Source organism: Streptococcus sp. 27098_8_148 (assembly GCF_041432105.1).
GTDB lineage: Bacteria > Bacillota > Bacilli > Lactobacillales > Streptococcaceae > Streptococcus > Streptococcus parasanguinis_AE.
The window spans coordinates 115,344-173,014 of the sequence record NZ_JAPVYY010000002.1; the positions used below are offsets into that span (position 1 = coordinate 115,344).

61 protein-coding genes, 3 pseudogenes and 1 other annotated feature (1 of these 65 only partly in view) are annotated in these 57,671 nt (G+C 37.0%); of the genes and pseudogenes, 62 read left to right on the plus strand and 2 right to left on the minus strand.

Annotated features, from left to right (window positions below; genetic code table 11):
• Nucleotides 1-94: 94 nt before the first annotated feature.
• The 30 genes from O3646_RS01960 (at nucleotide 95) to O3646_RS02105 (ending at nucleotide 38,068) form a co-directional block, all read left to right on the plus strand.
• Nucleotides 95-8,650, plus strand: a complete 8,556-nt coding sequence (locus tag O3646_RS01960) for a CshA/CshB family fibrillar adhesin-related protein (protein ID WP_371610450.1) — start codon at nucleotides 95-97, stop codon at nucleotides 8,648-8,650.
• A 146-nt stretch (nucleotides 8,651-8,796) separates the two neighbouring features.
• Nucleotides 8,797-9,306, plus strand: a complete 510-nt coding sequence (locus tag O3646_RS01965) for a dihydrofolate reductase (RefSeq protein WP_371610451.1) — start codon at nucleotides 8,797-8,799, stop codon at nucleotides 9,304-9,306.
• Nucleotides 9,307-9,514: 208 nt separating this feature from the next.
• Nucleotides 9,515-10,747: an ATP-dependent Clp protease ATP-binding subunit ClpX gene (gene clpX, locus O3646_RS01970; protein WP_003007442.1), complete on the plus strand. Its 1,233-nt coding sequence runs from the start codon at nucleotides 9,515-9,517 to the stop codon at nucleotides 10,745-10,747.
• Between the two features lie 11 nt (nucleotides 10,748-10,758).
• Nucleotides 10,759-11,361, plus strand: coding sequence for a ribosome biogenesis GTP-binding protein YihA/YsxC (gene yihA / locus O3646_RS01975; RefSeq protein WP_003016353.1), 603 nt, complete (start codon nucleotides 10,759-10,761; stop codon nucleotides 11,359-11,361).
• 149 nt (nucleotides 11,362-11,510) lie between these two features.
• Complete coding sequence (locus tag O3646_RS01980; RefSeq protein ID WP_021153281.1) at nucleotides 11,511-12,215, plus strand: glucosaminidase domain-containing protein; 705 nt, start codon at nucleotides 11,511-11,513, stop codon at nucleotides 12,213-12,215.
• Nucleotides 12,216-12,375: 160 nt separating this feature from the next.
• Nucleotides 12,376-13,173, plus strand: a complete 798-nt coding sequence (locus O3646_RS01985; RefSeq protein ID WP_368397497.1) for a formate/nitrite transporter family protein — start codon at nucleotides 12,376-12,378, stop codon at nucleotides 13,171-13,173.
• A 61-nt stretch (nucleotides 13,174-13,234) separates the two neighbouring features.
• Nucleotides 13,235-13,369, plus strand: a sequence feature (ribosomal protein L10 leader region).
• A 38-nt stretch (nucleotides 13,370-13,407) separates the two neighbouring features.
• Nucleotides 13,408-13,908: a 50S ribosomal protein L10 gene (rplJ, locus tag O3646_RS01990; protein WP_003001722.1), complete on the plus strand. Its 501-nt coding sequence runs from the start codon at nucleotides 13,408-13,410 to the stop codon at nucleotides 13,906-13,908.
• Between the two features lie 73 nt (nucleotides 13,909-13,981).
• A complete protein-coding gene (gene rplL / locus O3646_RS01995) occupies nucleotides 13,982-14,350 on the plus strand; it encodes a 50S ribosomal protein L7/L12 (RefSeq protein ID WP_003016256.1) in 369 nt (122 codons plus the stop codon).
• Nucleotides 14,351-14,551: 201 nt separating this feature from the next.
• Nucleotides 14,552-14,725 (plus strand): hypothetical protein, encoded by a 174-nt coding sequence (locus tag O3646_RS02000; RefSeq protein WP_000159607.1) that lies wholly within the window; start codon nucleotides 14,552-14,554, stop codon nucleotides 14,723-14,725.
• Complete coding sequence (locus O3646_RS02005) at nucleotides 14,722-15,501, plus strand: replication initiator protein A (RefSeq protein ID WP_371610452.1); 780 nt, start codon at nucleotides 14,722-14,724, stop codon at nucleotides 15,499-15,501. The genes O3646_RS02000 and O3646_RS02005 overlap by 4 nt, the downstream gene beginning before the upstream one ends.
• A 98-nt stretch (nucleotides 15,502-15,599) precedes the next feature.
• A complete protein-coding gene (dcm, locus tag O3646_RS02010) occupies nucleotides 15,600-16,958 on the plus strand; it encodes a DNA (cytosine-5-)-methyltransferase (protein ID WP_371610453.1) in 1,359 nt (452 codons plus the stop codon).
• Nucleotides 16,942-17,391 carry a hypothetical protein gene (locus O3646_RS02015; protein ID WP_000645887.1) on the plus strand — a complete coding sequence of 150 codons (450 nt, stop codon included), beginning with the start codon at nucleotides 16,942-16,944 and terminating at the stop codon, nucleotides 17,389-17,391. Before dcm ends, O3646_RS02015 begins: the two co-directional genes overlap by 17 nt.
• A complete protein-coding gene (locus O3646_RS02020) occupies nucleotides 17,384-17,764 on the plus strand; it encodes an arsenate reductase family protein (protein ID WP_000566524.1) in 381 nt (126 codons plus the stop codon). The genes O3646_RS02015 and O3646_RS02020 overlap by 8 nt, the downstream gene beginning before the upstream one ends.
• Nucleotides 17,765-17,776: 12 nt before the next feature.
• Nucleotides 17,777-18,010, plus strand: coding sequence for a hypothetical protein (locus O3646_RS02025; RefSeq protein ID WP_000840776.1), 234 nt, complete (start codon nucleotides 17,777-17,779; stop codon nucleotides 18,008-18,010).
• 2 nt (nucleotides 18,011-18,012) lie between these two features.
• The gene (locus tag O3646_RS02030; RefSeq protein WP_000821309.1) at nucleotides 18,013-18,600 is read left to right on the plus strand and encodes a CPBP family intramembrane glutamic endopeptidase; all 588 of its coding nucleotides are present in this window, start codon (nucleotides 18,013-18,015) and stop codon (nucleotides 18,598-18,600) included.
• Between the two features lie 129 nt (nucleotides 18,601-18,729).
• Nucleotides 18,730-19,320, plus strand: a complete 591-nt coding sequence (locus O3646_RS02035) for a type IV toxin-antitoxin system AbiEi family antitoxin domain-containing protein (protein WP_000227919.1) — start codon at nucleotides 18,730-18,732, stop codon at nucleotides 19,318-19,320.
• The gene (locus tag O3646_RS02040) at nucleotides 19,320-20,156 is read left to right on the plus strand and encodes a nucleotidyl transferase AbiEii/AbiGii toxin family protein (RefSeq protein WP_000492399.1); all 837 of its coding nucleotides are present in this window, start codon (nucleotides 19,320-19,322) and stop codon (nucleotides 20,154-20,156) included. Before O3646_RS02035 ends, O3646_RS02040 begins: the two co-directional genes overlap by 1 nt.
• 282 nt (nucleotides 20,157-20,438) lie before the next feature.
• Nucleotides 20,439-20,738: a hypothetical protein gene (locus O3646_RS02045; RefSeq protein ID WP_000869762.1), complete on the plus strand. Its 300-nt coding sequence runs from the start codon at nucleotides 20,439-20,441 to the stop codon at nucleotides 20,736-20,738.
• Complete coding sequence (locus O3646_RS02050) at nucleotides 20,728-21,216, plus strand: hypothetical protein (protein WP_000093679.1); 489 nt, start codon at nucleotides 20,728-20,730, stop codon at nucleotides 21,214-21,216. Before O3646_RS02045 ends, O3646_RS02050 begins: the two co-directional genes overlap by 11 nt.
• Entirely contained in the window at nucleotides 21,216-23,093 is a 1,878-nt protein-coding gene (locus tag O3646_RS02055) for a VirD4-like conjugal transfer protein, CD1115 family (protein WP_037607033.1), read from the plus strand. The genes O3646_RS02050 and O3646_RS02055 overlap by 1 nt, the downstream gene beginning before the upstream one ends.
• A 20-nt stretch (nucleotides 23,094-23,113) precedes the next feature.
• A complete protein-coding gene (locus O3646_RS02060; RefSeq protein WP_000627865.1) occupies nucleotides 23,114-23,356 on the plus strand; it encodes a hypothetical protein in 243 nt (80 codons plus the stop codon).
• 16 nt (nucleotides 23,357-23,372) lie between these two features.
• Complete coding sequence (locus O3646_RS02065; protein ID WP_371610454.1) at nucleotides 23,373-24,227, plus strand: conjugal transfer protein TrbL; 855 nt, start codon at nucleotides 23,373-23,375, stop codon at nucleotides 24,225-24,227.
• 53 nt (nucleotides 24,228-24,280) lie between these two features.
• On the plus strand, nucleotides 24,281-24,643 hold the full coding sequence (locus tag O3646_RS02070) for a PrgI family protein (protein WP_001097588.1): 363 nt from the start codon (nucleotides 24,281-24,283) through the stop codon (nucleotides 24,641-24,643).
• Nucleotides 24,591-26,948 (plus strand): VirB4-like conjugal transfer ATPase, CD1110 family, encoded by a 2,358-nt coding sequence (locus tag O3646_RS02075; protein ID WP_198017396.1) that lies wholly within the window; start codon nucleotides 24,591-24,593, stop codon nucleotides 26,946-26,948. Before O3646_RS02070 ends, O3646_RS02075 begins: the two co-directional genes overlap by 53 nt.
• 11 nt (nucleotides 26,949-26,959) lie before the next feature.
• Nucleotides 26,960-29,773, plus strand: a complete 2,814-nt coding sequence (locus O3646_RS02080; RefSeq protein WP_000653448.1) for a phage tail tip lysozyme — start codon at nucleotides 26,960-26,962, stop codon at nucleotides 29,771-29,773.
• Between the two features lie 237 nt (nucleotides 29,774-30,010).
• Complete coding sequence (locus O3646_RS02085) at nucleotides 30,011-30,577, plus strand: PBECR4 domain-containing protein (RefSeq protein WP_037606826.1); 567 nt, start codon at nucleotides 30,011-30,013, stop codon at nucleotides 30,575-30,577.
• A 151-nt stretch (nucleotides 30,578-30,728) separates the two neighbouring features.
• Nucleotides 30,729-31,139 carry a thrombospondin type 3 repeat-containing protein gene (locus O3646_RS02090; RefSeq protein WP_000387510.1) on the plus strand — a complete coding sequence of 137 codons (411 nt, stop codon included), beginning with the start codon at nucleotides 30,729-30,731 and terminating at the stop codon, nucleotides 31,137-31,139.
• A gap of 47 nt (nucleotides 31,140-31,186) precedes the next feature.
• Complete coding sequence (locus tag O3646_RS02095; protein ID WP_371610455.1) at nucleotides 31,187-37,405, plus strand: DEAD/DEAH box helicase family protein; 6,219 nt, start codon at nucleotides 31,187-31,189, stop codon at nucleotides 37,403-37,405.
• A 74-nt stretch (nucleotides 37,406-37,479) separates the two neighbouring features.
• A complete protein-coding gene (locus O3646_RS02100; protein ID WP_037606821.1) occupies nucleotides 37,480-37,764 on the plus strand; it encodes a DUF5962 family protein in 285 nt (94 codons plus the stop codon).
• Nucleotides 37,765-37,777: 13 nt separating this feature from the next.
• Nucleotides 37,778-38,068, plus strand: coding sequence for a DUF5966 family protein (locus O3646_RS02105; RefSeq protein ID WP_371610456.1), 291 nt, complete (start codon nucleotides 37,778-37,780; stop codon nucleotides 38,066-38,068).
• A gap of 82 nt (nucleotides 38,069-38,150) precedes the next feature.
• On the opposite strand, the gene O3646_RS02110 is transcribed toward O3646_RS02105, so the two are convergent.
• Nucleotides 38,151-39,011: a helix-turn-helix domain-containing protein gene (locus tag O3646_RS02110; protein ID WP_371610457.1), complete on the minus strand. Its 861-nt coding sequence runs from the start codon at nucleotides 39,009-39,011 to the stop codon at nucleotides 38,151-38,153.
• Between the two features lie 539 nt (nucleotides 39,012-39,550).
• Between O3646_RS02110 and O3646_RS02115 the strand changes: the two genes are divergently transcribed.
• The 15 genes and pseudogenes from O3646_RS02115 (at nucleotide 39,551) to O3646_RS02185 (ending at nucleotide 48,571) form a co-directional block, all read left to right on the plus strand.
• On the plus strand, nucleotides 39,551-40,150 hold the full coding sequence (locus O3646_RS02115) for a hypothetical protein (protein WP_371610458.1): 600 nt from the start codon (nucleotides 39,551-39,553) through the stop codon (nucleotides 40,148-40,150).
• 566 nt (nucleotides 40,151-40,716) lie between these two features.
• Nucleotides 40,717-41,157 carry an SMI1/KNR4 family protein gene (locus tag O3646_RS02120; RefSeq protein ID WP_371610459.1) on the plus strand — a complete coding sequence of 147 codons (441 nt, stop codon included), beginning with the start codon at nucleotides 40,717-40,719 and terminating at the stop codon, nucleotides 41,155-41,157.
• A 253-nt stretch (nucleotides 41,158-41,410) separates the two neighbouring features.
• On the plus strand, nucleotides 41,411-42,157 hold the full coding sequence (locus tag O3646_RS02125) for an RHS repeat-associated core domain-containing protein (RefSeq protein ID WP_371610460.1): 747 nt from the start codon (nucleotides 41,411-41,413) through the stop codon (nucleotides 42,155-42,157).
• 9 nt (nucleotides 42,158-42,166) lie between these two features.
• A complete protein-coding gene (locus tag O3646_RS02130; RefSeq protein WP_049514522.1) occupies nucleotides 42,167-42,844 on the plus strand; it encodes a hypothetical protein in 678 nt (225 codons plus the stop codon).
• A gap of 322 nt (nucleotides 42,845-43,166) precedes the next feature.
• Nucleotides 43,167-43,532 (plus strand): hypothetical protein, encoded by a 366-nt coding sequence (locus O3646_RS02135; RefSeq protein ID WP_049514524.1) that lies wholly within the window; start codon nucleotides 43,167-43,169, stop codon nucleotides 43,530-43,532.
• Between the two features lie 8 nt (nucleotides 43,533-43,540).
• Nucleotides 43,541-43,963, plus strand: coding sequence for a hypothetical protein (locus tag O3646_RS02140; protein ID WP_049514526.1), 423 nt, complete (start codon nucleotides 43,541-43,543; stop codon nucleotides 43,961-43,963).
• A 30-nt stretch (nucleotides 43,964-43,993) separates the two neighbouring features.
• Complete coding sequence (locus O3646_RS02145) at nucleotides 43,994-44,305, plus strand: hypothetical protein (protein ID WP_049514528.1); 312 nt, start codon at nucleotides 43,994-43,996, stop codon at nucleotides 44,303-44,305.
• Nucleotides 44,306-44,369: 64 nt separating this feature from the next.
• Nucleotides 44,370-45,008, plus strand: a complete 639-nt coding sequence (locus O3646_RS02150) for an Imm43 family immunity protein (protein WP_074324749.1) — start codon at nucleotides 44,370-44,372, stop codon at nucleotides 45,006-45,008.
• A 35-nt stretch (nucleotides 45,009-45,043) separates the two neighbouring features.
• Nucleotides 45,044-45,445 (plus strand): immunity 22 family protein, encoded by a 402-nt coding sequence (locus O3646_RS02155; protein ID WP_049512704.1) that lies wholly within the window; start codon nucleotides 45,044-45,046, stop codon nucleotides 45,443-45,445.
• 131 nt (nucleotides 45,446-45,576) lie between these two features.
• Nucleotides 45,577-45,708, plus strand: a pseudogene (locus O3646_RS02160) (RHS repeat-associated core domain-containing protein); the annotation flags it as partial.
• 108 nt (nucleotides 45,709-45,816) lie between these two features.
• Nucleotides 45,817-46,020, plus strand: coding sequence for a hypothetical protein (locus O3646_RS02165; RefSeq protein ID WP_049512706.1), 204 nt, complete (start codon nucleotides 45,817-45,819; stop codon nucleotides 46,018-46,020).
• The gene (locus O3646_RS02170; RefSeq protein WP_049512709.1) at nucleotides 46,017-46,349 is read left to right on the plus strand and encodes a hypothetical protein; all 333 of its coding nucleotides are present in this window, start codon (nucleotides 46,017-46,019) and stop codon (nucleotides 46,347-46,349) included. Before O3646_RS02165 ends, O3646_RS02170 begins: the two co-directional genes overlap by 4 nt.
• Before the next feature lie 31 nt (nucleotides 46,350-46,380).
• Nucleotides 46,381-46,644, plus strand: coding sequence for an RHS repeat-associated core domain-containing protein (locus O3646_RS02175; protein ID WP_261674158.1), 264 nt, complete (start codon nucleotides 46,381-46,383; stop codon nucleotides 46,642-46,644).
• 328 nt (nucleotides 46,645-46,972) lie between these two features.
• A complete protein-coding gene (locus O3646_RS02180; protein WP_049512711.1) occupies nucleotides 46,973-47,548 on the plus strand; it encodes a hypothetical protein in 576 nt (191 codons plus the stop codon).
• A gap of 393 nt (nucleotides 47,549-47,941) precedes the next feature.
• Complete coding sequence (locus O3646_RS02185) at nucleotides 47,942-48,571, plus strand: Imm43 family immunity protein (RefSeq protein ID WP_371610461.1); 630 nt, start codon at nucleotides 47,942-47,944, stop codon at nucleotides 48,569-48,571.
• Between the two features lie 199 nt (nucleotides 48,572-48,770).
• Here the strand turns inward: O3646_RS02185 and O3646_RS02190 are convergent, their stop codons facing one another.
• Nucleotides 48,771-48,965 (minus strand): hypothetical protein, encoded by a 195-nt coding sequence (locus tag O3646_RS02190; protein WP_049512624.1) that lies wholly within the window; start codon nucleotides 48,963-48,965, stop codon nucleotides 48,771-48,773.
• 130 nt (nucleotides 48,966-49,095) lie between these two features.
• Here O3646_RS02190 and O3646_RS02195 point away from each other — a divergent pair, with 130 nt between their 5' ends.
• The 17 genes and pseudogenes from O3646_RS02195 to O3646_RS02275 all read left to right on the plus strand — a co-directional run.
• Entirely contained in the window at nucleotides 49,096-49,428 is a 333-nt protein-coding gene (locus O3646_RS02195) for a hypothetical protein (protein ID WP_049512626.1), read from the plus strand.
• A 372-nt stretch (nucleotides 49,429-49,800) separates the two neighbouring features.
• Complete coding sequence (locus tag O3646_RS02200) at nucleotides 49,801-50,256, plus strand: hypothetical protein (RefSeq protein WP_049512627.1); 456 nt, start codon at nucleotides 49,801-49,803, stop codon at nucleotides 50,254-50,256.
• 141 nt (nucleotides 50,257-50,397) lie between these two features.
• The gene (locus O3646_RS02205) at nucleotides 50,398-50,793 is read left to right on the plus strand and encodes an SMI1/KNR4 family protein (protein ID WP_049512628.1); all 396 of its coding nucleotides are present in this window, start codon (nucleotides 50,398-50,400) and stop codon (nucleotides 50,791-50,793) included.
• Nucleotides 50,794-50,874: 81 nt separating this feature from the next.
• Nucleotides 50,875-51,207 (plus strand): annotated as a pseudogene (locus O3646_RS02210) (hypothetical protein); the annotation flags it as partial.
• Between the two features lie 71 nt (nucleotides 51,208-51,278).
• Nucleotides 51,279-51,656: a hypothetical protein gene (locus tag O3646_RS02215; RefSeq protein ID WP_074324746.1), complete on the plus strand. Its 378-nt coding sequence runs from the start codon at nucleotides 51,279-51,281 to the stop codon at nucleotides 51,654-51,656.
• 193 nt (nucleotides 51,657-51,849) lie between these two features.
• A complete protein-coding gene (locus O3646_RS02220) occupies nucleotides 51,850-52,338 on the plus strand; it encodes a hypothetical protein (RefSeq protein WP_371610462.1) in 489 nt (162 codons plus the stop codon).
• Between the two features lie 23 nt (nucleotides 52,339-52,361).
• Nucleotides 52,362-52,766, plus strand: a complete 405-nt coding sequence (locus tag O3646_RS02225; protein ID WP_049512634.1) for an NTF2 fold immunity protein — start codon at nucleotides 52,362-52,364, stop codon at nucleotides 52,764-52,766.
• Nucleotides 52,767-52,910: 144 nt separating this feature from the next.
• A complete protein-coding gene (locus tag O3646_RS02230; protein WP_049512636.1) occupies nucleotides 52,911-53,492 on the plus strand; it encodes an Imm26 family immunity protein in 582 nt (193 codons plus the stop codon).
• Nucleotides 53,493-53,702: 210 nt separating this feature from the next.
• Nucleotides 53,703-54,104, plus strand: coding sequence for a hypothetical protein (locus O3646_RS02235; RefSeq protein WP_049512638.1), 402 nt, complete (start codon nucleotides 53,703-53,705; stop codon nucleotides 54,102-54,104).
• 207 nt (nucleotides 54,105-54,311) lie between these two features.
• Nucleotides 54,312-54,872, plus strand: coding sequence for a DUF4303 domain-containing protein (locus O3646_RS02240; protein WP_049512639.1), 561 nt, complete (start codon nucleotides 54,312-54,314; stop codon nucleotides 54,870-54,872).
• On the plus strand, nucleotides 54,826-55,092 hold the full coding sequence (locus O3646_RS02245) for an RHS domain-containing protein (protein ID WP_080984147.1): 267 nt from the start codon (nucleotides 54,826-54,828) through the stop codon (nucleotides 55,090-55,092). Before O3646_RS02240 ends, O3646_RS02245 begins: the two co-directional genes overlap by 47 nt.
• Before the next feature lie 153 nt (nucleotides 55,093-55,245).
• A complete protein-coding gene (locus tag O3646_RS02250) occupies nucleotides 55,246-55,674 on the plus strand; it encodes an SMI1/KNR4 family protein (RefSeq protein WP_049512641.1) in 429 nt (142 codons plus the stop codon).
• A gap of 358 nt (nucleotides 55,675-56,032) precedes the next feature.
• Nucleotides 56,033-56,275, plus strand: coding sequence for a hypothetical protein (locus O3646_RS02255; protein ID WP_152907023.1), 243 nt, complete (start codon nucleotides 56,033-56,035; stop codon nucleotides 56,273-56,275).
• A gap of 5 nt (nucleotides 56,276-56,280) precedes the next feature.
• Entirely contained in the window at nucleotides 56,281-56,526 is a 246-nt protein-coding gene (locus tag O3646_RS02260) for a hypothetical protein (RefSeq protein WP_004694811.1), read from the plus strand.
• A 123-nt stretch (nucleotides 56,527-56,649) separates the two neighbouring features.
• Nucleotides 56,650-57,110: pseudogene (locus O3646_RS02265) on the plus strand (glycohydrolase toxin TNT-related protein).
• Nucleotides 57,111-57,114: 4 nt separating this feature from the next.
• Complete coding sequence (locus tag O3646_RS02270; protein WP_049512646.1) at nucleotides 57,115-57,354, plus strand: hypothetical protein; 240 nt, start codon at nucleotides 57,115-57,117, stop codon at nucleotides 57,352-57,354.
• A 166-nt stretch (nucleotides 57,355-57,520) separates the two neighbouring features.
• Nucleotides 57,521-57,671, plus strand: partial view of a hypothetical protein gene (locus tag O3646_RS02275; protein ID WP_303942425.1) — the start only. It continues 191 nt past the right edge of the window; the window shows 151 of its 342 coding nt (coding positions 1-151); it begins with the start codon at nucleotides 57,521-57,523; its stop codon lies off the right edge, out of view.

The following is a 57,671-nucleotide window of genomic DNA, read 5'->3' on the forward strand; positions in this document are numbered from 1 at the left end:
TTCGTTCGGCTTTTGTTAAAATAGATAAGGTTTGGAAAAACTAAACAAATTTTAAAAGAATGTTAATTTATAGATAAATATGGAGGTCCATTAGATGGGAAAAGACTTATTTAATGATCGTATTAGCAGATTCTCAATTCGTAAATTGAATGTGGGTGTTTGCTCAGTACTTTTAGGAACGCTTGTCATGGTTGGGACAGCCGCAAGTGCAGCCGCAGAAGAAAATACAAATACGACAAGTGAAAGTGTAGCAGCAGTTGCAACAGCGTCAGAAGCGCCCGCAACTTCAGCAGCTACTTCAGCAGCATCAACTGCTGAAACAACTAGCACAGCTGCAACAACTTATGAAGCAGCCCCAGCTGTAACTTCAACCGCAGCTTCAACTAGCGAAGCAAGTAGCACAAGTACAGCAGCATCAGCAACATCAACTGCAGTAGCTACTTCCGAAACACCAAGATTGGAAGTTGTTGCACCAGAAAACAAGGCCGCAGAAGCAGCTTCAACAACTGCAGATAAAAAAGAGGAAATTGCGGCAGGTGTCGAAGCACCAGCAACTACTAATACACCTTCAACAGAGGAAACAAGAGGCCGTCGCCGTACTCGCCGTGCGATTGGTGACCCTAATGACGAAAGCTTGATTGGGGATGATGTAGAAGATGCAACTTCTACTCCAAAAGTTGAAAAGCCTGGCTTTACAACAGATCTTGATGCCAAATCTATGGCTAGCCAGATTACTTGGTTGGACTTTGGAGATGTAGCTAACTGGACAGGAACTACTACAGTATTAGTTCCTAAAAGTGAAGTTAAACCAACTGAGAACTTAGAAGAAAAATTGGCTCTTCAAGTTGGGTCTACCTATACCAAGGAAATCATGCCTGGTTATGTAGTTACTGTAAAAGTCAAATCCTTGAAACCTTTCCAAGCGACTGAAATCTATAAGAAACGGATGGAAAATCAAGGGGCTACAGAAGCTGAAAAAGCAACCTATGATCCAAATGCAAAAAATGGTTATGTAAGTGGAGTCACTTCAAATGCTGCTAAGCAAGCTTTTAACAATGGTGAAGAAGCCAAAATCGTCGCTGATGCCCAAAATAATTGGACTGAAATCAGATTTGAGAATATTGATACGAAAACCAAGAAGACTACCATAAGTTCAGCTTTGAATGGTGGAAATATTGGAGTTCAGTTTGAAATCTCTGCAACCTTCCGTGGCAAGACAGTTAAGCCAGCTATTGTTATGGCTGATGGTGAGTCTGCTAACCCTGGTGAATTTGTTATGTTCACTACCAACGGACAAGGTTGGCAGCACCTTGGAGAATGGAAGAAAACTACTAGACCAGCCACCTCTGTTCCTTATGAACCACAAGATACTGATAACCTTTTTGGTTCTAAACCTAAATATAATAACATTAACCTAAGACAACTCCGTGATAATTCTACTCAAGCTGGACCAGAAAAGAAACCAGTAGCTTGGAAATACTTTGGAAATCCTGACAAAGTTACCGGTGGTTTAGGAACCGGTATCTTTGGACCAAACATTTCTGAAGGAAATAGAACGGTTCCAATCGTAATGACGCGCGGAGCATCTGAAGTGGGACTTTACATCGCTTCAGGTGGTAAACAGTCTGCTATGCTAGGATTCTTCCCACTTGATGAAGGGGATGCTCCTGAGTCATACGGTAAGGCAGTTCATACCATTGCAACTGTAGATGGCGTTACTGGAGCTAAAGTAAATCAACCGTATCTTGGTAACGTGAGTCCTGATATGGATGAGAATACGACTCTCGACTGGTTCGGTGATGATAAGGCAACTACGGCCGATGAAGGAATTAACCAATTGCTTCCAGATGAGCTTAAAGGGACAACCAATGAGATGATCAAGATGGACCGTACACGCCCAGGTAACTACAAGCTGTCAGTTGAAGCTCATACAGATGGAGCTTCAGAAGCACATATCTATGGTTGGGTAGACTTTAACCAAAATGGTAAATTCGATGAGGATGAACGCTCAAATCTCGCTACAATTACACAAGATGGCACTGTTGAGTTGACCTTTGCAAACAGCAAGACTTACGTCGACCCAAGTGTTAAAGAGTTAGGTGCTCGTGTTCGTATCGCTAAGAAAGCGAACGAGATCGAAAGCCCAACTGGCATGGCCTTCTCAGGGGAAGTAGAAGACTTCAAGACTCAAATCACCCACCCACCAAAAGGAGAATTTAAGGAAACTTCTGGACCTCAAGCTACTAAACAAACAGCAACAGTAACCTTTACAGCACGTGGAGAACACAAGTATGAACCTAATTCTAATGCTGTTATTGATGAAACTGTAGAACCATACATTGTTGACAAAGATGGCAACCGCGCAACCCTTGACGCAGACGGTTACTACGTCGTTCAAGGACAAGGTAAATACAAGATTACTGCTAAGGGCAAAGATGTAGACGTTGAGTTTATCCCAGAAGATAACTTCCTAGGAACAGCTGATGGTATCTCTATCCGTCGTTCAGATAACAATGGCTATGATACTGGTTGGTCAACAAAATTCCCAGATCAAGAACCAAACATTAATGGTCAGTTGAACACTATGGATGGCCAATACGTTCCAACAGTCACTCCAATTGAAATCGAAGGGGTTGACAAGACATCATCCGATGTTCAAGGGGCAACTCAAAAAGAAACACCTACCTTTAATACAACTGCTACTAACTTAAATGGTGATAAGATTGCAATCACTCCAAGTGCAGAATACCCTGCTAAGTTGGTAGATCCAGCTACAGGTCGCACGACTGATGCGCCATCTGTAACAGTTGAAGGGGAAGGAACTTACACCATTAATCCTTCAACTGGAGAAGTAACCTTCACTCCAGAACCAAGCTTTACTGGTACAGCCAAAGGTGTGGATGTTACATTATCAGCACCAGTTGGACGCAATAAAGATGGTAAGGTTCAAGAGGAGTACATCAAGACAGCAACGGCTAAGTACACTCCAACTGTCACACCAATCACAGTGACTCCTACAGACAAGGTTTCTGCGGATGTTCAAAACGTTCCTCAAACCCAAACACCAACCTTTGATTTGAGTAATGATAAGACTGCTGAAATCACTAGCAAGAAACTGGTAGATCCAGCAACTGGTCAACCAACTGATGAAACAACAGTGACAGTAGCAGGTGAAGGTAGCTATACAATCGATCCTACTACAGGAGCGGTGACCTTCACACCTGAAAAAGACTTTGTTGGTACTGCAAAAGGAGTAACTGTTCAGGCAACTGCTACTATTACAAATGCTAATGGTAAGACTGCAACCATTACTTCAGATGCGACCTACACACCAACTGTTGTGCCAGCAGTTCCAACTGCAAACCCTGCAACTTCTAAAGATATCCAAGGTGCAACACAAACAGGGACACCAACCTTTGCAGGAACGACTGTTCAAGTAAATGGTGAAGATAAAGCTATTACTATTAAAGACAATAGCTACACATTGCTAGATAAAGATGGTAACGAAGTTTCAAGCACACCAGCCTTTGCTGAAGATGGTACAACTGAAATTGGTACTTTCTCTATTGATCCAGCAAATGGTCAAGTAACTTTCACACCGACTGATAAATCATACACTGGTGCAGTCACACCAGCCAAGGTTCAAGCTGAAAGCTCAAACGGTATTAAGGTGGACACAACTTACACGCCTGAAATCGTTCCAGTAACACCAACAGCTACTCCAGCAGAAACAGAAGATATCCAAGGTGCCACTCAAACAGGTAAACCTGAATTCAAAGGTGGAACTGTAACGGTTGATGGCGTTGAAAAGACTGTTGAAATCAATGAAGACGTTCCAGCAAAATTCGACGACGGCTCATCAACTAAGACTGTTGAAGGTGTTGGTACTTACACAGTAGCAGCAGATGGAACTGTGACATTTGTTCCTGAGAAATCATTTGTCGGAACTGCACCAGCCGTGACCGTTGTCCGCGAAGATAAGAACGGAACCAAAGCTTCTGCAACATACACACCAACTGTATTACCTGTGACTCCAACTGCAACTCCAGCAGAAACAACTGACATTCAAGGTGCTACTCAAACAGGTAAACCTGAATTCAAGGGTGGAACAGTAACAGTTGATGGCGTTGAGAAAACAGTAGAAATCAATGAAGATGTTCCAGCAACATTTGACGATGGCTCAACGACTAAGACAGTTGATGGTGTTGGTACTTACACAGTAGCAGCAGACGGTACAGTTACATTTGTTCCTGAGAAATCATTCACAGGTAAAGCACCAGCCGTAACTGTTGTTCGTGAAGATAAGAATGGAACTAAAGCTTCTGCAACGTATACACCAACTGTAACTCCAGTAACACCTACTGCGAAACCAGTTGAAACAACTGATATTCAAGGTGCTACACAAACAGGTAAGCCTGTATTTACTGAAGGCGATAGCCGCGTGCCAATGAACGATGATGTTCCAGCCACATTTGACGATGGCTCAACTATGAAGACTGTTGACGGCGTTGGTACTTACACAGTAGCAGCAGACGGAACAGTGACATTCGTACCTGAGAAATCATTTACTGGTACTGCTCCAGCAGTGACGGTTGTTCGCGAAGATAAGAACGGAACAAAAGCTTCTGCAACTTATACACCAACTGTAACTCCTGTCACACCGACAGCGACACCAGTTGAAACAACAGGTAAGCAAGGTCAAACTCAAACAGGTAAGCCTGAATTTACTGAAGGCGACAGCCGAGTACCAATGAATGATGACGTTCCAGCTACTTTCGACGATGGCTCAACTACCAAGACAGTAGATGGTGTTGGTACTTACACAGTAGCAGCCGACGGAACTGTATCCTTTGTTCCTGAAAAATCATTCACAGGTAAAGCACCAGCCGTAACAGTTGTTCGTGAAGATAAGAACGGAACAAAAGCTTCTGCAACATACACACCAACTGTAACTCCAGTAACTCCAACTGCAACACCAGCTGAATCTACTGGACCTCAAGGTCTTGTTCAAACTGGAACTGTAACCTTCACTGAAGGTGATGAAGTAGCTCCAATTAACAAGGATTCGATTACTCTTCTTGATGAAAATGGTCAACCAGCAGCATCTGTAGTTGCTAAGTCACCAGAAGGTAAAGAAATTGGTACTTTCACAGTTGATAAAGATACAGGTGTAGTTACTTTCACACCGACAGATAAATCTTATTCAGGTGATGTTGTCCCAGTTAAGGTTCAAGCAGCTGATACAAATGGAACTACAGTTGAAACAACTTATACACCGAAGATTACTCCGGTTGTTCCAACTTCTGAAGATGCTACATCGACAGATATTCAAGGTCAAACACAATCTGGTAAACCAACCTTCACAGAAGGTAATCCAAATGTACCGATCGATGAAGATACACCAGCTACCTTCGAAGATGGTTCAACCACTAAGACAGTAGATGGTGAAGGAACTTACACTGTTTCTCCAGATGGAACAGTAACCTTCGTACCAGAAAAATCATTCACTGGAACTGCTTCAGGCGTAACAGTGAAACGCGTGGATAAGAACGGCACTGAAATCACAGCTAAGTACACACCAACTGTGACACCAGTAACTCCAACAGCAACACCAGCTGAATCAACAGATATCCAAGGTGCGACTCAAACTGGTAAACCTAAATTCACCGAAGGCGACAGCCGTGTGCCTATGAACGATGATGTTCCAGCAACCTTCGATGATGGATCAACTACGAAGACTGTAGATGGTGTTGGTACTTACACAGTAGCAGCAGACGGTACAGTAACCTTCGTACCAGAAAAATCATTCGTTGGAACTGCACCAGCCGTAACAGTGGTTCGTGAAGATAAGAACGGAACAAAAGCTTCTGCGACATATACACCAACCGTAACACCAGTTACACCAACTGCAGAAGATACAACATCTACTGACAAACAAGGTCAAACGCAAACAGGTACTCCAACCTTCACACCAGGTAATCCAAATGTCCCAATGGATGATGATACACCTGCAACCTTTGAAGATGGCTCAACAACCAAGACAATTCCAGGTGAAGGAACTTACACAGTTGCTCCAGACGGAACCGTAACATTTGTTCCAGAAAAATCATTCACAGGAGAAGGTACAGGCGTAACGGTGAAACGTGTCGATAAGAACGGTACTCCAGTTACTGCTAAGTACACACCAACTGTAACACCAGTAACTCCAACAGCAAGTCCAGCTGAATCAGAAGCACCTCAAGGTGTGGTTCAAACTGGAACTGTAACCTTCACTGAAGGTGACCCAGTTGCACCAATCGATAAGGATACCATTACTCTTCTTGATGAAAATGGTCAACCAGCAGAATCTGTAGTTGCTAAATCACCAGAAGGTAAAGAAATTGGTACCTTCACCGTTGATAAAGAAACAGGTGTTGTGACCTTCACACCAACGGATAAATCTTACTCAGGTGATGTTGTTCCAGTTAAGGTTCAAGGTAAAGATACAAACGGAACTGTTGCTGAGACAACTTACACACCGAAGATCACTCCAGTTGTACCAACTGCTGATCCTGCAACATCGACAGATATCCAAGGTAAAACACAAACAGGTACACCAAGCTTCACACCTGGTAACCCTGCAATCCCAATGGATGATGATGTACCAGCTACCTTTGAAGATGGTTCAACAACAAAAGTTATTCCAGGAGAAGGAACTTACACAGTTGCTCCGGACGGAACCGTAACCTTCGTACCAGAAAAATCATTCACAGGAACAGGTACAGGCGTAACAGTGAAACGTGTTGATAAGAACGGTACTCCAGTTACTGCAACCTACACACCAACAGTTACACCAGTAACTCCAACAGCTGAGCCAGCAACATCTACAGACATCCAAGGTGCAACACAAACTGGTAAACCTGTATTTACTGAAGGTGACAGCCGTGTACCAATGAACGATGATGTTCCAGCAACATTTGACGATGGTTCAACTACGAAGACAGTTGAAGGTGTTGGTACTTATACTGTAGCCCCAGACGGAACAGTGACATTTGTACCTGAAAAATCATTCGTCGGAACTGCACCAGCTGTAACTGTGGTTCGTGAAGATAAGAACGGAACAAAAGCTTCCGCAACTTACACACCAACCGTAACGCCTGTTACACCAACTGCAAGTCCAGCAGTATCTACTGATGTGCAAGGTGCAACTCAAACAGGTAAACCTGTATTTACTGAAGGCGACAGCCGTGTACCAATGAACGACGATGTTCCAGCTACATTTGACGATGGTTCAACTACGAAGACAGTTGAAGGTGTTGGTACTTACACAGTAGCCCCAGACGGAACAGTGACATTTGTACCAGAGAAATCATTTGTTGGAACTGCACCAGCAGTGACAGTGGTTCGTGAAGATAAGAACGGAACAAAAGCTTCCGCAACTTATACACCAACAGTAACTCCTGTGACTCCAACAGCTGATCCTGCAACATCTACAGATATCCAAGGTCAAACCCAAACAGGTACACCAAGCTTCACACCTGGTAACCCTGCAATCCCAATGGATGATGATGTACCAGCAACCTTTGAAGATGGTTCAACAACTAAAGTTATTCCAGGAGAAGGAACTTACACCGTTGCTCCAGACGGAACCGTAACCTTCGTACCAGAAAAATCATTCACAGGAACAGGTACAGGCGTAACCGTGAAACGTGTTGATAAGAACGGTACTCCAGTTACTGCAACTTACACACCAACTGTAACACCAGTTACACCAACAGCAGAACCAGTTACTTCAATTGGTAAGAAGGGTCAAACCCAAACAGGCAAACCAAGCTTCACAGAAGGTGATAGCCGTGTACCAATGAATAATAAGGTTCCAGCTACATTTGACGATGGTTCAACTACGAAGACAATTCCAGGTGTTGGTACATACACTGTAGCAGCAGATGGAACTGTAACCTTCACTCCAGAACCTGAATTTACTGGAACTGCACCAGCAGTGACAGTAGTTCGTGAAGATGTGAATGGAACAAAAGCTTCTGCAACTTACACACCAACTGTTCTTCCAATTACTAAATTTGTTGATAAAGAAGGTAAAGAAATCCCAGGATATCCTACAGTTGATGGTGAAGAGCCAAAAGCTGAAATTCCAGGTTACCGCTTTGTGGAGACCAAGAAATTGCCTAATGGGGATACTGAACACGTCTATGAAAAAGTTACGACATCATATGTAGACGAAAATGGGGACCCAATCCCAGGTAACCCAACAGAAGATGGGGAACAACCGAAGAAGGATATCCCAGGTTATGACTTCGTGAAGACTGTTGTAGATAAAGATGGAAACACTCAACATATCTACAAGAAGACTGTGACACCAACTCCAATGCCGGATCCAACTCCGACACCAGAGCCACAGCCACAGCCACAGCCTACTCCACAACCGCAACCAATACCAGAACCACAACCTACTCCACAACCAAAATCAGAAGAACCAACGATTCCTGTCGTTCCAGAAACGAAAGAAGAAGTGAAGTATATTGATCCACAAAATCCTACTGCACAACTTCCAAACACAGGAACAAAAGAATCTTCTACTGCTGGTCTTGCAATCTTTAGTGCTTTAGCAGGTCTCTCATTATTCGGATTTGCAAAACGCAAAAAAGAAGACTAAGCTAACTTGTGGCTAAGAAAAACCGCGAAAATCTCGCGGTTTTTTCTGTTTGTATTTAAAAAAATATCCTACAAACTAGATAGTTGAAATCAGTCTTTTATAAGAAAATTTGATAAAATAGAAGTATCAGTGTAAAGGATGAGAGAATGAAAAAGATAATTGGTACCTGGGCTCAGACTGAAAATGGCATTATTGGAAAGGACCAAGTCATGCCTTGGCATCTGCCAGCGGAGCTTCAGCATTTCAAAGAAACAACCATGGGGCAGGTGATTCTCATGGGAAGAGTAACCTTTGATGGAATGAATAAAAGGGTTCTACCAGGTCGGACTAGCATTATCTTAACGCAAGACCAAGCCTACGATCCTGAAAATGATGCTGTACTCGTCATGCACAGCAAGGAAGAAGTCTTGGACTGGTATCAGAACCAAGAGAAGAATCTTTACATTATTGGAGGTAGTCAGATTTTAAAGCTCTTCTCTGACCAGTTAGAAGAATTGATCCAGACCATGATTCATGCAACGATTGATGGAGATACATTGGCACCAAAATTTGAAGAGAACCGCTATGAAAGAGTCCGTCAAGTCCATCATCCGAAAGATGAGAAGAACCCATATGATTTTACGGTCAACTATTATAAGAGAAAGGATTTAGACTAATGGAGCGAAGTGTCTTTGGTTTTTTTACAGCTGTCCTATGTGTCATCTGTTTGATTTGCGCCTTACAAACCTTTCGTAAAAAACGGTTTGGCCTCGCTATTTTATTCTTACTAAATGCTTTTACCAATCTTGTGAATTCTATTCACGCTTTTTACATGACCTTATTTTAAACTAAATAGAAACAGAAAATGACAGAAAGAGGAAATACATGCCAACGAATCAAAATAATGATATGATGGTTTATTGTTCATTTTGCGGAAAGAGTCAAGATGAAGTCCAAAAAATCATTGCAGGAAACAACGCGTTTATCTGTAATGAATGTGTCGAGTTAGCCCAAGAAATTATTCGTGAGGAGCTAGCAGAAGAAGTTCTTGCAGACCTTAGCGAAGTTCCAAAACCAATCGAATTGCTCAATATTTTGAACCACTATGTGATCGGTCAAGATCGTGCCAAACGTGCTCTTGCTGTAGCAGTATACAACCACTACAAACGCATCAACTTCCACGATACGCGCGAAGACGAGACAGATGTTGAATTGCAAAAATCAAACATCCTCATGATTGGTCCTACTGGTTCAGGTAAGACTTTCTTAGCCCAAACCTTAGCACGTAGCTTGAATGTCCCATTTGCCATTGCAGATGCAACAGCCTTGACAGAAGCTGGTTATGTGGGTGAAGACGTTGAAAATATTCTTTTGAAACTTCTTCAAGCGGCTGATTTCAACATCGAACGTGCTGAACGAGGAATTATCTATGTCGATGAAATCGATAAGATCGCTAAGAAGAGTGAAAATGTTTCTATCACACGTGACGTTTCTGGTGAAGGGGTACAACAAGCCCTCTTGAAGATTATCGAAGGAACTGTCGCTAGTGTCCCACCACAAGGTGGACGCAAACACCCACAACAAGAGATGATCCAAGTGGATACCAAGAATATTCTCTTCATCGTGGGTGGGGCTTTTGACGGGATCGAAGAAATTGTCAAACAACGTCTCGGTGAAAAAGTCATCGGTTTCGGTAAGAACAATAAAGCTATTGATGAATCAAGCTCTTACATGCAAGAAATCGTGGCAGAAGATATTCAAAAATTCGGGATTATCCCAGAATTGATCGGACGTCTTCCAGTCTTTGCTGCTCTTGAGCAATTGACAGTTGACGACCTTGTCCGTATCTTGAAAGAGCCACGCAATGCCTTGGTAAAACAATATCAAACCTTGCTCTCTTATGATAATGTTGAATTGGAATTCGATGATGAAGCCCTTCAAGAGATTGCCAATAAAGCCATCGAAAGAAAAACAGGAGCTCGTGGACTTCGTTCGATTATCGAAGAAACGATGATGGATGTCATGTTTGAAATTCCAAGTCAAGAAAATGTCAAACTTGTTCGAATTACAAAAGAAGCTGTAGATGGAACTGAAAAACCAATTCTCGAAACAGCCTAGAAAGATAAAATATGGAAATTAACACACATAATGCGGATATCCTCTTAAGCGCTGCAAATAAGAGTCATTATCCTCAAGATGAGATTCCAGAAGTTGCACTTGCCGGTCGATCCAATGTCGGCAAGTCTTCTTTTATTAATACTCTCTTAAATCGAAAAAACCTGGCCAGAACATCTGGAAAACCAGGAAAAACTCAATTGCTCAATTTCTTCAATATTGATGATAAACTTCGGTTGGTAGACGTACCTGGTTATGGCTATGCCCGTGTCTCTAAAAAAGAGCGAGAGAAGTGGGGGCGGATGATCGAAGAATACCTCACTAGTCGTGAGAACTTAAAAGCAGTCGTTAGCCTGGTTGATTTTCGTCACGAACCTTCTGCAGATGATGTCCAAATGTATGAGTTCTTAAAATATTATGAAATTCCTGTAATCTTAGTTGCTACCAAGGCAGATAAGATTCCGCGTGGAAAATGGAATAAACATGAATCGATCATCAAGAAAAAACTAGATTTTGATCCAGCTGACACCTTTATTGTCTTTTCTTCTGTAACCAGGGAAGGACTAGAGAAGTCATGGGATGCTATTTTAGAAAATGCGTTTTACGAAATAAATTGAAATGACATGAAAATGTCATTTTTGTTTTGGATTTATCTCGCAATTGTAATACAAGTGTAATATAAGTTGCTTTGTTTTCTTCTATCTATATGGTATAATTTCTATAAAGATAAAAGATGATAAAAATTTAATTGGAGATAAATTGTATTATGAAAAAGAAAATACGGAATAAAACGAAATTATTTGGTTTGTTCGTTTCTGTATTAGCAGTGGGGACATTTGCTGCTGCTATGAGCGAGCACGTCACATCAGTTGGTGCTAATGATGGAACTTACCAAGCTTATTCAGACCCTACTGAAGCTTTCATCTCACAAATTGGTGAGTCAGCTCGTCAGCTCGGTCAAGAGAATGACCTTTATGCTTCCGTTATGATCGCACAAGCCATCCTTGAAAGTGGATCAGGTCAGTCTGGCTTGTCTTCTTATCCGCATTACAACCTTTTCGGGATTAAAGGAAGTTATGCTGGCCAATCTGCAGTGATGCAAACTTGGGAAGATGACGGGGCTGGAAATGCCTATACCATTAATGATGCTTTCCGTTCATACCCATCTTACTATGAATCATTGCAAGACTATGTAGCAGTTTTGAAACAAGGACATTTTGCAGGTGCTTGGAAGAGTAACACATCAAGTTATCAAGATGCAACAGCGGCTTTGACAGGTGTTTATGCGACAGATACTAGCTACTACGCAAAGCTCAATAATATCATTGAAACCTATAATTTGACTCAATATGATTCACCAAATGTTCAGGGTGGCATCACTGGATCGGTATACAATCCATATCGTCAACAGTTCACTTCACAAGAAATCTTGAATTTGGATATCGCTTGGGCAAACCGTTTAAACTATTAAAAAAGAAAAGCAGGCAAATGCCTGTTTTTTTTATTATTTCTTTGTGTATGATTTAAAACGTATATATTGTGAATTTAAGAATTCTTCCTGAAAACCTTTTCAAACTTTTTTGTCTATGATATAATGATTTTATTCACAGACATTATATAAGGAGAATAGTATGTCTGAATCTAATTTTATTCAAAAAGTGGGAGCGGCGTGTAATAAGAAAGAGGACCTTTATCAGAAATCTAAGACTCGCTATGCAGTTCGCTCTATTTTTGCAGGAGGATTTCTTACTTTAAGTACGGCGGTCGGAGCAGTTGCTGCTGACTTATTAAATAGCTTTGTACCTGGAACGGGTCGTTTCCTATTTCCATTCATCTTTGCCTGGGGTTTGGTATACCTCTTATTCTTAAATGCGGAATTAACCACCTCAAATATGATGTATTTGACGGCGGGGACCTATCTAAAGAAAATTAATTGGAAGAAAGCACTGGAAATTCTTCTTTATTGTACCTTTTTTAATTTAATTGGTGCTTTAATCGTCGCTTTTCTGTTCAATCAAACAACAGCCTTTGCTCATATCGATCCAAAAGGATTCCTGGCTACGGTGGCAGAAAATAAACTACAACGTAGCAATCAAGTGGTTTTCTTTGAAGGAGTCATTGCCAATATCTTTGTAAATATTGCTATTCTTTCTTATTTATACTTTAAAGACGAAACGGCAAAGGTACTTTTAGCTCTCTCTGCTATTTATATGTTTGTCTTTATGACCAATGAACACTTAGCTGCAAACTTTGCTTCCTTCTCATTATTGAGCTTTAATTCAGTTTCTAGCCAATTGCCGCATTTTGAATTTTTAAATATTTTACGTCACTATGGTGTCACCTTCTTTGCCAACTGGGTAGGAGGAGGAGTTCTAATGGGACTAGCCTATGCTTGGTTGAATAATATCAAGAGTCTCTACAACGATTAAAAAATATAAAAAAAGTTTGCAAAAGTACTTGCATTCTTTTTTTATATGTGATAAACTAATCTACGGTTTGAAAAAACTGCCTAAGACAGTAGGGGAGCTCGACTCATAAAGATCCTACCGAGGACAAAACGTATCAATTAAAAGAAGCGTATTGTACTTTCGTGTCTAGGTTTGGGCGCGTTTTTCTTTTGGAAAAATTCCCCAAGCAAAATAATTACGGAGGTGAACACACTAATGAGTGAAGCAATTATTGCTAAAAAAGCGGAACTTGTTGACGTGGTAGCTGAAAAAATGAAAGCTGCTGCATCAATCGTCGTTGTAGATTCTCGCGGTTTGACAGTTGAGCAAGATACAGTTCTCCGTCGCAACCTTCGCGGAAGCGAAGTTGAGTTTAAAGTTATCAAAAACTCAATCTTGCGTCGTGCAGCTGAAAAAGCTGGTCTTGAAGATCTTGCATCTGTATTCGTTGGACCTTCTGCAGTAGCATTTTCTAACGAAGATGTTATCGCACCTGCGAAAATCTTGAACGATTTTGCAAAAGACGCTGAAGCACTTGAAATCAAAGGTGGTGCAATCGAAGGCGCTGTCGCATCTAAAGAAGAGATTCTTGCACTTGCAACTCTTCCAAACCGCGAAGGACTTCTTTCTATGCTCCTTTCTGTACTTCAAGCGCCAGTGCGCAACGTTGCTCTTGCAGTCAAAGCGGTTGCAGACAACAAAGAAGACGCAGCTTAATCTTAAGCTACGCAGCGTAGCCTAGCTACAAAAAATAAAACATAAAATTAAAACTTATTTGGAGGAAATAACAATGGCATTGAACATTGAAAACATTATTGCTGAAATTAAAGAAGCTTCAATCCTTGAATTGAACGACCTTGTAAAAGCTATCGAAGAAGAATTTGGTGTAACTGCAGCTGCTCCTGTAGCTGTTGCTGCAGCTGGTGCTGCTGACGCTGGTGCTGCTAAAGATTCATTCGATATCGAATTGACATCTGCAGGCGACAAGAAAGTCGGCGTTATCAAAGTTGTACGTGAAATCACTGGTCTTGGTCTTAAAGAAGCTAAAGAACTTGTTGATGGTGCACCTGGCGTTATCAAAGAAGGTGTTGCTACAGCTGAAGCTGAAGAAATCAAAGCTAAATTGGAAGAAGCTGGAGCTTCAGTTACTCTTAAATAAGAGGCATATACCAATTAGAATTCGGAATACTATAGTATCAGCCTTTTAGAATCGTGAACACATTTTAGAAATTGATAAATTAATTTAGTTTCCTGCCAAAAACCCTACCAAAAATTAATTTGGCAGGGTTTTTCTTTTTAATAAAAATATTTTGGAGAACAGTTGAATATTGTTCTCCTTTTTTTATTTTCTGGAGGAAAAATGACAAAAGAATTACAATCATCACGCTATATTGTCATTTCATTTTTAGTACGTGAAATGGGAATTGACATTGTTGAAGCCATCTCTCTTATGGCTGAATTAGAAAAAAGTGGCTTGGTTCGATTGGAATCAAGTGGAGATTTAATACTCAAAGAACTTGGAGGAGCGCTATGAAACGAATTACCGCAAATCAATATCAAACTTCAGAACGGTATTATAAATTACCTAAAATTCTTTTTGAGGATGAGAAATATATGGATATGAAACTAGAAGTAAAGGTGGCTTATTCTATTTTAAAAGATCGTTTAGAATTATCTCTCAGTCGTGGTTGGATAGATGAAGAAGGAGCGGTTTATTTAGTATTTTCTAACTCTAAACTGATGAAACTGTTAGGTTGTTCGAAGTCAAAATTACTGTCTATAAAAAAAATTCTTAAAGAATATGACTTAATTGATGAAGTCCAACAGTCTTCCAGTGAGAAAGGGAGGCTAGCTAATAAGATTTATTTAGGGGAGTTGTCTTCTACCCCAGTAGCTAGTTCAAACAGGCCTAGTATTAAAAAAAAACTAGGGCAGGTTGAAAATGAAACTGCCCCCGTCTCACATTCAGCCCCTAGTGAGACTGAAGTTAGTGAGACTAAATATAGTGAGACTGATTCTTTATTTATTGAGGATGAGGAGGAGAGGTATACTCAACCTATCTTGAAAAGAAAAGTAGAAAAGGTCACAAAATATGATCAAGATTATATTTGGGGATTGGTACAAGATCAATTTAGACGAGAAGGTTTTTCTGAAACAGCCAGTGAAATTGCTATGACTGATTTTGAGAGAATCTATCAGTATGCTCTTGACAATGTTCGCTTTGTTAGAAGAGCGGAAGTACTTGCTGAATTTGTATTTAACGGCTTGTATTCTGTTTGGAATAATCGTGTTAGAAAAGGAGGTGGTTAAATGTCGCCAATCGAGTGGATATTAGTTATGCTCATTGTCATTTCAAGTGGTGTGACACTTTGGACATTGATAGTTGATCAGAAAGGGGTAATCAAGAAATGAGATTTATTGATTTATTTTCAGGTATCGGTGGTTTTCGACTTGGAATGGAAAGTGTAGGACACGAGTGTATTGGATTTTGTGAGATTGATAAATTTGCTAGAGAATCTTATAAGTCCATTTTTCAAACGGAAGGAGAAATAGAATTTCATGACATACGAGATGTTTCAGATGACGAATTTAAAAAACTTAGAGGGAAAGTCGATATCATCTGTGGGGGATTTCCTTGTCAAGCATTTTCAATCGCAGGAAGACGATTGGGATTTGAAGATATTAGAGGAACTTTGTTCTTTGAAATTGCTCGGGCGGCCAAACAAATCCAACCACGTTTTCTTTTTCTTGAAAATGTTAAAGGTCTACTCAATCACGATAAGGGACGGACGTTCACCACAATCCTTACCACACTTGATGAGTTGGGGTTTGATGTTGAATGGCAGGTGCTTAACAGTAAGGATTTTGGCGTTCCCCAAAACAGAGAGAGGGTGTTTATTATCGGACATTCTAGAAAGAAAGGTATCAGACTCTTATTTCCTTTCAGACGAGAAGGTCAAGCAACTAACTCTGAGACTTTAAAAACATTAGGAAATTTGAATCCATCAAAAAGTGGAATGAGCGGTAAAGTTTATTATTCAGAAGGTCTTGCGCCAACCTTAGCTCGTGGGAAAGGAGAAGGATTTAAGATTGCGATTCCTTGTATGACACCAGATAGATTAGACAAGAGACAAAATGGTAGACGCTTTAAGGAAAACCAAGAGCCAATGTTTACTTTAAATACTCAGGATCGTCATGGCATTGTCGTTGTTGGAGATTTACCGACTAGCTTTAAGGAGACCGGTCGTGTCTATGGAAGTGAGGGGTTATCTCCAACACTGACTACGATGCAAGGTGGAGATAAAATCCCCAAAATACTGATTCCAGAACCAATTCAATTTCTAAAAGTCCGGGAAGCAACGAAAAAAGGATACGCTCAAGCAGAAATAGGAGATTCAATCAATTTGGAAAGACCAAGTTCTCAGTATCGTCGTGGTAGAGTTGGAAAAGGTATAGCTAATACGTTAACAACTAGTGGACAAATGGGAGTAGTAGTTGCTAGTTATGAAGGAGAAGATAAACAAGTTTATCATGTAGCCGGTATATTAATAGATGGACAATTTTACCGTCTGAGGATACGACGAATCACTCCTAAAGAGTGTTTTCGCTTGCAGGGCTTTCCTGATTGGGCTTTTGAAGCTGCTAGAAGAGTCTCTAGTAATAGTCAGCTCTATAAACAAGCTGGTAATAGTGTAACCGTTCCTGTGATTGCCGCAATCGCAAAGAAATTAAAAGAAATAGAGGAAAAAGATGAAAGCATTAAATAAAGAATCAATACTAGATTGTGATGAATTAGAAACAGAATTACATGATGCAGAAATCAAACAGCTGGATGAACAATTATTTTTGATACCCAATTATCCATGTGAGTTTGAAGTAACATTTTTAGATGATTACCATAAAAAACACAACTACCCACTATTTTACGAGTCCTATCTTCAAAACGTGATGGAATTCCTTGAAAGTCAAGACATAAAGAATGGGGTTGATGCCTTTGTAGATGATCATCAAAATCTTGTTTTTGTTTTATATGGACAAGGCTATCGAGCCGAGGGAAAAGAGGGAATACTTACAACCCAAGTAACTGTAAAAGCTTATGATGAAGACAAGAAACCGATTAACTTCTCAAATTTATTAGATTCCTTAATCGTCTCAGAATATCAAATGGAACCGAATCTTTGGGAGGTCTCCCATGATTGATCTCTATCTAAGTAAAAATTGTCATAGAAATCAACTTCTTTTGGATTTCTTTCAAAAGTATGGCATAGAGGTCACTCCTCATTCTATTTCTGAAATGACAAAGGATAAATTAATTGAGATGATGAGCTATTCTTCAGATTGTTTCGAGTTTTTATCTCCCAATTTATTACGTTTTAAGAATCGAGATAACCTAAAATTAACAGATTTCATCGAAATGATATTAAAAAATCCTGAACTAACCATCAGACTTCCTCTTGCGGTTTCAAATAAGCGAGTTTATCCAAATTTGAATCTGGAGGAGGCTAGAGCTTTATTGCCAAGAGATACGAAACAATTGATTTACATGGCACAAACACATTATTTATCTAACTAAAGGAGAATCAATATGGCAGAACGATTTTGGGAGAACTTGTCCATTATTTTGGCTGAAAGGAATATCAGCTGGATTGAGTTAACCAGAAAAATGTTTGCGGGAGAGTTTCACTATCCAAGTGAATTGAATCGTTTGTATCAAAAGATACGCCACTACAAGATGGAACAACGAATGCCTCAAAGTCCATGGGTAGAAAGGATTGTGCAGGTATTAGATTTAGATTATGAAGATTTATTTCGGAGGTAACTATGAAAAGAATAATTCCAGTTTATATATTCCAACAAGTAAATGTCTTATTGGTATCCCTATACTTACTGAAATTGCTTTGTATTAGTGAGTTAACCATACTACAGATTCTCTATTGTGCGTCGCTCATTTCTTTTTTATGGATGTATGGTCAACGAAAACAAGTTGTCAAGGTCAATATGAAAACTAGGATGAAATGGCTTGGTATTGGATTCGTTAGCCTACTGATTATAAATCTATGTTTTAGCCTAATCCATGCTCAAGGAACTACGAATCAAGCAAACTTAATTGGCCTTCAACATCAAGTCCCTTGGTTTTCATTTTTATTGTTATTAATCAATGCGAGTATGGTTGAAGAATTTCTGTATCGAGAAATTTTATGGAACTTGGTTAGAAAATTAGATATTCGAGTTGCTTTGACAAGTATTTTATTTGTCTTAGCTCATCATCCAGGAACCATTTTAGCTTGGTGTTTGTATGTTTCACTTGGGATGTTTTTAGGGCTTGTGCGCTACAAATCGGACTTATGGGGCAGTATGGGACTACATTTGGTGTGGAACCTATCAGTCTATGTCTTATTTTTTCTTTAATAATAGCTGGTCTGTCTTAAGCATGGATTAATTTTGAAATAAAAAAACTAAATGAATTGATTTTAAAGAAATAAAATGCTAACATATATAGTAGGTGTTAGCATTTTATTTCTAAGAAAGGAGAATGATATGGTTGATAAAAGAGAGAAACTGATGAACTCTTTCAATCAGTATGGTTTTTTAACTTTTAAACAAGTAATAGATGAAAATTTACACTACAAAACCTTATTAAAAATGGTTGCAGAAGGAAAAATCGATGCTGAAGAAAAAGGGTTATATCGCTTACCTGATATTTATTTAGATGAGTGGTTTGTCCTTCAGTATCGATTTCCAAAGGGAATCTTTTCTTTGGAGACAGCACTTTGGTTACATGGTTTATCTTTGACTATCCCTTTTAATATGACGATGAGTTTTCCTTATGGTACGAATACCAAAAACATTAAGGAAGCAGATATATGTCCTATTATTTTACGCTCTCACTATAGTGAAGGAATTATTGAAATTGAGCGCCTTCCTGGTCAATTTATTAAAGTTTATGAAGTTGAACGAGTTTTGGTTGAATGTCTAAGACCAGTTCATCAGGTGGATCTTCAAATTATTGCACCAGCGTTTAAAAAATATTTTCAACAAAATAAAATTCATTTACACAAATTATTTTATTATGCCCAGCTATTTAAAGTAACTGATAAGTTACAATCTTATACGGAGGTACTATCTTAATGTTTTCAAATGCGAATAGCTTTAAAGCAAAAATCAAAAACATTTCAAAAGATAAGGGAATTCCAGCTCAACAAGTACAACAACATTATTTAATTGAGCAAGTATTAAAGCTGATTTCTACTAGTTCTTATAGAGATTCCTTCATTGTAAAAGGAGGGTATCTAATAGGTCAAATGATTGGACTAGATAAGCGAACCACAATGGATTTAGATGTCACTCTGAAGGGAACCGAAATGAGCAGAGAAAATTTGATTCATATCTTTGAAGAGATTCTTTGTTCTAAAACTGATGGATTTTCATTTTCAGTAGATAAGCTAGAACCTATTCGCCAAGATGATGAATATGGAGGATTTTCATTAAAATTAAATGCAACTTTTGATACATTAAAGGAGGTTGTTTTTATTGATATTACTACTGGTGATAAGATTACACCAAGAGAAATTACTTATTCAATGACTTCTATCTTTACTAATGAAAGTATCAAGATATGGACATATAATCTAGAGACTGTACTTGCTGAAAAGTTAGAAACGATTATCAGTAGGGGATTAGCTTCGACACGCCCACGTGATCGATATGATCTTTTCACCTTGTATAAACTTAGAAAAGAAGAGATTAATCTAGAAGTATTAAAAAATGCACTTGAGAATACGGCAGAAAAACGTAAAAGTAAAGATACTATTTATAATTGGGAAGAACAAGTGAGAGGAATTGAAATTTCTGATTATCAGAAAGAGCTATGGATTCGTTATCAACGCCAATTTAAGTATGCTAAAGATATCTCATTTGATAACTCTGTTCAGGTCATTAGGGAAATTATGCAACAAATATTTTAGTACAAAAGCAACTCATTCGTAAAGCAGTGAGTTGCTTTTTTTATTCCAACAACCCCAAAAATGTGATAAAAATTTCAACTACTCTTATCTATAATAAAGCTACCTGTTCTTTGAAAATTGAATCCACTCCGTCTTGATTAGCGTGCCTGTGTAAGTAGGGACTGAGAGTATTTCCCTGTGAAGGGCAACTGGCACAAGACGTGTGTGAGAATTTTCTAACAGACACGGAGTTTATCGTTACCAGACTTAAACGATGCGACAAACTAGATAAAGGAGTTAATCATGAAGGTAGTAAACTTGTATGATTTGAAACAAATGGGAAATAAAGGTGGTTGTACCATCCAATTGATTCATCACTTTCCTTTTGGTATGGGCTTAGGACATCTCAAAAAAGACTACATTGAATTTAAACGTGTTGGTATCGTTGATGGGAAAGCAGTAGAAGTTACTCTTCGAGAACCTTATTCGAGAGATCTACTGCAGGTTGTCAAGTCGATTAAGCAACGTCAGAAATTGATAGCTTATCGTTATAAAGAAGGAAAGCTGCTATTTGTTAAGGAGGAGGCATCAGATGTCCTCTGAACAACAGGAACGAATGGCGGTTCAATATGCAGAGCGTAGTCTTTTATTTACTGTAAAAAGTCTCTTAAAGATTCTAGAATGGTCTAGACGTCAGGCTTTAGCACAGGATTCCGCCTATAAAATAGGGGTACAGAAATTAGAAGAATTGCTACAATCTCCTTATTCGATTGATACGATTAATCTGAAAAAAGATTTTTTAGACAAACCAATTGATATAGAGAAATTTAAAGCTTTTTTAGAAAAAGAAGAGATTCCTTTAGCCATCGCTTGGCAAGGGGATTCTCTGCATTTCTATACGAAAGACCGTTCGATTCTGGACAATCATTTAGACCAACTGTTAGAAAAAATGGTTAATGATCCAGAGAAATTAGCTGATTTTACCATGGATAAGTCATTAGACGATGCAATTGATGAGGCTAAATCCCAAATTACCTTTAGACAAGAAGGAGCCGTCAAACAGAAAGAGATGGTGAGATGATGTACAGTGGAAAGAAATTCCTACTATTCTCACTGTTAGGTATCTTACTAGGTTATCTTTTTCATCGTTTGACGCTTTTGTATGATTCCTATACTGGAAATAGCTTAGATAAATGGACTCATCTTCTAATGGAAGGTCAAGATGAAGTTCTTCAGTCGCCATGGAATGTTTCCTTTACTGGAAAATCCAGTGCTTTTTTTCTACTAGGCTTTGTGATGATGTTGCTGGTTTATCTTTATTTAGAGACTGGCAAAAAACAATACCGAGAAGGGATAGAATACGGGAGCGCCCGTTTTGGAACTCTAAAAGAAAAGAAGCTCTTTTACGGCAAGGAATTTTCTCATGATACAATCTTAGCCCAAGATGTTCGTCTGACATTATTAGATAAAAAACCACCCCAATATGATAGAAACAAGAATATTGCGGTGATAGGAGGTTCAGGAAGTGGGAAGACATTTCGCTTTGTGAAACCCAATCTAATTCAGATGAATAGTTCTAATATTGTGGTGGATCCTAAAGATCACTTGGCCGAGAAAACAGGCAAACTCTTTTTAGAACATGGCTACCAAGTAAAGGTGTTAGATTTAGTTAATATGAAGAACTCAGATGGCTTCAATCCTTTTCGCTATATAGAGACAGAAAATGATTTGAATCGCATGCTGACGGTTTATTTTAATAACACCAAAGGCTCTGGATCTCGTAGTGATCCATTTTGGGATGAAGCTTCTATGACTTTGGTACGAGCTTTAGCCTCTTACTTGGTCGATTTCTATAATCCACCTAAAACAAGAGAACAGCTCATTGAAGAGAGTCGTTTAAGTCAAAAAGAACACCAAAACTTGTTGAAACGTCAAAAAAAAGAAGTGGAAGAGCGAAAAAAACGAGGGCGTTATCCAAGTTTTGCTGAAATCTCAAAACTCATTAAACACTTATCCAAGGGTGAAAACCAAGAAAAAAGTGTCTTAGAAATTCTATTTGAAAATTATGCTAAAAAGTATGGGACTGAAAATTTTACCATGCGAAATTGGGCAGATTTCCAAAATTATAAGGATAAGACTCTGGATTCTGTCATAGCTGTAACCACTGCTAAATTTGCCCTCTTCAATATTCAAAGTGTCATGGATTTGACCAAAAGAGATACCCTTGATATGAAGACATGGGGCAAGGAAAAATCAATGGTTTACTTAGTTATCCCAGATAACGATAGTACCTTTCGCTTTCTATCAGCCCTCTTTTTTTCAACCGTATTTCAAACACTAACAAGACAAGCAGATATTGATTTTAAGGGTCAATTGCCTCTTCATGTGAGAGTTTACTTAGATGAGTTCGCAAATATCGGAGAAATTCCCGATTTTGCTGAACAAACCTCAACAGTCCGTTCTCGGAATATGAGTCTCGTTCCTATTCTACAAAATATTGCTCAACTTCAAGGACTCTATAAAGAAAAAGAAGCTTGGAAAACTATTCTTGGGAACTGTGATAGCTTAGTCTACTTAGGTGGTAATGATGAAGATACTTTTAAATTTATGAGTGGGTTACTCGGTAAACAAACCATTGATGTTCGAAATACTAGTCGTTCCTTTGGCCAAACAGGTTCAGGATCCCTTTCTCATCAAAAGATTGCTCGTGATTTAATGACACCTGATGAAGTCGGAAATATGAAACGGCATGAATGCTTAGTTCGAATTGCCAATATGCCTGTCTTTAAAAGCAAAAAATACAATTCCACTAAGCATCCAAACTGGAAGTACCTAGCCAATCAAGAAACCGATGAAAGGTGGTGGGACTATCAGATCAATCCTTTGAATCAAAGTCAGGAAAATCATCTTGAAGGCCTTAGAATTCGTGATTTGACTTTTGAATCTAGTTTAAAATAAAAATAGAAAAGAGGAAATAGATGATTACGCATTTTAAAGGTTTTGTTTATGGAGTAGACGCAAGTGCTATGTTTGCACAAGCTATGTCTTTGTTACAGAAGGGATTGATTGCGGTTGGTGCCTTTCTCGTTGTTGTTGGGATTGTCAATCTTGCAACCAATATTAAAGATGGTGGACCAGGTGTTCGGAATGCCATTCTTGAAATTGTCGGTGGTGTTATGGTCGGGGCTGCTGGAGCCTTTGTAACTCAAATTTCAATTTAGGAGGATAAACAATGACATGAATCTTAGTTTAGTCTCACCCTTTGTTTACCTTGCATCTGAAAAAATATCAGCTGAAAATTTATTTGAAGGATTTAATGTGGATTTACAATCTACGGTAGATCTGATTAAATCTCTATCTAGCTACAATCCAACAGTTTGGACTTATGTGTCTAGTATTACTAAAAGCGTCATGCAGCCTCTTGGAGTTGCGATTTTATCAGTTGTTCTCATCTTAGAATTTTCGAAGATGGCAAAGAAAATTGCTAACTCAGGAGGAGCGATGACCTTTGAAGCATTAGCACCGATGTTGATTAGTTATATTATGGTCGCAGTTGTAATTACCAACACTACCGTGATTGTAGAAGCCATCATCGGGATTGCGAGTCACGCCATTGAGCAAGTGGCCTCGATTGTGGCTCACGGTGGGGCAAAGTATGATACCATCTCTGGATTAAAAGGGTCAGGATTTATTGGCCGGATGATTGTGGGCTTTTTCGCCCTCCTCATTTGGCTTGTTCGGATAGTAAGTGCTGCCATGGTTAATCTTTTGGTATCTATTCGATTTATTCAACTCTACCTTATGATTCCATTTGCCCCTCTTACGATTCCAACATTTTTAAGTGATGAATGGAAGTCTATTGGTATTGGCTATTTAAAAAATATTATGGTCTATGCGGTACAAGGGGTTCTTATTTTTCTGATTGTTTCTCTTGTTCCTTTGTTTGAATCTGCTGGGAAAATAGCTGTTTCAAATGGTGCAGGAGTCTTGCAATCACTTGCGATTATGTTTGGTAGTTTGGTACAAGCTATCTTACTGATTATTGCCCTCGTTGGTTCTCAACGTACGGCTCGCTCAATCTTAGGTATGTAATTAGATAAAGGCTAGGAAGTGATTGCTTCTTAGCCTTTTTAGAAAGGAAAGTCATGAATACACGTGTCTTTAAAGACATCTCAAAATACCAACACAGGGCTTGGTTAGGCTTCACTACAAGGCAAATCATCTTTGTTTTACCAGCCTTTATTGTCACAATTATTGTTTTGGGCTTGAATCTCTTTTTCTGGCAATTTGGAGATTGGTTTGTTTACGGTTTTGTGTTTGCCTTTACCATCCCCCTCATGCTTTTTGGAGTCTATAAACCCAATGATTTATATTTTGAACATTATTTGAAATACCGTCTTCATTTTGAATTAACGGTTCCCCTACGCACAATTACAGGAAAGAAAGGACATGAACATGAAAAGAAAATCAAATACATTAAAGAAACAAAAAGCTTCAATGACTTATAAAAAGGAAGAAGTTAAAGGGAAAAAAGAGGAAGTGTTACCCTCTACGGCGAATACCATTTCCTATCAAGCCCTGTATCAAAATGGTCTAATGCAGGTAAAAGAAGATTATTTCTCACAAAGCTACTTACTTGGGGATGTCAATTACCAAACCGTTGGTTTAGAAGATAAGGGGGCAATCATTGAGAAGTATTCTGATTTGATTAACTCCCTAGATGACCAAACCAACTTCCAATTGACCATCTTTAATAAAAGATTGAATTTAGAAAAGTTTAGACAAAGTGTTTTGTATGAGGAAAAAGAAGATGGATATGATACCTATCGTAAAGAATTGAATCGGATGATGAATCAGAATTTAGACAGTGGTGAAAATAATTTTTCAGCTGTGAAACTGATTAGCTTTGGTAGAAAGGATTCTAATCCCAAACAAGCCTATCGTTCCTTGTCTCAAATAGGAGAATATTTCAAGAGTGGTTTTTCAGAAATTGATGCACGTTTTGAATCCTTGGCTGGAGAAGAACGTGTCAACTTGTTGGCAGATATGCTTAGAGGAGAACACCATCTTCCTTTTTCTTACTGTGATTTAACGAGATCTGGTCAGACAACTCGTCACTTCATAGCACCTAATCTCTTAGATTTTAAAAACAAGAATTACCTACAGATTAATGACCGCTTATTGCAGATTGTCTATGTGAGAGACTACGGCATGGAATTAGGGGATCAGTTTATCAGAGACCTCATGCAAGGAGATTTGGAATTGATTGTGAGTCTCCATGCTCAAAGTTCGACCAAGGCAGATGCTATGAAGAAACTACGAACAAAGAAGACCTTGATGGAATCCCAAAAGATTGGGGAACAACAAAAACTAGCTCGTACAGGTATCTATTTGGAAAAAGTAGGTCATGTTTTAGAAAGCAATATCGATGAAGCTGAGGAACTCTTAAAAACCATGACAGAGACAGGAGATAAACTGTTTCAAACAGTCTTCTTGATTGGGGTCTTTGGTCAGGATGAAGAAGAACTCAAACAAGCACTAGACACTATCCAACAAGTGGCCGGCTCAAATGACCTAATGATTGATAAACTACCATATATGCAAGAAGCAGCCTTTAATAGTTTGCTGCCATTTGGTTGTGATTTTTTAGAGGGAGTATCACGGAGTTTATTAACGTCCAATATAGCAGTGAACTCACCTTGGACTTCAGTAGACTTACAAGACCGTAGTGGGAAATATTATGGTATCAATCAAATCTCAAGCAATATTATTACCATTGATCGCAGCCTATTAAATACACCGTCTGGTCTGATTTTAGGAACATCTGGAGCTGGGAAAGGGATGGCAACTAAGCATGAAATTATCACGACCAAAATCAAGGAATCTGGTGAAAATACTGAAATTATCATCGTGGATCCAGAAGCAGAATACAGTGTCATTGGACGAGCTTTTGGGGGAGAAATGATTGATATTGCGCCCGATTCCCAAACTTATCTCAATGTCCTTGACTTGTCTGAGGAAAATATGGATGAGGATCCTGTAAAGGTAAAATCAGAATTTCTTTTATCCTTTATCGGTAAGTTATTGGATAGAAAAATGGATGGGAGAGAAAAATCGATTATCGACCGAGTTACGAGACTCACTTATCAGTCATTTAAAGAGCCTTCTTTGGAAGAATGGGTCTTTGTCTTGAGCCAACAACCAGAAGAAGAAGCGCAGAATTTGGCACTTGATATGGAACTGTATGTCGAAGGTTCTCTTGATATTTTTTCTCATAAGACCAATATTCAGACAGGATCTAACTTCTTAATCTATAACGTTAAAAAGTTAGGAGATGAGTTGAAACAAATCGCTCTTATGGTAGTGTTTGATCAGATATGGAATCGTGTTGTTCGGAACCAAAAATTAGGGAAGAAGACCTGGATTTATTTTGATGAAATGCAACTTCTCTTATTAGATAAATATGCCAGTGATTTCTTCTTTAAATTGTGGAGTCGTGTCAGAAAATATGGAGCCAGTCCGACTGGGATAACCCAAAATGTCGAAACCTTATTGTTAGATCCAAACGGTAGACGGATTATTGCAAATAGTGAATTTATGATTCTCCTAAAGCAAGCAAAAAATGATCGAGAAGAATTGGTTCAACTCTTAGGATTGTCAAAAGAACTTGAAAAATACCTAGTCAATCCAGAAAAAGGTGCAGGACTGATAAAAGCTGGTTCCGTTGTAGTTCCCTTTAAAAATAAGATTCCTAAAGGCACTCAATTGTTTGATATCATGAGTACAGATCCTGATAAAATGGCTTCTAATTAAGGGGAAGGTAAATGAAGGATAAAAGAGAAATCATACGTGCCCGAAAGGCATTTAGAAGAAGTCTAAAAGATGAGAAGAAATTCTTGAAAAAAGGAAAGAAGGAGGTGAAGAAACAGAAAAAAGATTCCGCTGTACTGGATGAAAAAGCATGGAAAAAAGAGATAAAGAAAAAGCTAGAGGAGATGAGAGAAGCTTCAAAGGCTAGAGTAAAACAAGCAAATGAAGACTACAATCATATTCTTCAAAATAGTCCTCCATCTCTTTTAAATCGCAAAGAATTAAGAGACAGACGATTACCTCATGCTAGGAAACGATTGAAAATAGCAAAGAAGCAATATAGAGAAGCCAAGGTAGAAGCAAAAGAAGAAAGAAAAGAGAGTCGTAAAGAAAGAAAAACCAATCAAAAATTTCTTTATGGTCAGGAATCGAAAGCAAAATCCAATTTTTTCTTTCAAGGGAAGAGTTTAGAAGAATTAAAAGTTAAGAAAGAAGTCAAGACCGCAAAAGAGAATCTAAAATCTACTAAACAAGCCTATAAGTCCAAAAAAGTCAGTAGGAAAGCCAAAACTTTTCTTTATGTCCTTGGACGTGAAGGTGGAGAGTTAGCTTCAGAAAATGAAGATTTAGATGGTTATCGCACACTTCAAGAGACAATTAGAAAAGGGAAACGCTACAGTCGCCTTTCTTATAACCTTGGAAAAGCTAGTGTCAAAACAGGACAAGCAACATGTCGTTTTACCAAGAAAAGACTGACCAACACAAAAGAGCGATACCATCATTTTAAGGATGGAAAAGGATGGAAACTAGCGAAAGATAAGCCAAGTTCCTTTAAAAATCGGTTTCGAAAATTAAAGAAACAAGGTCTTACAAGTGTCCGAAATATCTATCAAAAACTAAAAGCAGCCTTTTCCTTCTTTACATTTGCGGCTGGAAATCCTGTAACCTGGATAGTTGGAGGAATAGTCTTTCTTCTTTTACTTATAATGAGCTTCTTTTTAGGATTTTCATCTGCTAGTTTGATTCAACAAGATGAATTTGAATTAACAAAAGCTTATACCCACCTAACTTGGGAAGACGCAGAACATACTCGTACAAATGACAAAGGAATTACCTATTACACAAAAGTTGATGATGTGATGGGGTATATGAACTTTAAATTCCATGACTATGAGTTACACAAACCAGTTCACTTATTTAGTTCAGAAACTTACAAGGATTATCTATCTACTTTGTGGCATGATTTAAACGATGGGGAAGATTTGAAATCCATGCAAGACCTCTATGAAACTCCTAAGTATAAACTATCGAAAGACGATCAAGAGGAAATGAAGGAACTAAAAGAAGAAGGTATCTATGCTTCCATGCAGGAATTGGACAATCCATTTGAAGGGAAAAGTAACGAAGATAGTTTGACCATGACTTATCGTTACGGATATTATGATCTAGACGGAAAACCTACCCTTCAGGAGTACATTCTACTAGAAGCAAAGGCTCACCAAACAATTGTCGCACCAATGGATGGAGTTGTATCTCTAGATGGAGACAATGTTATTCTCACTAACGGAAAAGGAGAGAATGAGAGTCGATTGACCTTGTATTCTATTCATAATGGCCGTGCGATTGAGGGAACAAGAGTCCTAACAGGTGATATTATTGGTGAAACACCAGACGATACAGGTTTGAAAGTTTCCTATCAAAAGTATAAGAACAAGAAAGAAAAATTGGTGTATGTCAATCCGCAATTTTATTTTCCAAAAGTCATTCAACTTCAGACCACTATCTTACCAGCCATTGGTCAGTTTGGTGGGGATGAGTTTGAACGAGCAAAACATATTTATGAGTTTTTGAAATCTCAAGGGGCAAGTCCCCAAGCCATTGCGGCTATTTTAGGAAATTGGTCGGTAGAGTCTTCTATCAATCCTAAACGAGCTGAGGGAGATTATTTATCTCCTCCAGTTGGCGCTACCGATTCCTCATGGGATAATGAAACCTGGTTAGCGATAGGAGGACCAGCCATTTATAGTGGTGCTTATCCTAATATTCTTCATAGAGGTTTAGGTTTAGGGCAATGGACGGATACTGCAGATGGTTCAACACGTCATACAGCTTTATTGAATTATGCACATAGCAAAAATAAGAAGTGGTATGATTTAGACCTCCAACTTGATTTTATGCTTCATGGGGATAGTCCTTACTATCAAAGTTGGTTAAAGGATTTCTTTGGAAATACAGGCAGTGCAGCCAATCTGGCCCAACTCTTCCTCACCTATTGGGAGGGAAATTCTGGTGACAAACTACTGGAAAGACAAACCAGAGCAACGGAATGGTATTACCAAATTGAAAAAGGCTTTAGTCAAACAAATGGAGGACAGGCAAAGAGTGATCCACAATCCCTTGAAGGGGTTCGTGGGGACTTGTATGATCATTCTGTTCCTGGTGGTGGAGATGGTATGGCCTATGCTTATGGACAATGTACATGGGGTGTTGCGGCTCGTATGAACCAGTTAGGCTTAAAATTAAAAGGTAGAAATGGAGAAAAGATTTCAATCATTAATACCATGGGAAATGGTCAGGACTGGGTTGCGACAGCTTCAAGTCTTGGTGGAGAAACGGGTTCCACACCAAAAGCAGGTGCTATTGTCTCTTTTGTAGGAGGTACACATGGTACACCAGCTATATACGGTCATGTGGCTTTTGTAGAGAAGGTCTATGATGATGGTTCTTTCCTTGTGTCTGAAACCAACTATGGTGGCAATCCTAACTATACCTTTAGAAAAATCTCGCAAGCAGATAGCGCCATTAGTTTTGCCTATACTACGAAATAGAAGAGTTTATACTTGAAATTTTAACCATTTTCAGGTAGAATAAATAGTGTAGATGAGTAGTCGGCTCATGGTCAATCTGATAGTAATCTTGGACATAAGGGCCAAGCGGTGGCGGACACCAGAACGAAATCCGATAGCAATCTTGGACGTAAGGGCCAAGCGGTGGCAGACACCAGAATAAACCGACTGACTAGGTGGCTTACAGACTCTGTAAACCACCTTTTTTGTGAGGAAAATATGGCAAATTCTAGAGATTATCGTAATCCAAATTACACCGAAAAAATAAAACTTCAGCGTTTTTTTACACAGTTACAAATTGCGGCTTCTTTTTTTAAAGAACACTTCGTTGGCAAAATCATGTATTATGAAACGGAAATAGAAAGTGTTGAACTTCATTTTTCACCTACTAATTTCATGCACCTATGTGGTGTTGATTACCGAAAAGGTGCAGGCAGTTTCTTTGACGATTGTTTAAATAGACATGTCATAATTGATGAGTTGAAAATAAAAAAAGATGGAACCACGATGCAAAAGTTACAAGTTTTGGGATCCATTGAGGAGTTATTGGGAAAGCATGTTCATCTAACTGGTTCAGGACGTTATTTGTATTTGGAGTTTGATTATGCTCTACGTACAAGAAAACAGATACTAGCATTAACATTGAAGGAGACCTCTAGGAAAATTGTTCCTCAATCTTTATTAGATTTGAAGAGAAAGACAGTATTTCCAAAAGGTCAAAAAGTAATTTCAATTTACTCAAAACATTTACAAACATCGGAACTTCTTTATTATTTAAAAGATTAGTTTACATATCTTTTGTGGCATAAAATATATTTTTATCATTTTCAGGAGAACGCAGTTTTGGCTCGTTCTCTTTTTTTGTTGTGATACTTCTTTCAAGGAATATTTGGTAGGATTGGAGTGAAAAAAGATTAACTAGGAAAGAAGGAAGTATATGGAAGCCATTTATCAACGTGATTCGGATCAAGATGGACTGACTGATGCTCAAGAATTGGCGCTAGGAACCAATCCTCTTAGCGCAGATTCTGATGGTGATGGACGTTCAGATTTAGTGGAAGTAGAAGAAGGAACCAATCCCTTAGAAAAGGATTTACAAGACATAGACCAAACAAGTATAACTGAACCGTCTTCAGTATTTATGGAAATGAAACAAAAGATTTCAGATATGATGGAGAGTCACTACAAGGAATTTATACAGGCTCTGATTAGTATTGAAACAGGGATTGAAAACGAACAAGACCTTGAAGACTTATATACTTACTACATGAGAACAGATGCCGTTTCTCTTTTGTCTAGTGATTTAGAAACCAGTCCTCAAGAGGTTGAAATGGAGATAGAGTTGTAGGGGAATCATGTGATTCTCCTATTTTCGTATAGATGAAAGGAGCAAGTATGGAAGTAATGCAATTATTGGCTATGTTTCGTGGAACAATTCCAAAAGATAGAGAGAAAATGGACTTATTTCTTCGTTATCAAGCACAACATTTTGATGAGAAATGGCAGGACTTAGTAGAGAGTTTTTTGACTGAAGAGGGAAAGATAAAAGAGATACCTCATGTCTATTCTTTTCATCAAGATATTGTTTCTTTCCTAGAGGCCAGTTCTGAAAATAATGACCAAGATTTAGAAAGTTACACAAGAAATTTTGGACAAGCAGGTCTAAGTAAATTATCTCAATTAAGCAATTGGGAGAAAAACTTGGTTCTAGAAGTCGCAACCTATAACCTTTCCACTCGATTTCACATTCAATCTGAAAAAGAAGAACTAGAACAACTAAGTGAGCTTGTATTTTATCAGAATCAGGATGTCAATTTAGTCAATGTCTATCGGGTTGCGAATAATCTATCTGATCGCATTAGTAGAGATATAGAGAAGTTTCTTCTAATGGTTGATTCCAAAGAACTAAAAAAAGAGGTTCTTGAGATTCATTTTGAAGAAAAAGAGGGAGATGTTCTAGCCTATTTGGGTTCAGAATTGATGGCTACTTTAGATACCGTTACGGATCTTGTCCATCATGAAGAAAACTACACACAACTCCCACTGACACAAAAGCTGAAGATTATTACTCATTTTGATGAAGTGAAAGCTATAAGAGAAAAGTCTAATCAAGTAGAGGAATCTTTATCTCCTTCAAGTGATATTGAACAGGAAACGGAAGAAACGAACTCTTTTTCTAATGTCGATAAAATTGTAGAAGAAGCTTTGAGGGAATATCCAATTGGTTCACAAGTAAGTTATAAAGGACAAGTATTTCAGTTGGTTTCGATTGAAAATGCTCAGTTAAATGACTTGGTTCGCCTAGAACTATTCAGTGATTCCAACCAGTTATTTGAAGAGAATCCTATCTTATACTTGAACAGTTTGGAAGAGATTGAACAAGTGTTGTCTCATGTAGAACTTGAAAAAGAAGATTCAGAGATTGAGATTGATCCATCAAGTGAAAGTCAGGAAATAGATTTGTTTTCCTACCTGGAAGAAGATAATGAAAAGGAAAAGGACAAGGAAACAAAACCTTTAATTTCAGGTATAGAAGAGACGGATGTTACTGTTCAAGATTTTGTTTTTCCAGATGACTTAGAGGACTTTTATCCTAAGACAAATCGAGAAAAGATTGAAACGAATATCGCCGCAATTGAACTTGTTAAAAGATTAGAAAAAGAGGGACGACAAGCGAATCCAGAAGAACAAGAGCTACTCGCCAAGTATGTCGGCTGGGGCGGTCTTGCCAATGAATTTTTCGATGAACTCAATCCAAAGTACGAATCAGAACGTTTAACTCTTAGGAGCTTAGTAAGTAAATCAGAATACTCCACCATGAAACAAAGTTCTCTTACAGCCTATTATACAGACCCAATGATTATTCGCCAGATTTGGCAAAAATTACTGGATGATGGTTTTGAAGGAGGAAGGATACTAGATCCTTCTATGGGGACTGGGAACTTCTTTGCGGCGATGCCTAGAAGTATACGAGAGAAGTCAGAACTCTATGGGGTTGAATTAGACAGTGTGACAGGCGCAATCGCAGAACAACTCCACCCCAATACCCATATTGAAGTGCGAGGATTTGAAGAAGTTCCCTATCAAAATAATAGTTTTGATTTAGTCTTAACGAATGTTCCTTTTGGAAATTTTCGCATTGCCGATAAAAACTATGATAAACCTTATATGATTCATGACTACTTTGTCAAACACTCACTTGATTTAGTAAGAGACGGGGGACAAGTTTCGATTATCTCATCTATCGGGACAATGGATAAGCGGACAGATAATGTCTTACAAGAGATTAAAACCAACACTCATTTTTTAGGGGGAGTTCGTTTGCCGGATACGGCTTTTAAAAAGATTGCAGGTACTCGAGTGACCACAGATCTCCTATTCTTTCAAAAGGATCAAGCAAAGAATCTTAATGAGGAGGAACTTGTCTTTAGTGGCTCTATTCCCTTTGAGGAGGATAAGCGTGTCTGGATCAATCCTTATTTTGATGGGAAATACAATACACAAGTTTTGGGTGAATATGAGGTACGTAATTTTAATGGAGGAACCCTCAATGTTAAGGGGGAATCAGAAACATTAGCTACTGAAATAATGAAAGCATTAGAGAATGTAGAAGCACCTAAACAAATTGACAATTCTTTGAAAGCACCTGTTTTTATCCAAGAAGAAGTGGATAATTCTATCCCAAGTCATATACGTGAGAACTTAGCTCTATATTCTTTTGGATATGAGGGAAATCAAATTTATTATCGAGATACGCATGGCATTCGGAAAAGTTCAAAAGTAGACGAGATTAGTTATTATGTAGATGAGAAGGGAGATTTTAAAGCTTGGGACAGTTCCTTGTCTGAACATAAAATAGATCGATTCGTGCAACTTCATTTGACAGATGAGGAAGCACTAGATGTATACAAGTCAGAAGAAGCGAGTAAAAGAGGGAAATATAAGGGCTTGTTCAAAAAAACGGTCTTTTATGAAAACCCCTTATCGGATAAGGATATTAGTCGCATTAAGGGTATGGTTGATTTGAGAGAGACATATCAAGCCTTAATTGAAATCCAACGCCATCCAGATTATAGTCGGACAGATTTTCAGGTATTACTTAGTAAACTCAATCGTGACTATGATCGGTTTGTAAGCCAATTTGGATACTTGAATGTCTCAGTCAATCGGAACTTATTTGATAGTGACGATAAGTATTCTTTACTAGCAAGTTTAGAAGATGAATACATTGATTCTAAAGATCAGAAAGTAAAATATAAAAAATCTTTAGCCTTTGAGAAAGCATTGGTTAGGCCGGAGAGAGTGATTACAAGAGTTTCAACGGCTTTAGATGCCTTAAACTCCAGTTTATCAGATGGTAGAGGGGTTGATATAGACTATATGGTATCAATTTACCCTGAACATAGCCAAGCAGCTATTTTAGATGAGTTGGGTGACCAGATCTTAATGGATCCAGAAAGCTATTTAAGAGGGGAAAGAAAATATCTTTCTAAGAACCAGTTTTTGTCAGGAGATATTCTCAACAAGATAGAAGTAGTTCAACTATTAGTAGAGGAAAACAATCAAGAATGTGACTGGTCTCATGCTTTAGATTTGTTAGAATCTGTTCGCCCTCCAAGGATTCATCTGGCAGATATTGAGTTTAAAATAGGGTCACGTTGGATTCCTCAATCCGTTTATGGTAAATTTGCCTTTGAATGTTTTACCAACCGTGAATTTGAATTGTCTTCGCCTGATGTTGAACAAGTCATTGAAGTGAATCCTGTCGATGGGCAGGTTCATTTAAGGACATCATTTGCTTATCGCTATCCAAGTGCCAAAGATAGTAGTCTTGGAGTCAGTGGCTCACGTTATGATACAGGAAGAAAGATTTTTGAGAATTTACTTAATTCGAACCAACCGACTATTACTATGACTGTTACGGAAGGGGAAAAGAAAAAGACCATCACAGATTTGGAAAAAACCTCTGTTCTAAGAGCAAAAGAGCAGCATTTACAAGAGCTCTTTCAAGAATTTGTCTCACGGTATCCAGAAGTCCAACAAGTCATTGAAGAAAGTTACAATCGTCTTTATAATCGAACGGTTAGTCGAGAGTATGATGGTAGCCATCTAGTCATTGATGGCTTGGCACAAAACATCAGTCTTCGCCCTCATCAAGAGAATGCCATTCAAAGAATCGTAGAAGAAAAAAGAGCTTTATTAGCTCATGAGGTAGGTTCAGGAAAGACCTTGACCATGCTTGGTGCTGGGTTTAAATTAAAAGAGTTGGGGATGGTTCATAAGCCCTTGTATGTGGTGCCCTCTAGTTTGTCTGCTCAATTTGGCCAAGAAATCATGAAATTTTTCCCTACTAAAAAAGTCTTTGTGACCACTAAGAAAGATTTTGTGAAGGCGAGAAGAAAACAATTTGTGTCACGTATTATTACAGGAGATTACGATGCCATTGTCATTGGGGATTCTCAATTTGAAAAAATCCCTGTCAGTAAAGAAAGACAGATGAATTATATCGAGGATAAACTCAATGAACTACGAGAGATTAAAACACATTCTGAAAATAAGTATACCGTTAAAGAAGCAGAACAATCAATAAGTGGTCTAGAGAAACAATTGGAAGAACTCCAACGTTTCAATCGTGATAGTTTTATTGATTTTGAGAACTTAGGAATTGATTTTCTCTTTGTGGATGAAGCACATCACTTTAAAAATATTCGTCCAATTACTGGACTTGGAAATGTAGCAGGGATTACCAATACAACCTCTAAGAAGAACGTGGATATGGAAATGAAGGTTCGACAGATTCAGGAAGAACATGATTTTAAAAATATTGTCTTTGCGACAGGAACACCTGTTTCCAATTCTATTAGTGAGTTGTATACTATGATGAACTACATTCAACCGGATATCTTAAAACGCTATCAAGTTGATTATTTTGACTCTTGGGTAGGTGCTTTTGGAGAAATTCAAAACTCTATGGAATTAGCTCCTACAGGGGATAAGTACCAACCTAAGAAACGATTTAAAAAGTTTGTCAATCTACCTGAGTTGATGAAAATCTATAAAGAAACAGCCGACATTCAAACACAAGATATGTTGGATTTACCTGTTCCAGAAGCTCGTATTATACCTATTGAGAGTGAGTTAACTGAAAACCAGAAACTCTATTTAGAAGAATTAGTTATGAGGTCAGATGCGGTTAAATGTGGAACAGTTGATCCAAGCCAGGATAACATGTTAAAGATAACAGGTGAGGCACGGAAACTAGCTATTGATATGCGTTTATTAGACTCTAGTTATAGTCTAGCAGACAATCATAAACTGCTTCAGGTAGTGGATAATGTTGAAAGAATTTATCGTGAAGGAATGGAAAATAAGGCTACTCAGATGATTTTTTCAGATATTGGAACACCTAAGAAAAAGGACAATGGCTTTGATGTTTATTCTGAGATTAAGGCTTTATTAGTTGATAGAGGAGTCCCTAGTAAGGAAATTGCCTTTGTACATGATGCCAATAGTGATGAAAAGAAGAATAGTTTGTCTCGAAAGGTCAATGCAGGAGAGGTGCGGATCTTACTTGCCTCAACTGAAAAAGGAGGAACAGGTTTAAATGTTCAGAGCAAGATGAAAGCAGTTCATCACCTGGATGTACCGTGGAGACCAAGTGACATTCAGCAACGCAATGGACGGATTATCCGACAGGGAAATGAAAACAAGGAAGTGGATATTTACCACTACATTACCAAAGGTTCATTTGATAATTATCTATGGGCAACTCAGGAGAACAAACTTCGTTATATTAAGCAGATTATGACTTCTAAGGAGCCGATTCATGCTGCGGAAGACATTGATGAACAGACCATGACAGCTTCTGATTTTAAAGCACTAGCAACAGGTAATCCATATCTCAAATATAAGATGGAACTAGAGAATGATCTAACTCTATTAGAAAATCAAAGACGCGCCTTTCAACGCAGCAAGGATCACTATCGTCATACAATCTCTTACTGTGAAGAAAATATTCCCATTCTTGAGAAACGATTAAGCAAGTATGAAGGCGACATTCAACAGTCTGAAATGTCGAAAGACCAATCATTTTCTATGACAGTAGGTAAGCAAGCTTTTGAGCAACGAGCTGAAGCAGGTGAATCCCTACACCGTCTTATCCGTCATAATCAATCTGACAGCAAAGAATTTCGTACCCTAGCAAGTTATCGAGGATTTGACATTAAAATGCTTAGTCTTCCAACAAATCAACCTCTTCCTGAAACCTTCTCTGTTAAGATTGTAGGAGAAAATCAATATTCTGTCAGTTTAGATTTGTACTCTCCTTTGGGGACAATTCAAAGGCTTCAGCATACGATTGATCACATTAAAGAGGACCAAGTGAAAACTCAGAACTTATTGGATGAATTAAAGGATAAATGGAATACTGCTAAGGTAGAAATTGAGAAAAACTTTCCAAAGGAAGAGGATTATCAAACTAAAAAGGCCGAATACAATGTACTCGCGCCATTGATTGAAACGGAAACGGATTTAGATATTATTGATCAGGCCTTAAGACAATTCCATGAAAAAGGAAAAGAAAAGCAAGAACAACTTTCTTTTGAATTGGAGTAAAAAATAGATACAAATAGCGGACAAGAAAAGGAAAGCGCGGTAGAATAAAGATAGAAAGAAACGAGGTAACAATTATGATGGAAGATACCTATTATCAATTAGAAGAGGCTTTGGTACAGGGATTTCAAACACCTGAAGAATACCATGCCTACAAGGAACTAAAGGAACATTTTGAGGAAGTGACGGGGGATTACAGTTTTTCTAAACGAGAGCTCACTAGTCAATTGGAAATCGCTCTTCAGAATCATCGAGGTGTGGACTTTGAAGAACATGAGAAAGAGGAGTATTTGGACTTAGTTCAAAAGCTAGAGGTATTTGATTCCTCTCTTGCCACCCATTATTGTCAATTGATTGACTAGAAAGGAGAAAGTCATGAATGATTTACTCCTTATCCCAGTAATTTTTTTATCAGTAGGAGGAATTCTCATTCTTTTATGGAGACTCTTTCTTATTGCCAGTGGACTTTTCCTTATTGGTTTTGTCAGTTTTCTTATTTTCGTGGAGGGATATGGAATTTATCTGTTCTTTACAGAGACTGAACTTTACACGGAAGATTTGGCACAGAATGGATTATTTAGTTTTACGATTTTCTTTATCATCGTTAATTTAGTTTTACTTGTATTAGTAAGTTTGGCGGGATACAAATGGAAGAGGGGATATTAACAAAAGTGGAGAAAACTATATTAGTTCCTCTCCACTTTTACGTTTCTAGCTAATTGGTAATTATAACTTATTACGATTGAAGTCACCTATCCTTATCTTTTAAAAAATGATCAATCTTAGCCATCATGAGCTTGTGCTCGTATATTTTACAGATATCACGAGCCTGTAAATAATAGTCAAGAATTTCATCGTGCTTTAAAAAATCTTTTCCGGCATTTGCAACGATAGTTAAAAGAGGCGCCAGCTGATAGCTGGTCTCTTTTTGTTTACAAAAGTCAATGGTTTCTAAGGCTTCTTGGACGGCTTCTAATTCCTTACCTTTAGAGTGTAAATAATAGGCGAAATTATGTTTAACTCGAATATAACCAAATAAATACTCTTGGTGGTTTAAATCTTTTTCCTGATACAAACTGATAAGAAGTGAGTTATTTTCTTCGTATTCTGCATCACGCCCTACAGAAAAATAAAAATTAGATAAAGTATTGAGGAGTTTAAGATACACAGATGAGCTGACCGAAAGCTTTGGCAAAGTGTTTTCTAGACTGGCGATAGCTTCATCTTTGGAACTATGTAAGTAGAAAAGGATAATCGCTTGAATCCATAGAAGATAAAATTCATCCTCAGTAGACAGATACTGATACTTTTCTTTTTCTAAGTTTAAGAGGTATTTTAAATCCTCGTAATTACGATCTTCAAGTAATTTTTCTGCTAATTTCTTAAACGGTGCTATATTGGAAGTCATTTCAATCTGTTCATCGAAAAAATAATCTAAGGGAACTTGAAGCCGATTTGCAAGTTTATAGAGTAAATCAGTAGCAGGCATATAGTTACCACGTTCTATTTTGCTGATTTGGCTTTGCTCACAAATTTCTTCGGAAAGTGTTTTTTGTGAGAATCCTTTTTCTTTTCTCTTGGCTTTTAGTTTATCAGATAATATGCTCATCTTTAAACCTTCTTTAAATAAATTTACGATTAATTATATACTTTTAAAACTAAAAATTTATGTACAATTGACTTAACTAGAGCTAAACCATTGATAAAACTGAATTAGAAGGATAAAGTACACTCATTAAGCAGTGTACTTTATTTTTGTTTTGTACATTATTTGTTGATTGCTTAATCAATACTACATCTCTATCAGGCAATTCAGACTTCATTTAGTCCTCTAAGACCCACGTTGAGGTGGTATCACTGCTTGTAAAAGATTAGAAACCTTTGAACGAAAGGGAGAATGAAAAGTGTGAAGGTAGCTTCTCTAATCGAATAGAGGGTAAGAATCAAAGTAATAGTTCAAGTATGGCTTCTGGATACTATAGTCTGACATGCTATCAATCTATTTCAGAAACTGGACAAATTGCCTTGAAGGAACTGAAGTGGATTTATAAGAGACTGTGACCGAGAAGTTCCAGTCTTTTTTTGGGTTTTAATGATATAATGAGATTATAAACGTGGATATTGTTTTAATTTTCTGGAGGAAGTGTAATGTTGAATTTAGTAAAAGGTCACCAAGTTAGCTTGGTAGAAAACCTGTTTGAATCATTTACAAAGTTAACTGAACATCATTTGATGGCGAATGTACACGCAGAAAAAATATTAGAGGTTTTTCAACACTTTATTGTGATTCATGACGAGCCCTTGTTTTTTATTTTGGAATTGCCTGTCAGTATTGATAGAGAAAAAGTGATAGCAAAGAATATTATCAAGGAATCCCATAAGGATGTTTATTATATTGATGGCTGTTCAAGAGAGGAATGCCTAGCACTGTTGATTAGATACGGTGATTTGCTTATTAATGATGGACTAAGTCAGTTTGGATTTGGTGGGCATAAAAGTCATGATGAGATCATGCTTGATAGCTATAATGTTGTGACAATTTATAGTGAAGAACTATCAAAATTTAATGACTTTTTTGAACCTCATAATATTCAATTTGTAGAAGAACTAGTGACAGCTTGGAAAACTTTTTCTAAGACCTCACCAGGAATCTCTGAACTCTATGAGAGTAATGGAAAAAATGTTTATGATTTGCCTGAAGAATTAGCTGAATGGGGAATATATTTAGCTGAAACTCGAACAGAATAGGCATATTTATAGGATTAGAAAGAGAATATTTCTATTCCTCTAATACCCCAAATTTAACTTTAGTAAATTTATAGAAGGAAAAGCTAGATGTAAGCACACGTTGATGTGTGAGTATTGCTCGTGAATGATAAAAGATAGGGTATAATTCATTACACTGTTTTTGGATAAATATTGTTAGTCTGTAACTTTTATGTTGCAGTTTTTCAATTTATACATGGTATAATTAAAATAATAAAATAAAGAGGATTTTTTATGAGTAAAGAACTAGTATTTCAAAGTGTAGAATCACTACAACAAGTTGTAAACGTAATTAATGAGAGGCTGCGGCATCTCTTAATGATAAAACACGTACAATAAGAGAGAGTCCAATCCCAGAAGTGTTAGCTGGAGCATTGGGAGCAGGTATTGGTGGCACAGGTACACAACTCTTTATTACAGAAAGATTTCATAGAGATAAAGCACAAGCTGAGACGCACGATAAATTTCGTGAGGTCTATTGAAAAAAAGTGCACGGGATTATATTGGAAGTTGTAAAAAAACTCATATTGAAAGGACTAATACTAATCATGAAAGAAATATCAAGCATAGAAAAAAATTTAAACATCTTGTTTCCTCAGTCATATAAAAATACCCTTGATAAATTCAATTTGTTTATGGAGATTGAATTCAACAACTATCAAATTAATCTGTTTAATGAAGAATCGTTGTTTGATAACTTAAATGGCTTTCCTCAATGGTGCTATTTAAAACACCTAGTAGAGATAAATAAAGAGAAACAACAGATGCCTAATATTGTAGAAAGGCATGACTCAAATGGATATATTGACTCAGAACGAGTAAAAAGAGGTTTGCTGTTTGGCTCTTTAGCTGATGGAGCGTGCGTGTATTTTGATTTGGAAGATGATTTCTCAATATGGGAGTATTGGCTAGATGATGGAAGCATCGGGAAAATAGCAGACAATTTCGATGAAATTCTTGAATATGGAAAAATTATAGATTTCGAGTAAATGTAAATTGTATCAAGGTTTAACAAACTCATAAGCTCGTCTAAAATAATTTTCAGTCGACCTTGCTCTATACGCTTACCCTTACCTGCTTCGTCTAAAAGGAAAACGGCCAGCACCAATGGAAAGTGCCGTCTAAAGAAGAGAACGCCCGAAACGATTTGCCTGAAACCGACTGGCGCGATGTGCAGTACGATATGCTGTACCTGCCCGTTCAGAAACCATCCGCTACCACTATGATTTCAACGGCAACCTCTTGTGGTACGGCGAATACACCGCTTGGGGTCGTCTGAAAAAGGATGAACGCGTTTATCGGAACGCGCACCAGCCGTTCAGACTGCAAAACCAGTATTATGATGAAGAGACCGGACTGCATTACAACTTGATGCGCTATTATGAACCTGAGGCCGGTAGGTTTGTGAATCAGGATCCGATTGGGTTGTGGGGTGGTAGTAACCTTTATCGGTTTGCACCTAATGCGCCAGGATGGACTGATCCCTCTAGTTTTATAGCTAGGGCATTAGTTTTCTTACCAGAAATAGATGCTGTTTTAACTGCTTTAGGGCAAGCTGCACTAACAGCAATTGGTATTGGAGCAGTTTTAAGTCTAAGTGGTGATACTTCAAAAGAGAAAAGTCAGGCTAAAGCACAGTCAAGGGTAGCGGTAAAGGCAGGCTCTTGTCATGGAAACTGTAAAAGTTCAAAAAAGCCTCAGCACGGATATAAAATTTACGATAAAAGAACGGGACAAATAATGGAATATGGTATCAGCGGAGCAACTAGAACAAAGGCAGATTCCTTTAAAACAGAAAATAATTCGCCGAGGATCCGAAGCAAATTGAGGGTTAAGTATGGTGGCGATCCTAATTATGCAGGCTCGGTAATGATTGATGGACTGCCAAATAGAGAAGCAGCTTTAGCGTGGAAAGAGGCACAGGTACGATTACATAAACTAAAATATGGCTCCCAGCCTCCAAGGCAAAAACGACCTATAGTTGATTAGGAGAAATTTATGATTAAAGTTATAGACTTACAAAGTGAATATAATATAAATCCAATATTTGCGGATTTTAGTAGACAAGCCTACGCCATTCCAACGCTATATGCTAAATCTCTGCCTAAATTTGAATCAAAACAGATTCATACCTGTTTGATTGTTTTGTATCCTCATGATGATTTCCCAGAAAAACCGAATATAAAAGGATTTGCAGATTTCTATCTGTATTTTAATTTTGATAAATATTTTGTGTCTTCTGATGCTGAGAAAAAAATGATGCAATTAGAAGCAGTCCATCAAGGAATGTTGGGAATTGCAGTCGAACAGGGGTGGAATACAGAACCATTTGAAATAGCATATCAAGCATGCTTAGATGCTAATCTCATCTTAAGTACTCAAATTAAAAAACGCAAAATGAGTCCGAATAGAAAACAGTATTTGTCCATATTTGCATATTGTGATCTCTATCATTTTAAAATTAATTGGGTAGTATCTGATAAGAAAGGGGCAATCCTTCACGAAGGATCTCTATTTTCAGAAGAACCTTCTTTCTTGGCTATGGGCTATCGGTTGAATTTCCGTTGGATAGATGACGAACATTTTATTGTTGAGTCCAATTACAAAGGATTGATTTCAGATACTTGGGAAGTTGATATTTCGAATGGTGCAGTCCTAGCAACTTGCTGGTTTTAGCCTGTGTGAAACTTCCAATTTTGACGTGGCGTGTGTAGCAAGCCGTAGCCCGCACAAAACCTTCAGTCCTGACGTAGGGTGTGTGCGGAACGAACGCACGCGGTTTCTGCTTTTCAGACGACCTTTGTTGTACTGCGCCCTGCCATTACTACACTTACGATGAATTATTATACAGGCTCAGTGATAATTGATGACTGCCAAATAGAGAAGCAGCTTTAGCGTGGGAAAAGGCACAGGTACGATTACATAAACTAAAATATGGCTTCCAGCCTCCAAGGCAAAAACGACTTATAGTTGATTAGGAAGTAAGGACTATCCAGGTGTGGATAATTGGAAAAATGTTGTCCTAGAAAAAGGGACAATATTGTTTACACTGTATCCACATGGGCCGGCAGGTATGGCTTCTGCCTCTGAGAATTATTTTGTTCGAGGATACGCTGTACGTTCTGCAAGAGGAAATGCCAGAGCATTTAACGATTCTGTACAGGTGAGACATAGTGGAAATGCTACTGCCGCACGTGACATGAGAAAACAATTACATATATTTGTAGTAGAAGAAGATATTTGCGTAGGAAAATCAAAAGCAAATAAAAAATATGGCGATGGGGGAGCAACCCAATATTATATTCGAGATATGGATAAACCGAAATTAACAAGTACTGGCAACCTTCGATCTTTCAGGAGGTAAAATTACATATGAATCAAATTAAATTATTTATACAACAAAAAAACATTGTCATCAATAATCTCTCCTTAAACTTTAATGATATTAAAGACATTAAAGAAAAAACTAAATTAATAAATTTTAAAAATATACAAGAAGGTATTTATTTATTTCAAGAAAATATTTATTACCTTGGAGAAGAAGGAAAAATATTTATCGACATATACAAAAAGGAAATTGATATCTTATTTAATGACTATTTTTATTTAACTAAAAACATCTTAGAATCAAAAATTATTCAAAATTTTCTTAATTTATATCCTCCTTTAAAATCATATTGTGTACTAAAAAGTGCTCCAGTACTCGAATTTAAAGGCCCTGAATTGGCATGGAATTCCCTTTTGTTCATCTATGACTCCAAACAGGCGTCAATAAGGCTGAATATTTCATTCTAAAATACTACAGTAAAATAATAAGAAGTATTTATGAAAAAACCATACGAAATACACTCAGATTTTTTTAAGAAAATGATTGCTTCAGGCTGGTATGAGAATAGAGAAATTATTTTAGATTCTCTACCCCACCATTTAGAGGAGTTACCTGATAATGTAAAAAAATTTCTAAGAGAAATATGGTATTTAACAATTAGTTATGACGCTTATTATCGTAGTAATGGACGCATCTTTCTATCTACGGTACTGCATAACTTTGGAGAAACCATATCATGGTCGATTACAGGCACAAGCGCGACGGCGTTTACGAAATTTACAAGAAAGGTTAAAAAAACGTTTGAGTAAGTCCATATCTGTTGGAGGATGTTCATCTACCAACTCGCCCAAACGATTAGATTAGGAGGATATTATGAAGAAATTGATGGTGTGGGGATATAGCGCACAAAGTTTAGATGAGTTAGCGAAAAGAAAAGTGCCTAAGGTTTCCTTAGGGGAAGTAGGAATATCAGAGGAATTCAACCCTAAAAAAACGCATCCTGATTTTGACTTTCCATGGAGTTGGTTCGTAAAGGGGCAAGAAATTCCTCCAATGCCTGAAAAGGTTTATGTCTGCTTAAAGAAAGCAAGGAGTGTTACTTTTGATTTTCTACCTTATGGCTACAACTTCTTTATCATGTCAGCACGTTTTTTGGAATTTATTAAAAAATATGGCTTTAATTATAATTTTGGTATGAGCGAAGCGATTATTGTCAATACAAAAGGCGAGCTATTGACAAATGAAGTCTATTATTTGGTAAGAATAGTTAGCTGGGAAATTGAGGATGAAATTGTTTACCCGGATTTAGGAAGAGATGAAAAAGGTTTTTCGCTGGAGGCATATACTAATTCGGATAAGGATATTTTGCTGTCTTCCAAGTATAAGTATATGGAAGCATTAATGGTGTCAGAAAATTTAAAAGAAAAAATATTGGAAAACTTTTCTTTGCCTTTTCTTTATTCTTTGGAAGAGTGGAAGGAATTGAACAATTTAGACAGTTTTTGGGATTAATAAAATATATAACATTTTGAATTATGAGGTATTATATGATTGAAACAACTAAAGATATGATTTCTGTGTGGATGGGGACATCTTTTAAAACACCTGATGAGTTTAATGAATATACAGATGGAATGGAGGACTCAGATTCTCATTGTCCAGCTTTTGCAGATTTTGGAGTTTCATTTATTGATTCTGATTATTTTGTGGCATTCCAGACAGATAATGGAGAAATTGTACCAGTTGAAGTGTTAGCAGAAGAAGTTGGGGCACACTCCAATAAAGTTATAAAAGATATTGTGAAAGTAGCAAAAGAGAAAGGAATAAATGAAGGTAATTCTTTATATTACTATTCTAATGCAACATTTTATGAGGAAAATCTAGATAAACTTTACAATGATCTGAAGTTTATAGGAACTTTTAAAGACCCAAGAAAAAAATATCGCTAGTGATAGTGAAATATTAGTCAGGATATCCACCCGTACGGCAGATATACCTATATCTACATCGATTCCGACAGCTACGAACCTTTAGCTCAAATCTTTGACGACGCCAAAGACGGTAAAAGCAGTATTATGATGAAGAGACCGGGCTGCACTATAACCTGATGCGTTATTACGATCCTGAAGCAGGTCGGTTTGTGAATCAGGATCCGATTGGGGTGTTTGGTGGAGAGAATCTGTATCAGTTTGCATCGAATATCACGGAGTAGATTGATCCTCTTGGGCTTAAAAAGAAAGCCTCTTCTCTAAACCCTAAATTTGTATCTACTAAATCAACAGGTAGAATTAATCCTCGGAATGCTCTTGAAAGAAAAATTATGGTTCAAGTCAAAAAGCGATCTGAAAAAGGAAATGTGATAATTAGGGCGGACCAAATTGGCGATCGATGTTATACAGGGAAAAGTTGGAATAAAACAGAAGAAAAAATAGATGGGGTTACTATTCACTATATGGCAAAATTTGATAAAGCTGGAAAAATGACATATGTTACTGATTATAAATTTAAAAAGAGGTTTTTATGAATAAATTCATTTACAAAAATGCTTCTGATATTACCAGTCACTGGGAATTATGCAATCAAAATAAATATCCTTTTATTACAGTTAATAATATTGATAGGAATTTTAATGAAATATTTTTTGATATAACTAATATAAGCAATAAATTAGAAGAAGTTTCTAACTCCATAAGAGAAATATCCTCTTGTTATAATAAATTTTTTTTAATCCCTGACTATATAACAGAACGATATGAATCACAATATTATTACTTTGAATTTCCTGTTATAAATACTCACTCTGAACTTATTGCAAATCAGCTTTTTGATTATTTACTTGACAACATAAGCTAGAGCCTATTCTTGTAGCATATCACAAGGCCGTCTGAAAGAAGAAACCAAGGTAACGGATAGCGCATACCAGCCTTTCCGCCTACAAAACCAGTATGCCGACCGTGAGACGGGGCTGCATTACAATCTGATGCGTTATTACGAGCCAGAGGCCGGACGGTTTGTGAATCAGGACCCGATTGGGTTGTTAGGTGGAGAGAATCTGTATCAGTTTGCTCCGAATGCGCAGGAATGGCTTGATGTTTGGGGAATGTGCCCGACCAACAAAAAAAACCAAATAAACCTAAACCGCTGTTAAAGAATTTATTCAAACGTTGGAAAAGAGGCGAGCGTATTGATTAACCATTACCTAACGGTGATATGCCATCTTGGGATGTTATTAGGTCAAGATACTGGAAAAATAGGTATTTAGCCTCGAAAAGTACAGGAGAATTTTCTCCTGCAAATATGAGTAGAATAAAAAGAGGATGTGCTCCTTTAAATGCAAATGGAAATCCCATGGAGTTGCATCATCATGTGCCACAACGCTTATGTCGTGCAGATAGGCATAGTCCTTTTAATTTGAGAAAAGTAACTATAGAACGACATGCAGCGCTTGACCCTTATAGGAATCTAGGAGATTAGCTATGAAAGCAATAGAAATTTTAAAGAATTTTGTGGAAGAAAAATTATCAACTGAAGAATTGGAAATGGCGTTGTCTTCCAATCAAGAATTAATTTCCCTGTTGGAAAGTACTAAAGCCAAACCTTATATGAATAGTAATTCCACTTATGAATATTTAATTAGTCAGGATTTGACATCTCTTGATTCAAAGTTGAATTTGATGGATATTTTCAGGGAAATTTTAGATTACAAGCATATCCCGTACTCTTCGAATTCAACGACAGAAAAAAAATTCGATTTAATTTTGGAGGCTATTCCTAACTGGATACCTGCTGATATGGGTTATTTAAATTTCTTGTATGATAAGTACAAACCTAAGACAGCGACCACTTTAAAAAAGATTATTAAGGAACATTTCATTTGTATGGATAAATATCCCAAATGGTTACAGGAGCCTGATTGGCCTATCGTCGACAATATTCCTGCAATGTTTCTAGGGCAGTTAGATATAACAAAGTTGAAGCATGATACTACTTATCTATACATTTTTTGGGATAAAAAATTAGACAGATACATAGAAATAATACAGTCTCTATAAATGGGAAAACCGTAGCAGGCTGTAGCCTGCATGAAACTTCTAGCAAGCCTTAGCTTGTACAAAACCTCCAGTCCTGACGTAGGGGGTATGCACGCACGCGGTTTTTCAATTTTCAGACGACCTCTACCAAATTGCCACCCCCGACAGCGGCGAACGGCTGCTGTTTGCCAAAGTCGATTCTGGCAAACAGCGATTTAACCGCCATTTATGGACGTGAAGGCAAAAAACTAGCGGTTTCGCCTACCGCAACCATATCATGGTCGATTACAGGCACAAGCGCGACGGCGTGTACGAAATTTACAAGAAAGGTTAAAAAAACGTTTGAGTAATTCCATATCTGTTGGAGGATATTCATCTACTAACTCACCAAAACGATTAGATTAGGAGGATTTTATGAAAAAATTACTAGTATGGGGATATGCCCTACAAAGCATGGATAAAGCGGGAAAAATGGGGTTACCACGTGTAGGCAGTGGTGTTCTAGGTATATCAGAGAAGTTTAACCCTAAAAAAACGCATCCTGATTTTGACTTTCCATGGAGTTGGTTCGTAAAGGGACAAGAAATTCCTCCAATGCCTGAAAAGGTTTATGTCTGCTTAAAGAAAGCAAGAGGTGTTACTTTTGATTTTCTTCCATATAATGATTTCTTTATCATGTCAGCGCGTTTTTTGGAATTTATTAAAAAATACGGGTTTGATCATGATTTTGGAATGAGTAAAGCAATTATTGTCAATACAAAAGGTGAGTTATTGACGAATGAAGTCTATTATTTAGTAAGAATAGTTGATTGGGAAATTCAGGATGAAATTGTTTACCCAGATTTAGCATTAGATGAAGATAATTTTTCACTGGAGGCATTTACTAATTCAGATAAGGATATTTTATTGTCTACCAATTATAATTATTCAGGAGCATTCATGGTGTCAGAAAATTTAAAAGAAAAAATATTGGAAAACTTTTCTTTGCCTTTTCTTTATTCTTTGGAAGACTGGAAGGAATTAAATAATTCAGACTTTTTTTAGGATTAATATAAATCAAAAAAGTGTTGGATGAACTTTTTTCCATCCCAACATCTACTCACTCTCTCGTGGGAGAGGGCAAAACGACTGCCTCAACCAACTGACCGCCCACATCGACGGACTCGGTGCCAAAACCGCCTACGAACTCGCAGTGGACGGACTACCGCTCAAACGCACCCACTTCGTCTGGGACGGAACGCGATTACTTCAGGAGTATACCTACAAAGGCAGCTACACCTATATCTACACCGACCAAGACAGCTACGAACCGCTGGATCAAGTCTTTCACAACAACCAAGACGAAGCACACTACCTTAGCTATTTCCACAACGACCAAATCGACATACCGAGGGAGATGACCGACATTCATGGCAATCTGGTTTGGCTTGAGCTGCATTTTGATCCGGATCTATTGAATAGAATTACAAGAGTCATGGGGGCAATGTCTGAAGGTGTCAGAAAGGAGCTAGAAAGATGGGAATTTTGCGTAGAGTAATTACTTCTTTAAAAAGATAGGAGTTGAATCAATGGAGCCTAAAGAATTAACATCTGAAATTTTACTGGAAAGTGTTTTAGAATGTACAAATTTTGTAGTAAATGAGATACCAAATTTATACAGTGCAGTAATGGAAAGATTAAAAAAAGACGATGAATTATTTTTCATGAATTTTGTTGAAGATGAGAATGAGCAGAATGATTATTATGGATATGTTTATAATAAAACGAATAGAAAAATATACGAATATGCGTTCCATGATGACAAATTAGTGAAAAATAGGAAGTTGTCTCTTATTGAAAAGAAAATTGGAGAGTTAACAACGAAAGATATTCTTGAATTATCTATAATAAATTTACTGTAATCTCTAAATATAGCTATGTTTGCTCTTGTACTTTTATGTAAGTGAGCAGAAGCAAGTCCTAGTTTGTATGAAACTCCTATTCCTGACGTAGATTTGTGTGTAGAACAGGTACGTGGTTTCTGTTGTTCAGACGACCTTTGCTAAGTTGCGTTTAACCGCCGCTACGCTTACATCATAGAGGATATAACCAAACAATTATGGAAATAGTAGATAATATTGATAAAAATTCTAAATGTGATAGAGAAAGGCTAGAAAAATTCAATTATTACAATCCAAAATTCATAAGGCACTTAAGTCAGGAAGTATGTCTTTATATAAACTGACAACAAAACAAGATTGGATTAATTATTTAACATAATAAGGAGTAGCATTATGAATATAATGTTAGAATTTATAAAAAATAATCTATTAGAAGTATCAGGTAATTTTCAAAACAGCCGATGGAAAATTATTCAAGATATTTCAGTAGCACAAAGATATGCAAATCAGCAGTATGATTTAGAGACTGTTTGGGCGGATTCGCGTGAATCGAACTCACTAATTTTAAAGCTATCTACAGATGAAGATGACAATTTTTGGGATGAATATGCTGTTCCTGCAATTGAAAAAAAATTAAATTCCTTGAACTTAGAGGAGGGATTAAAAGATAGTTTATTTAGTGATATAGATGCCGATTTATTTAATTGTTATTTAAATAACAAATATAAGAAAAATCATCCTTTTTGGAATATGATAGAAGATGCTTATTTTAAAGGATTTTGGCCTTGTGGATGGGAAGGTAAATATCCTGAGGGGAAGCTTGTCGTTTTTAAATTAAACTATGCTTAAATAAAAAACATCCTTCAGCAAGAAGACCTGGAGGTTATATAACCTATGACGTGGATTCCCATGGCAGATTGAGCCCCAAGCAAATTAAACAAGCACTAAGTCAAAGTTACAAGTATTTCAAAGAACAAGGAGCACTTTAAAATGAATAAACATGAATTAGAAGCCTTATATACTCTAAATGATCCTGCTACTAGCCAAGCTATAAAAATGTTACCTCCAGAGTGGCATAGTTTATATCCTTCATATCTTCAATTTTTAGAACTAAGCAATGGATTATTTGGAGATGAGATAACCCTTTTGGAGGCCGAAGATATCCAACAAAGGAATATTGACTATGAAGTAAAAGAATATTTGCCGAATTTTCTTATGATTGGAGATAATGGTGGAGGGGTTGCCATTCTGATGGATAATAAAAATCAAAATATTTTTGCTGTCGGCATGGGAGTAATGAGTGAAGACTCCTTAGAAAAAATATCATCTTCTTTAGAAGACTTTCTATTAGTAAAAAAAGGATTGTTTAATTATTTAGAAAACTAGTTCTAGCCCGCGCACCCCAAAAACACAGGTTGGGTACAACCAAGTAATCCGTATCCAGTATGAAACTTCTTCAGGTATTACGAGCCTGATGCGGATCTGTTTGTGAATCAGGATCCGATTGGGTTGTTGGGTGGGGAGATTTTGTATTGGTTTGCACCTAATACAACGAAATGGAATGATCCATTAGGACTAATGAACAAATGTGATAATTGTTCAAAAACTGGAGTAGACATAAACCTTGTGCAAAGGAAACCAGTAACATTAGTTGCTTGTCAAACAGGAAAAGGGGACAATTCATTTGCTCAAAAATTGGCTAATGAATTAAAAGCACCTATACGTGGTGCAACAGAAAATGTTAGTGCAGTTACAGGAGAGGTTTTAAATGGAGGTAAATATGTTACATTTAAGCCATAAAATCCTTAAACTTATTTTTTTAAAGTATTTTTCTAACGTCTTATAATAACTCATACAGTAAGGATAGAGACATGAAATCTAATGCCAACATTTCAATAAATGACAGTATGTATATTTCTAAAACTGATCTGGAAAAGTTAAAAATTGATGCTTCCTCTGGCAATAGTCAAGCAGCATCAAAATTAGCTAATTATTTTGCTTTTTATGAATTTAACAATGATAAATTTATATTTTGGTTAATTCGATCAGCCGAATTAGGTAATACTCAAGCACAATATGATTTGGCCTATATATTCTTTGATCATTACCAAGACAGTAAAGACAAAAACAAATTAGACGAAGCGGAAAAATGGGCTCTACTTGCTCAAAAAAATGGGATGTCTATTACTAACCTACTCACTGATATACATCGAGAGATTGATATTGCTCAAGAAGGATTAAGAAACTAAAGCTCAAAGAAAACGATTAAGAAAAGAAGCCAAGAAATTTCTTAGAAAATTGAAAAAAGCAGGTAAGAAATGCCCTTAAATTATTAGGAGAATTTAAATTAAAAAAAACGGATACGTTAATTTTAACTTTTTAGATAGTAAACCCAATATAAATAATATATTAGTTGGGCTAGATTTAGACTATTCAAATAAAGTGATAGCACCAGATGGTCATGAGTTAGCATTGATTGCTTTTATGCCAATTGAAAATTTATTGACTATTGCACCTCAATTTAAAACAGATTTTCAGGATAAGGAATATAAAGATAAAGTAATTTACGTTTTTTCTTATTACGATAAAGAAGATTATTTTCTTGACTACATTACTGAAATTGACGATGCTATTCAAGGATACACGAAAGTTATCATCGGAGATAAAAATCAGTTCAAGTTTAACCTAGATAAATTTTATCCAATTAATCCTATTGAGAATTCAGATGAAATGAGTTTTTTAGGAGGACAACCTGAATATTTACAACAAGAGAGTGATGATTTTCTAGAAAAATATATTTTCATAGGTCAAATTTTAGGAATGGATCTACCTGAAAAAGTAAATGAAATTTTTTATCTAACTGAGAACATAGGATATATTTTTATAAATCGAGATCTATCTGGTGGATTATTCTTCGTACAGACGACTTAAACAAAACTAAAAAGGATTGAATTATGAATGAAAGTATTGAAACAGTATTAAATAGTTTTCTGATGGAAATGTATAAATGGGAAGACAATGCTAATAAGCATATTGATGCAGGCACAGATATTCCTGATGAGATATTGAAACAAACACTAAAGGAAATATACGATAAATACCTAACAGATAAACCAAGAAAAATGGGAAAGTTAGAATGTATGACTGTTAACTACCCTCCAACATTCAATCCAAATAACGAGAAAATCATTGAAATAGAAGAAAAAGGTAGCTCTATAACTGTAAAAAGTGATGTTCTTTACGCTGGAATGGAAGTACAAAGACTTTATAAATTCAAAAAACAGGCAGGTCTCTGGAAATTAGATAATGTAAAAGAATTTGATAGTTATGATGGGAAATGGCATTCTATACATATCTAAATTCAAGTAATTAGCAAGCCGTAGCCGCATGAATCCTCCAATCCCGACGTAAAGTGTGTGCGGTACGTGCGCACACGGGTTCTGCTTTTCAGATGGCCTCTACGATGCCAAAAGACAGAAAGCAATAGTTAAAGGAAAAGTATTATGAAAATATTTAATTGGGAAAAAAACAAGACTTTATATAGATATCTTAAGAATGGTGATTTATTTTGTTTTAAAATAGCCGATAAATTATTCGGTTACGGTAGAATAATCGCTAAAAATAAACTTGGTGCCACTGTAGGAATTTTTGATTTGTTTACTTCAAGCCCAGTTGAGTCATTTGATTATAAAAATGCTGGAAATTACCCAATCCTATTCAAAACTGTTTTAGACTGTCATACCTTATTTGAATCAAAGCTAGAGTCAGACTGGCGGATAATTGCTCAAGATCCCGATTACCAAGATCCAATCCCAAGTGAAATTACTTCCATTAATCCTGCTTTAGAAGTGGCTCACAATGCAGATTTTTCCATTGCACAAAAAATAGATGAAGAGGAAGGTAAACAAAGAATACTCGAGAGAATTGAATTACGTGAAACACCAAGAAGTCATTATCATATCCTAAGTCTGCTGATTCGTTATAAACCAGAAATTTTTAATTTACCTATTGAATCATTTGCAGAATTTGGAGATTTTATTTCGGATGAGTTTCAAAAAATTCACCACCGGAATTTAAAAGCGTGAAAAGCAAGCCGTAGCCTGCATGAAACCTTCAGTCCCAACGTAGCAAGCTGTAGCCCGCACAAAACCTCCAATCCCGATGTAGGGTGTGTGCGGTACGCACAGGTACACAAGGTCTTATATATCCAGGAGGATCATTACAATTTATAGTGCATTCAGAAGAGGTTCAAAAAGTTAAATCGAAAAAATTAAAAGAAAGGGAAAGTTTTAGAAATGCCTAAGTTAAAAATTTTTCTTGAAACTCCTTTAGACTTTCAAGAAAAAAATTTTTTTGACAAATGGGAAGTTAGTTACCTTGATTTGATGGAAGTTAATCAAGGTTCTCCCCTAGTTGGAAGTCTGTCCATTAACGGTCAAGTTATTATTAAAGAACAGGGATTTGGAGGGCCTTTGTTGTATTTCAATAGAAAAATATATATTCCAGTTTTCATAAGACGATTTTGCGTTGTTGGATTTAGGCTTGCAATATTAAGTTTAGATGATTTATCAATTGAGTATATTGGAGGTATCGAAGACTTGGTTTATCTGAAAGAGATAAAAGATAATAGAATTTATTTCTATACAGATATATATAAAAGCACAGAAAAGAATTTAACTTTATATGAACAAATATAACTCAAGGCTATGCTGTAAACAGCATAACCAAAGGACTTCCATATTAATTAAAAAAATAGTAAATTAAGTATAACAAAGTTCAAGCAGATAGATATATGAGCAAGCAATTAACTAGAATTGGTAGTAAGGTTTTTGTAAAATACGGATCACGTAGTAAATGTGCATAGAAACTGATTGATAACAAAAATTTATAAAAGGAAAATTAAAATGAGTATTTTAAGTAATTATATAATTCAAGATTTGATCCAGAATGTATCTAAAGGAGTTACAGAGACATTTAAATTTGTATCAGAAAGATATAATTCTAATGATGTTTTTGCCTATACATTATATATTGATGACTATTGTTCATATCTGGGGTGGGCTGCTAACACTATTTCTCATTACAAAGAATTAAAGAAGAATCTGCCAGTTGAAGAACATTCTTTTGTAAAATGGTATTATTCAGAATTTGAAATAGGCACAGGTGAAGTCCCCGAAGAAATTGATAAAATATTTAACCAAAATATTCAAGAAATTTTAGATAATATTCAAAAATTATTAGATGAAGATTTTGAAGTTGTTCAAGCAAATGTATATGATGCTATTATCGAAGGATTTAAATTAGCATTAACTGAGATGGATAAAAATAAGATAAAAAATATAATATTTTATGTTTCTCTTGCAGATAGTGATAATGCTGAAATTATGGAAAATTATTCTGCTGAGCAATTGAATTCATATGAAAAGTTCATTACGTTCAAAAACAGATTTCAAAGCAAGCCGTAGCCCGTATGAAACCTCCAATCTCGATGTAAAGTGTGCGCGGTACGCACAGGTACACAACCGGATCAACGAAGAAGACGAAAGACGCCAACAAACCCACTACTTTTACTGCGACCAAACCGGCATCCCAAGAGAGATGACCGATAAAGACGGCAACCTCTTGTGGTTCGGCGAATACACCGCATGGAAAAATCACTATAAATGTAAAAGTTATCTAACATAATGGTAATCAAAAAGGTAAATGTGTAGGAAATGACAGTGTCAGACAGGATTTTTGAAATTGCCGTAGAGAATATTGGAAATATAGAGCCAGAAAAAAGTTAAGACGTAGAGACCTAAAAGCAGGTAAGTCTTATTAGTTTAATAAGGAGGATTTATGTTAAACAAATTTGTTTTAGAGCAGTTAATTGCTTTCTTTCAAAAAAATCCAGTCGCTCAAGGAAAGCCAACAACTGATGATGAGGTCCTCAATGTAGAGAAATCACTTAATGTTAAGTTAGATGAGGATTTTAAAGAATTTACAATGAGATTTGGTGGGTGTGTCGTTAGGGATGCTCAAATATATGGAATACATAATTCCGAATTTCTTGGGGAAGATACAATTATTGATTTAAATAAAGAATTTTCCGATTATCTTAAAGATGGCAAAAGTAATTTAATAATTGGCACTGATGGCTGGGGAAATCCTATTTATATTTCCCCATCTAAAACGGTAATGATTTACAATCAAGACACTGATGAATTGCTAACTCTAGCAGCTAATTTTTCAGATTATTTAGAGAAAATTCTTAAAAAACAAATTTAGTAAACTATTTAAACTCAGACCATTTCAGACGGTCTCGATACCTCTTTGAAGTAGTCTGAAAACCAGTATGCCGACCTCGAGACGGGCTGCATTACAACTTCTTCAGGTATTACGAGCCTAATGAGGGTCGGTTTGTCAATCAGGAGCCGATTGGATTGATAGGTGGGAGAATCTTTATTGGTTTGCGCTTAATGGGCAAGATTGGCTAGATCCTTTAGGTTTGGATAAATGATGTGAAAATAGCAAAGTTAAAACAGAACCAAACACAGCATTTTTTTGGTCAGGTAGAACAGATGGTATTGGTGGACAACATATTGCTGCCGATATTGCCAAATCTAATGGAGGAACAACATCAGAAATGTTAATTGAAGCTAGAAAAATTATCATGCCTACGTGGGATCAAAATTACCAAGCAAGCATTAAAGCATGGGAAGATATTTCATCAGAGTATGCAACATGCGCTTCTGGTACTGTAACAGGCGTTATTGGCAAAGATATGCGACCAGGAAATATATGGGAAAATAGAGAATTACCCGCTTTGAAGAACAATCCTAATATAGATCCTAAAACAAAGATTTCAACTGTTATATTTCAAAGGTAATTACTATGGATGATTTCGTAATTGAAAAAATTTCAAGAGGTATGTTAATTGTTTCTTTAAATGGACATGAAATTTCATTTGAAGGAGAAATGTTCTTTCCAAATAATGAGTTTCACTTTTCCCTATATGCGAAAACAGCAAAATTTACTAAGACCAACCAAATTTTAAGCAAGGAAGAGTTAGATAATATTTTAGAACATTTAAAAAAAGAATTTATTTTAAAAAATAGAGTATTAGACATAATTTTCTAAATTTAATTATCAACTGTAAAGTAGCCCAAGCAAGCCGTAGACCACATGAAACTTCCAATCCCGACGTAAGGTGTGCGGTATGCACACACACGGGTTCTACCTTTCAGACGAAGCGTAGCCTACATGGGTAGCAAGCGTAGCCTGCATGCCGTAGGGTGTGTGAATCAGAATCCGATTGGGTTGATAGGTGGGGCGAATCTGTATGCGTTTGCGCCTAATACAAATAAGTGGCTTGATGTCCTAGGTTTAAATAAAAATCTGCCCACACCATATTGGCCTCCCAATAGAGGCGCTTTAGGTGAAGTGAGGAGCATTACACTTCCAGTTGGCACCCTTGTTGATAGGTATGGTTATCAAGGAGGAACTTTTGTGTCTCCAGTAGGAACACCATACCCTATGAGAGCCTTCCTCCTAGTTCTAATCAAAAGCCTTATACCATATATAGGGTGCTGAAACCAATTAATAATGTAGCTGCATGTAAAGTTATGCCGTGGTTCGGAGAGATTGAATTAGGGACACAGTATGAATTGCCAAAATCTGTTAAAGCATATATAGAAGCTGGGCATCTAAAAGAGGTAAAATAGGAAAATGTTAAAAATTAATGAATTGAATTCATATCTTCAAAGTAAAGGAGTACCAGAAGATAGTTACTCAATCAATGAAGTAAATGATGAATCATTATGTATTATTGAAGAAAATAAAAAATGGCATATATTCTATTCTGAAAGAGGATTGAGAACCGAAGAATATTGTTACCAAGATGAACATTTGGCAATTCTATATTATATAAATCGGTTATCAAAAATGTTAAAATTTTCTTTTGAATGAAAAAAAGTAAACCGTCAACAAATCCGTTACTTCCACTGCGACCAAATCGGCATCCCAAGAGAGATGGCCGATAAGAACTGCAATCTGGTTTAGTTTGGGGATTATTACGGTTGGGTTGGAAAGTGGAGACAATTTATATGGTTTTGGACTGAATACGAAGGCGTGGGTGAACCCATTAGGCCTTGCTTCAAAAACAACTACAAAAATGCAACCATATAGATTTTCGGATGTTAGCGTAAAAGGAACTCATGTTGATATTTTTGTAGGAAATAAAAAAGTAACAGAAGCCCTTTTAACCTTAGATGATAAACGAGGAT

Excerpts from the sequence above, each read along its gene's own strand:
- O3646_RS01960 (WP_371610450.1), top strand. The coding sequence starts at position 95 with ATGGGAAAAGACTTATTTAATGATCGTATTAGCAGATTCTCAATTCGT.
- O3646_RS01965 (WP_371610451.1), top strand. The coding sequence starts at position 8,797 with ATGAAAAAGATAATTGGTACCTGGGCTCAGACTGAAAATGGCATTATT.
- clpX (WP_003007442.1), top strand. The coding sequence starts at position 9,515 with ATGCCAACGAATCAAAATAATGATATGATGGTTTATTGTTCATTTTGC.
- yihA (WP_003016353.1), top strand. The coding sequence starts at position 10,759 with ATGGAAATTAACACACATAATGCGGATATCCTCTTAAGCGCTGCAAAT.
- O3646_RS01980 (WP_021153281.1), top strand. The coding sequence starts at position 11,511 with ATGAAAAAGAAAATACGGAATAAAACGAAATTATTTGGTTTGTTCGTT.
- O3646_RS01985 (WP_368397497.1), top strand. The coding sequence starts at position 12,376 with ATGTCTGAATCTAATTTTATTCAAAAAGTGGGAGCGGCGTGTAATAAG.
- rplJ (WP_003001722.1), top strand. The coding sequence starts at position 13,408 with ATGAGTGAAGCAATTATTGCTAAAAAAGCGGAACTTGTTGACGTGGTA.
- rplL (WP_003016256.1), top strand. The coding sequence starts at position 13,982 with ATGGCATTGAACATTGAAAACATTATTGCTGAAATTAAAGAAGCTTCA.
- O3646_RS02000 (WP_000159607.1), top strand. The coding sequence starts at position 14,552 with ATGACAAAAGAATTACAATCATCACGCTATATTGTCATTTCATTTTTA.
- O3646_RS02005 (WP_371610452.1), top strand. The coding sequence starts at position 14,722 with ATGAAACGAATTACCGCAAATCAATATCAAACTTCAGAACGGTATTAT.
- dcm (WP_371610453.1), top strand. The coding sequence starts at position 15,600 with ATGAGATTTATTGATTTATTTTCAGGTATCGGTGGTTTTCGACTTGGA.
- O3646_RS02015 (WP_000645887.1), top strand. The coding sequence starts at position 16,942 with ATGAAAGCATTAAATAAAGAATCAATACTAGATTGTGATGAATTAGAA.
- O3646_RS02020 (WP_000566524.1), top strand. The coding sequence starts at position 17,384 with ATGATTGATCTCTATCTAAGTAAAAATTGTCATAGAAATCAACTTCTT.
- O3646_RS02025 (WP_000840776.1), top strand. The coding sequence starts at position 17,777 with ATGGCAGAACGATTTTGGGAGAACTTGTCCATTATTTTGGCTGAAAGG.
- O3646_RS02030 (WP_000821309.1), top strand. The coding sequence starts at position 18,013 with ATGAAAAGAATAATTCCAGTTTATATATTCCAACAAGTAAATGTCTTA.
- O3646_RS02035 (WP_000227919.1), top strand. The coding sequence starts at position 18,730 with ATGGTTGATAAAAGAGAGAAACTGATGAACTCTTTCAATCAGTATGGT.
- O3646_RS02040 (WP_000492399.1), top strand. The coding sequence starts at position 19,320 with ATGTTTTCAAATGCGAATAGCTTTAAAGCAAAAATCAAAAACATTTCA.
- O3646_RS02045 (WP_000869762.1), top strand. The coding sequence starts at position 20,439 with ATGAAGGTAGTAAACTTGTATGATTTGAAACAAATGGGAAATAAAGGT.
- O3646_RS02050 (WP_000093679.1), top strand. The coding sequence starts at position 20,728 with ATGTCCTCTGAACAACAGGAACGAATGGCGGTTCAATATGCAGAGCGT.
- O3646_RS02055 (WP_037607033.1), top strand. The coding sequence starts at position 21,216 with ATGTACAGTGGAAAGAAATTCCTACTATTCTCACTGTTAGGTATCTTA.
- O3646_RS02060 (WP_000627865.1), top strand. The coding sequence starts at position 23,114 with ATGATTACGCATTTTAAAGGTTTTGTTTATGGAGTAGACGCAAGTGCT.
- O3646_RS02065 (WP_371610454.1), top strand. The coding sequence starts at position 23,373 with ATGAATCTTAGTTTAGTCTCACCCTTTGTTTACCTTGCATCTGAAAAA.
- O3646_RS02070 (WP_001097588.1), top strand. The coding sequence starts at position 24,281 with ATGAATACACGTGTCTTTAAAGACATCTCAAAATACCAACACAGGGCT.
- O3646_RS02075 (WP_198017396.1), top strand. The coding sequence starts at position 24,591 with ATGAAAAGAAAATCAAATACATTAAAGAAACAAAAAGCTTCAATGACT.
- O3646_RS02080 (WP_000653448.1), top strand. The coding sequence starts at position 26,960 with ATGAAGGATAAAAGAGAAATCATACGTGCCCGAAAGGCATTTAGAAGA.
- O3646_RS02085 (WP_037606826.1), top strand. The coding sequence starts at position 30,011 with ATGGCAAATTCTAGAGATTATCGTAATCCAAATTACACCGAAAAAATA.
- O3646_RS02090 (WP_000387510.1), top strand. The coding sequence starts at position 30,729 with ATGGAAGCCATTTATCAACGTGATTCGGATCAAGATGGACTGACTGAT.
- O3646_RS02095 (WP_371610455.1), top strand. The coding sequence starts at position 31,187 with ATGGAAGTAATGCAATTATTGGCTATGTTTCGTGGAACAATTCCAAAA.
- O3646_RS02100 (WP_037606821.1), top strand. The coding sequence starts at position 37,480 with ATGATGGAAGATACCTATTATCAATTAGAAGAGGCTTTGGTACAGGGA.
- O3646_RS02105 (WP_371610456.1), top strand. The coding sequence starts at position 37,778 with ATGAATGATTTACTCCTTATCCCAGTAATTTTTTTATCAGTAGGAGGA.
- O3646_RS02110 (WP_371610457.1), bottom strand. The coding sequence starts at position 39,011 with ATGAGCATATTATCTGATAAACTAAAAGCCAAGAGAAAAGAAAAAGGA.
- O3646_RS02115 (WP_371610458.1), top strand. The coding sequence starts at position 39,551 with ATGTTGAATTTAGTAAAAGGTCACCAAGTTAGCTTGGTAGAAAACCTG.
- O3646_RS02120 (WP_371610459.1), top strand. The coding sequence starts at position 40,717 with ATGAAAGAAATATCAAGCATAGAAAAAAATTTAAACATCTTGTTTCCT.
- O3646_RS02130 (WP_049514522.1), top strand. The coding sequence starts at position 42,167 with ATGATTAAAGTTATAGACTTACAAAGTGAATATAATATAAATCCAATA.
- O3646_RS02140 (WP_049514526.1), top strand. The coding sequence starts at position 43,541 with ATGAATCAAATTAAATTATTTATACAACAAAAAAACATTGTCATCAAT.
- O3646_RS02145 (WP_049514528.1), top strand. The coding sequence starts at position 43,994 with ATGAAAAAACCATACGAAATACACTCAGATTTTTTTAAGAAAATGATT.
- O3646_RS02150 (WP_074324749.1), top strand. The coding sequence starts at position 44,370 with ATGAAGAAATTGATGGTGTGGGGATATAGCGCACAAAGTTTAGATGAG.
- O3646_RS02155 (WP_049512704.1), top strand. The coding sequence starts at position 45,044 with ATGATTGAAACAACTAAAGATATGATTTCTGTGTGGATGGGGACATCT.
- O3646_RS02165 (WP_049512706.1), top strand. The coding sequence starts at position 45,817 with ATGGTTCAAGTCAAAAAGCGATCTGAAAAAGGAAATGTGATAATTAGG.
- O3646_RS02170 (WP_049512709.1), top strand. The coding sequence starts at position 46,017 with ATGAATAAATTCATTTACAAAAATGCTTCTGATATTACCAGTCACTGG.
- O3646_RS02180 (WP_049512711.1), top strand. The coding sequence starts at position 46,973 with ATGAAAGCAATAGAAATTTTAAAGAATTTTGTGGAAGAAAAATTATCA.
- O3646_RS02185 (WP_371610461.1), top strand. The coding sequence starts at position 47,942 with ATGAAAAAATTACTAGTATGGGGATATGCCCTACAAAGCATGGATAAA.
- O3646_RS02190 (WP_049512624.1), bottom strand. The coding sequence starts at position 48,965 with ATGCAGCTCAAGCCAAACCAGATTGCCATGAATGTCGGTCATCTCCCT.
- O3646_RS02195 (WP_049512626.1), top strand. The coding sequence starts at position 49,096 with ATGGAGCCTAAAGAATTAACATCTGAAATTTTACTGGAAAGTGTTTTA.
- O3646_RS02200 (WP_049512627.1), top strand. The coding sequence starts at position 49,801 with ATGAATATAATGTTAGAATTTATAAAAAATAATCTATTAGAAGTATCA.
- O3646_RS02205 (WP_049512628.1), top strand. The coding sequence starts at position 50,398 with ATGAATAAACATGAATTAGAAGCCTTATATACTCTAAATGATCCTGCT.
- O3646_RS02215 (WP_074324746.1), top strand. The coding sequence starts at position 51,279 with ATGAAATCTAATGCCAACATTTCAATAAATGACAGTATGTATATTTCT.
- O3646_RS02225 (WP_049512634.1), top strand. The coding sequence starts at position 52,362 with ATGAATGAAAGTATTGAAACAGTATTAAATAGTTTTCTGATGGAAATG.
- O3646_RS02230 (WP_049512636.1), top strand. The coding sequence starts at position 52,911 with ATGAAAATATTTAATTGGGAAAAAAACAAGACTTTATATAGATATCTT.
- O3646_RS02235 (WP_049512638.1), top strand. The coding sequence starts at position 53,703 with ATGCCTAAGTTAAAAATTTTTCTTGAAACTCCTTTAGACTTTCAAGAA.
- O3646_RS02240 (WP_049512639.1), top strand. The coding sequence starts at position 54,312 with ATGAGTATTTTAAGTAATTATATAATTCAAGATTTGATCCAGAATGTA.
- O3646_RS02245 (WP_080984147.1), top strand. The coding sequence starts at position 54,826 with ATGAAAAGTTCATTACGTTCAAAAACAGATTTCAAAGCAAGCCGTAGC.
- O3646_RS02250 (WP_049512641.1), top strand. The coding sequence starts at position 55,246 with ATGTTAAACAAATTTGTTTTAGAGCAGTTAATTGCTTTCTTTCAAAAA.
- O3646_RS02255 (WP_152907023.1), top strand. The coding sequence starts at position 56,033 with ATGTTAATTGAAGCTAGAAAAATTATCATGCCTACGTGGGATCAAAAT.
- O3646_RS02260 (WP_004694811.1), top strand. The coding sequence starts at position 56,281 with ATGGATGATTTCGTAATTGAAAAAATTTCAAGAGGTATGTTAATTGTT.
- O3646_RS02270 (WP_049512646.1), top strand. The coding sequence starts at position 57,115 with ATGTTAAAAATTAATGAATTGAATTCATATCTTCAAAGTAAAGGAGTA.